We start from the raw sequence: 56,078 nt of genomic DNA, 5'->3' as shown, positions 1-56,078 counted from the left end.
AATGTGCGTTCGCCGTTTTTAAACTGAACGCAAACATCATGCTTTTTATCCGCCCAGTCCAGACCAACATGAGCAGCAAACTGATCTATCGCAGTCATAACCAACTCCTTTTCACCGGGGATTGGTATGCATTCCACGCTCTTCGAAAGAAATATAGTCAGCAGTTTGTCTGCATGCCCTGAGTATTCGTTAGCGAACGTGGAGCACTTACTGGCTCGAAAGCAAAGCGGCAATCATCAAACCACATGATTCTGGCACAATATTCGTAACCAGTAAGCGCATACCCTGAATCACTTAAAAGTGTAACTCTCAGGGTTCGAATGACTATATCTGGCACATTGCAGACTGTTAATAACATTCACCATTACGCCCAGCGGGTAGTGGTTGATACAATAAACATGCTTAACGAAAGAAAATTTCCGTTTTCCAAACGGACCTACTAGTGAGCAGCAAAACAATATCACCCGTGATACGCCACACCGCCCTTCGACAGGAATAAGCCACGACGGTATCTGTGCTTTTAATCTCGCCTGGATGCAGCCAAAATTCTTCGGGGGTGTGATCAGCCACTGTGGCAGCTTTACGGATCATCGCGGAGGGCACAAGGTACGTAGCCGACACAAAGTGGATTCCTGCGTTTCTACAGGCTAGGAAAAATGACATCAATGGTATTTTTGATGACATCAGGATGGCGAATCATGCAATAGCAGCGGTTTTAAAATATCGGGATTATGATGGGATTCGCTTGGAAAATGGCTCCTAAAAGAACGACTTAATTCCGGAGTGAGCGTAAGTGACATTGCCCGTGAATTTAATACAACTCGGCAAACCATACTCAGGGTAAAAGCATAACCGCAATAATCCTGAATATAAAACATTGCTCAAACACTACGGAACATCAATGTCTTCTGTGTGCCAGAATCTGACAGTATAAATATCAAAATCATTTATCAATACGAGGATTTAACACCAATGTATGATTGAGAAGATTTTATAAGTAGAAGGCTAAGAAATCATATTATGCTTAAAAAGCATACTGCAGGAGTATGCTTTAGGTAAGATCAGGAATTATAGGGTTCTGAAAGTTCTTGTCCTTCAACCCCAGCATAGACAATGATCACTTCGACCGGCTCATCTGTGGTAAAACCGCGATGTACGTCGTCTACAGATTCATTAAAAGCTTCACCTGCTTTAAACTTATGACTTGTACCTGTTTCTTTATCTTCAATGGTCAAGGAACCAGAAATAATATAGGCAACATTAGGCATCGGGTGAGTGTGCCAGGGCAAAGTGGTATTTGCCTCAAAGTGCATTTTCATGACGGTTAAATGCGGATTACCTTCCGGGTATTTTCGTAAGCTTTACCATTCCATGCGCTGCCAATACTTACAAGCTCTTCCGATTTTACACCTTCTGATTCAAATTCAGACGTTTGGTCAGTTTGCTTTTTAGAATAAGTAGACATAAATCGCTCCATATTTGTGTTGAACGTGATGACATATTAAAAAACTATTATCTAGCACGTAGTCTGAATGCTTAAAAATAACGTTTACGTCGCATAACAGCCCTGTCAGGCGTTTACCTGGACTTTATCCCGACGAAATACCAGTGCGTTTACGCCTATGCACATCAGTAAACAAAATGCAGATAACCACATTCCATACGCCATACCAGTTGAAAATGAATGCAGCTCACTGTGGGCAATCATGGCGCCAAACAGACCCACACCAATAACGCCACCAATTTGTCTTGCAGATGCCATCAGACCAGAAGCCATTCCTGCATCTTCCTGAGATACCGAGGAGAGCATAGAATTAGTAATTGAAGGTACAGACATTGCGCTGCCAATACCGACCATCATGAGAGTGCCGTTCAGGAACCATAAAGAGCTAGACTCAGTTAACTGTGACAACAAAATAAATCCGATTATCTGAACACTAAAGCCGGTAGTGATGATCCGGATATCGCTGACTTTTTTTGCTACTCGAGTGGAAACCATTGTAGATATTGTCAGCACAGCCGTTAATGGAATAAAAGATAGTCCGGTTTTGATTGCATCGTAATGAAGAATGCTCTGGAAATAGATGCTCAGATCAAAGACAGTGCCATAAAAGGTCAGATTGATTACCGCACCGCAGAGCGCTGTGGTGGCTAAAACCTTATTTTTGGCCAGGCGCGGGGGCAGCATTGGGGACGCAACGCGCCTTTGAACCAGGATGAATAGCGCTAAAAATATAGCCGCAACGGTCATCATGGCTAAAGGTCCCCGGGTCCATCCCTCAGAGCTTGACTGAGTTAATCCATAGGTTAATGCCGCAATACTTATCGCAATCGTTCCCTGGCCTAACCCATCGACTTTTTTATCTACCCGTGGCGAGGGTGGAGCTGAACGCAAAATCAGGAAAATTGCGAGTAAGCCCAGTGGCACATTAATGAGGAAAACGCTGCGCCATCCGAAATACTCAATTAAAACGCCTCCTAAAACTGGCCCCGCAGCTAAGGCTATTCCCCCACAGGCCCCCCAGGTTGCTACCGCGGTTCTTCTCATGGCCGGATCGGTAAATGACAGTCTGATCAGTGTCAGTGAAGCAGGCACAAGCAGGGCTGCTCCCATACCCTGTACTCCTCTCAGAGCAATGAGCACAGACATGCTATCTGCAAGGCCACATCCGATGGAGCCAATCGTGAATAAGGAAAACCCCCAGGTAAAAATGTTTCTCGCCCCAAACTTGTCCCCAAAAGCTCCACCAATAATCAGCAACGCTGCAAATACTAATGCGTAGCTGTTAATCACCCACTGAAGACCAGTCAGGTTGGTATTGAAGGCATTTTTAAGAGAGCCTAAGCCAACATTGACAACGCTCACATCGAGTTGAACTACGAGGAAACCCATACAGGTGGCGAGCTGTATGGCTATCAACGAAGGGGTATACTTTGACATTATGTCTATCCGGCAATTGAAAAACTAATGTCATAATAAGGTTTGCCTGAACATGTATAAATACTAAAATATGCACACTATCCATGCAAAAGTGCATACGTAATGAATTGGGAAAATCTTCGTTTTTTTGTTGCCATAGCCAGAGCAGGAACGCTATCAGGGGCCGCTAAGGCCCTGGATGTTGACCAGGCGACGGTGAGCCGCCGTCTGATGTCACTTGAGGCTGAACTTGGGTTGAAACTTATCGAGCGGCTTCCTCGTGAGGCAAGGTTGACCGAACCGGGGCGAATTATTCTAGCAGAAGCCATTGAGATAGAGGCATACACTTTTAAAATTGAGCGACTGTCTATAACGAATAAAGAACAAAGAGAGAAGTTGACTATTTCCGCCCCACCTATCCTGGCCAGGCATTTCTTTGCTACAAATATGTGGGCATTATCTCAGGAATTACCTCTTGTCCTCATATCGATATTGAGCGATGTCCACTTCGTCTCTCTATCTCGTCTCGAAGCAGATCTTGCCGTTAGATTATCCCCCGGAATTAAAGACACTGATATCATAAAAAAAGTCGGTAAAATGGATTTCGCTTTGTATGCAGCCAGTAATTATGAGCATCTTGAATCGCCAGAATTATGGGAATTCATAGCCTATCCTGAACGCGTTAACAATTTTGAACATAAACAATGGTTGGATGGAATTATCGGTGAAAAGCGGGTTTCATGTGAAATGGCTGATCTAAGCCATCAGTATGAAAGTGCTCGTTCAGGAGCTGGCGTTGCAGGTTTACCATGCTTTCTTGCAGATAAAGATAAGCGTTTGGTTAAGCTCGAAGTAGATGAATCTATGCTCAACCTTGATATTTGGATAGCAAAGCACCCTGATCGTCGTAATGATCCCCTAGTGGTGCACGCCTCAAACGTCATATCTATTATACTGAATAAGGTTGGGTTAGGATTGAAATAATAAAAAACACTTTTCAAATCAGTTGGTCATCAGCCAGGCTGTTTCTCTGCCGGAGAAAAATACTTTCAAACTGGTCTGACTCATCAATACGAAAAGTCAGACCAATAAATCCCCTCGCGTAAGCCGGGGCTTCAGCAACAATCAGCAGTATTTTCGCCTCAGGAAGCAGACAAATATCCAGTAATACTGCCTTGACCTTATTTGCTTCCCAGAAAAGGCGCAATACTCGCCCAGACGGCATCAAAATTTACGGCAAAAGCAGGATGTGGGGCATCAGGAATGATTGCGAGGTGCGCATTCGGCAGCATTTTATAGGCGGCGAGCACGGTATCAATTGGTGCATTCATATCCTTTTCACCTGCCATAACAAGCACCGGCGCATGGATTGTCTGGAACAGAGACTTACCGACGATAGTCTGATCGTATTGTCGATTAGCTTGTTTATACCATTCTGTCACTTTATCGTGCTGTGGACGAATTTCTGCCTGCTCAGCCCAGTACCGTGGATCAAGGTCGATAACAGACTGTAGGGGGATATCACGATCTTTACGTCCGCCCTGAACGAAGCCTTTTACCCATTCACCTGCGCCAATCGCGACGAGTTTGTTGGTCTGCTTTGGATAATCAGCGGCGAACTGGTACCCCGTATAGGCGCCATCACTAAAACCAATTATGTCAGCTTTAGAAATGTTTAAAGCCGAAAGCACCTCAAGCAGGTCTTTCGCTTTTTGTTTATAGTCTGGTGTGACTGATCCAATGTCCGATTTTCCGTGTCCACGGGTGTTCACCAAAATGACCAGGTGATTGTTTTTAAGTTTGTCAGCAAATTCGCCCATTTCTGCCATTGAGCCGACAATGCCGCCGTGCAGCAAGACCACAGGTTCACCAGAACCGTAGACCTCATAATAAATTTTAGCATCACCAGACTGCACATAGTGTCCGGCTTTAGTGTTGTTACCGTAAGGGGTGGTACTTTGGTAGCTATTTGACTGCTGTCCGAACCAGTGCAAAGGTTGATTTGGGCGTATTTCAGCAGCGTGTGCTGTGATTGCAGACATACACAGTCCTATAAGCGCTGTGAACATTCTGTTCATTCAGATGATCCTTCCCACTCTGATTGGGAGCATAAATACCTATACTGAAAGAGTGACAGACATGGCTCAAATAGCGATGTCGTCATTGAGATTCACCCGCGATCCCAGGGCCATCTCTCTCCGCCATGCATCAATCTGTGGCGGCCAGTGAATCCCTTTAACGATAGATAATGAGCGCAGCAGCGGAAAAAGACGGATATCCGTGAGCGAGAAATGCCCAGAATCTCTCTCTTGCTGTGCGAACAGCAATTCAAGAATCTCAAGTTGAGCATTTATTTCATTAACCATGATTCCGGTTTGTTCCAGCAAACGTGGGAAAGGACCGAAAATGGCTTCTTTTTTGTTGACGAAATATTGTCTCGCTGCATCCTGTCGGAATTCTTCAAAGTCCGAGTTTGCCCAGCGCGGGATTGCCAGCGGATATATCAGTTTTGTTGCTTCTTCCATCCAGGTTTCGATTTCTGGATTGTCAGACATTTTCAGGACAGACGAACCGTAAGTCTCATCAATGTATTTGACGATGTCCAGGCTCTCACCCATCGCTTCATTGCTTTCAGTGACCAGGACGGGAAGCATTTTTTTGCCAATGAGGCGCACTGGCGTTTCTTCATCATCGTTTGGCAGAGTAATGATTTCACACGCAACATCTTTCAAGCCAAAAATCATGCGTGAACGTACGCAGAAGGGGCAATGATCGTAAACATAAAGTTTCATAGCAGAATCTTTCATCACTTTAAATCTAAAAAATTAACGGGTAAATCCATCAAAGGGTGTCATGTACACGGCACCAAATGGATCTAACCGTTTGCGGATTTCATCATCGGGTTCGCCATAAACTGTCAGGCCGGTAATGGTGACTAAAGAGAGAAATGTTTCAGCGAAAGGGGCGAACGTGTGATCAACATGGCTCACCACATCTTCCTGGCGATAACGCTCAACGATGTGTGCCGTTTGCTGATCTTCACTGACGCTGTAAACATAACTCAGCGTGCCGGGCTCTTTACGGGTGGCGTCCACCACGCGTGAGACTAATTCTTTGAATGCAGGGAATTGTCCGTCATTGACGTCCAGGTTAAATACACAGGTGATTTCATTTTTCATCGTAATCTCCAGAACTATGGGAGCAGGCGAACGAGCAAAGAAGAGAGAAAGACATTCACCGCAAGAGGAACAGGCCGTTACGCGCGGGAGCATAACGGCGACTGTGACCAAAGAGCGCTTAGCGTCAGCTCGATTTTTTCAGTGTTTCAGAAAAAAGCTCACCTGAGATTGCCCAGTTATCGGTGGTTACGTCGTTGAAAATGACATAGACATACTGTGGATCGACGTTGGCATGGGTGGCGATAGCATCGGTCACGGCTTTAGCGATAGCAGGTTTAGCCTCATCACGACCTTCAAACATCTGGATATTGACTACAGGCATGGCAGAACTCCTTCAGGTATTGATAAAAGGTCAGTCAGGCTGACGTTGAAGAAATTCTACGCTGATAGCTTAAGTGGATAAACAGGCTAAAAGAGGACAGAGTGTAGAACTGAAATCTACAATCACTCAAATGCTTTCTGCAAGGCTAACTCAATTAACTCATCAATAATAAAGCGAACGCCGGGCAGCAAATGCCGGGCGCGAGGCCATATCACATTGAGTTCGGTGGGCGAAGGATTGCAGGTGCTAAGCAGCGGCACTAGCTTACCGTTCTGTATGTGTGGCCGGAGTAATGCTTCGGGAAACTGAATCAAACCGGCTCCGGCAATACAGGCATCAATCATCGCATCGCCATCACTGATTTGATGAAAAGGCACGGGTTTAAGCCTGATCTCCTTCCCTCCCTCATCACGGATTCGCCAGCTAAGCGGCGCCCCACCCCGCCAGGCCAGAATGCAGCGGTGATGCGCCAGATCAGCCAGCGTTTCAGGTGTGCCGTAAGCAGTAATATAGTCGGGAGACGCGCAGATAATCAGATGCTGATCGTTGAGTTTGCGAGCGATGAGATCGGTGGTGTCTTTCACTGGACCAAAACGAATCGCGAGGTCGAAACCAATATCCAGCGGGTCTATGATACGGTCGTTAAACGTGATGGTCAGCTTCAGATGCGGATAGCGTTTTGTCATGTCCATCAGCACCGGCATCATCACCGAGCGGCCAAAAGCCGCAGGCAAATCGATCCTCACGGTGCCTGTGGGTTCAGTGAGCTTAGAACGCAGCGCCATTTCTGCCGTTTGCAGCGTTTCAAGCGCACTCTGGCAGCTTGCCAGATACGCTTCGCCTTCGGTGGTCAGGCTTATTTTCCGCGTGGTGCGATGAAACAATAAAATGCCGAGATTATTTTCAAGTCTTTGAATACTCTTGCCAATTGCAGATTTAGACACACCAAGTTGTTCAGCAGCTTCGGTAAAGCTACTCGAATTTGCGGCCGTCACAAAGTGGACGATGTTGCTAAAAGATTCGGCTGAAATCACGGTTGACATCGGTTACGCCAGGACAAATAACAAAAAGATACGTTAGCGTAAAGCCGAAACGTAAAAAAACGCAAGCGAAGGGGGAGCTCGTTCCCTGATTTTACTCCAATAATCTAATACTTTTCCCAATGGCTGAGTTAGAGATACCTAACTTATCCGCAGGTTCGGTAAAACCTTGGTCATGAGTCGCCATCACGAAATGCACAATGCGTCGGAAGGAATCAAAAGATGAAGGTACAGGGATCATATGTTTCAGGATCGCCAGAACGTCATGATTTTTATTCTACCTTCTGGGGATGTGCATCTGGTAATTCACTGCTGATTTTCAGGTCCTTGAAATATGCAATCGTGCCAGATTCGATCCATACCCCAACACCTCCACGTGCTTCACTGCCTAATTTTAGGTCATTGACGATTAAAGCAGGTTTAGAACTGTGATCCAGATACAACCTGGCCTGCTGGCCAGAAACGGTAATTTTCATATGGATCCACCGTTCGGTGGCAATATCAGCATAGGTTTCGTACTTTTCCGGTGTCTCTTTCCTCAGTCGTTCAAAGGTGTAATCCGGATAAGCGAAGTATTGCACCGAATGGTTTCGCCGGACCTGATCGTCAGCCTGACTGTTTGTTGGCCGCAGATAGATATTCTCAAACCGTTCTTCTTTATCAATTCGAAATGATAAGCCGATGAAGCCTCGGGCATAAGCCGGGGCATCGTGAGCTAGCGTGCTGGCAATATCCGCCTCGATTGTCCCGTTATGAAAATCAACCGGCAACCAGGCCATGAATGTTCTGTCTGTTAGCACTTCTTTTGCTGGATCCTGAAACTTTTCGGAAGGCATTTGCATTTTTATCGCTTTTTTACCCAGATAATCCTCATGCTTCAGAGAAACCCCCGCGCGCTTAAAATCAGATAACGGGAATGACTTTTGTAGCGCAAGAGGTTCGGCTGATTGTGCTGCCACGAATGAAGAAAATCCTGTCATAAGAACAAGTAACAAATTGTTTTTCATAATACGCCTTACTTTATGGTTAGGTATGCCGAAGCTGATTTTCATGCCCTACAGGAAAGGGATAGATTGATATTTTAACGCTAGGGTATTGCGGAGATAAAGACTGATAAAGGTTAGGCATTTGAAATGAACTGTTTCTAATCAACATCAGGCCGGTATTCCCCTATACAATACTATCCCAGTCGCAGAACGCGTCCCGGAGTAGCCAAGAGGAAATAACACTCAGCGGGGAATACATTGAGAATTCACCATCAACGGCTAATGCCTGATCTGTCACATGAGCAGCAGTCGCAAATTTCTGAGATATCCTCAATGGTCTGGGAAAAATTTGCTTACTACATGGTCTTCCTAGTCGAATATCTTCCTATTGGGGTTTACCCCCAAACTGCCTAATTTGTTCTGGTAGCAAACCCCGTCTAGAAAGGTGGCACTCATTGGTGCAGATTAGGATGATCTCCCTTATTGTCTCCCTGCTTGGCAGAGAGTGCAGTCATCTTTTCGCCACCTGACCAGCCTGGGGGTTTTACTGTTTTTTTAATTTCCTTTGCATTCATCTTCTTCACCAAAAGACTGAGCGCCCAGGCTATACTCCAGACAATGTATTTTACAATGATAAGCGTAGCCATTATTCAGCCCCCTCAATTAATAGCATGTTACCCGCAGTCGTGAGGCCAGTTATAATGTATTGACCATCATGTTTACTCTGGACGCTAGACACTAGTCTATTTTCGATGAGGTAATGAAAATGCCACTCAGCAATTTCAGGTGGCAATTCAGGGAAGTATTGTAACTAAGCCTGTCCATTGATTTTAAAGAACTTTAACATTTCCGTTATCTCTATTCATTGTTATAGCCTATTTTGTGTAAAAGACGATTATATCACGCTCCCTTATAAAAAATTTGTCGATACAGAAGGTTAACATTGGCTAAAATAATCTACCGCTGAGTTTATGAGATTTGTTTTAATAATTATTTAATGTTTTAATCGAATGCCATTAATTATTTTTCTCTTTTATAACTATAAAACTGCATTGCGTCATATCGTGACGTGAAAATATTCTATGTCACAGGATGGTCATGACTGCTGGACAGGCATCCACACGCTGACCTGTCACACTTTCGTGCTGATTGGGGTTTACCCCTATAGTGCCTAACCTTCCCCGCCTCTGTAAGTATCCCGCTTAACCGAACCATTCACTTTTAGAGATCTTCCGACATACTGATTATGTCCCTGAGGAGATCACCATGCGTAAAGCCCGATTTACCGAGCACCAGATCATCACCGTTCTGAAGTCTGTTGAAGCCGGACGTACCGTCAAAGATGTCTGCCGCGAAGCGGGAACATCTGAGGCTTCATACTATATCTATGGACTACCTCCGTTTTGCAAGTACCGAATCGGGTTTTGGGTTGTTGCTTACATCTATCCGGCATCAGGAAAACTAACCTGTGCCCAAATGGGTAATCCGCATACAATCGCCTCAACAACTGGACGGCCTCTGAGGCCAATATAATAGTCAGGTTCCGATTGTGCAGGTGCAACCTGTCACCATTTTTCAGTACACTGCAACTCGTCTGGCTGGGTCCTAACTTCCAACTGACTGATATTCGGTATCTTTTCTCAGCATCGACCAGATTATTCTCGCGTTCTTGTTAGCGACCGCCACGGTCGTTTTATTAAACCCGCGCCGTTCCTTTAACTGGTTAACCCACTGATGCAGGCTGCCATCATTGTTATTCGTGGCAACTCTGACGACAGCGCGGGCACCATGAATAAAAAGTGTCCGCAAATGCTTGTCGCCTTTTTTCGTCATATTCATCAGTACCTGCTTGTCGCCACTCGAGTGCTGTCGTGGAACCAGACCAAGCCATGCGGCAAAGTGACGACCATTTTTAAATTCAGTTCCTTTGCCAATCGCGGCAACAACAGCCGTGGCTGTTTTAGGACCAATGCCTTTAACTTTGGCAATGCGCTGGCAGGCTTCTGATTGCCTGAACACAGCATCAATTTCTTTATCAAAAAAGTTTATACGACGACCCAGATCGTTAAAAAGATCATAGAGTTCTGCAATCGTTCTGCGCATTCTAACGCTAAGACCATTTTCAGCATCTTCAAGGATAAGCGGAACGGCACGACGAACTCTTGAGACTGCCGCGCCGATTGTTATTCCCCGATCAAGCAGCAGCCCTCGGATTTGACAGACTGTAGCAGTACGATGATTAACAATACGCTGTCTTGCACGGTGTAGAGCCTGAATATCCTGCTGTTCAAGGCTTTTCGGTGGAACAAACTGCATCGTAGGTTGCATCAGAGCCACAGCTATCGCCTGCGCATCGTTACCGTCATTTTTTTGCCCACGGACAAAAGGTTTTACATATTGGGGGCTGATGACTTTTACGTTATGACCCAATTTCTCAAACTCACGCTGCCAGTAAAATGCGCCTGTGGATGCTTCTATACCGATCAGACAGGCCGGAATATTAGCTACTGTCTGGAGTAATTCTTTTCGGCCAGTGCGTTTCGTATAAACCGGTTTGCCGGCCTGATTTAATCCGCAGAGCTGAAAAACATTTTTAGCCAGATCAATACCCAGAAATACGATATTCATGGTGATTCTCCTGCTGAACATATTTCGTACAGTTAACCGCAGAGGGAAGAGGTAGTCCATCCCATTAACTGGAAAGCGAAGTATGGTGGCATGGAAGCCTCTGATATCAAAAAGATGAAGGATCTTGAGGATGAAAACCGCCGTCTCAAACAGATGTTTGCCGACCTGAGTCTGGAAAATCGCGCGTTAAAAGACGTCATTGAAAAAAATGTATGGTTCGCCCCCGTTTTGCAAGCACACGATGATAAAAGCTGTTTGCGTTAATGTATCCGGCCTCTTGCAAGTCAGCTGCTTTTGGCAGCAAGGCCATGATGGAATAAGCGCGTCAGGTTCCCAATAAGCTTCTTAGGCTGTTAAAGCCGTTTTTTTGTCCCGGGTTTACAAGACGCCATTGCACAGTTTTGTCATCACATACCCTGCAAACTGGTAAGATTTTAAGCGAGTTCAGATTTCTCGTTGCTGTAAATAAAAAGCGCCCGGTCGTGTCATGACAGCCCAGATAATTCGGGCAATTTTGTTCGCCAGTGCGACAACAACCTTATTGCGGTGTACACCGCGCTCTTCCATAAGTTGTACCCACTGTCCCAGAAAATTTGTTGTCCTGTTCAAATGCAGAACACAGGTTCGGGCTCCATGGATAAGCAGTTTTCTCAGGTAAGCATTGCCACGTTTACTCATACCTAATAAACGTTGCTTGCCTCCTGTTGAGTATTCTCGTGGTACAAGCCCCAGCCAGGCAGCTAAATTGCGCCCTGATTTAAATTGTTGGCCATTACCTACAAACGCCGTCATTGCCGTCGCTGTCAATTTCCCTACACCGGGAATAGACGTCAGCCTTTTAGCTATTCCATCTGCATCAGCGATAGACTCAATCTGGCGACGTAAGTGCAACAGTTTTTCCTCAAGAGACCGATATTCCTGCCAGAGATCAATGAGTATATCCCTCATTGATGGACTCAGTTCGTTTGGCTCGTCAGATAACAGAGAAGGCATATCATGTGTAAATTTGGCAATCCCACTGTGGATAGTTAATCCGTATTCCAGGAGAAATGCCCTGGCCTGATTCACCACCGCTGTTTTATGAGACACCACGCGTTCTCTGATCCGATGTAATGCCTGTAGATCGAGCTGTGCCGTTGTTTTTGGTATCACTGTCCGCATAGTAGGACGAGAAATGGCTTCGGCTATTGCTTCAGCATCAATCAGGTCATTCTTGTTTGATTTAACGAAAGGTTTTACAAATTGTGCCGGGACGATGCAGGGCGTATGTCCAAATGATTTAGCCTTTCTGGCCAGCCAATGGCAACCCGGACAGGCTTCCATTCCAATCGTTGTTTGGGGTAAGCGGGCTAGATATTCAATCAATTTAACGCGGGTAAAACATCGCCTAATCAGGATATTTCCTTTATCGTCCATCCCTACTACATGGAACGTATTTTTACCGATATCAATACCCATTCGGCTAAGGGACTGTGCTTTTGTTCGTGACATAACACACCTCCAATATAAGGGCTGACAGCAAGTGCAATTTTAGCAAGTTGAGTGGGGGCGAACCATTCCATTAGCTTTAAAACCAGCGATAAAGCGTGAGTTCGTCAGCTATGTGAAAGAGATGTTTTCGATGAGCGTACGCCAGGCTTGCAGGACATTATCGCTGAGCAGGACGGTCTATTTTTACCAGCCCGATACCCGTCGCGATGAGCCGGTGATCCAGGCGCTGACTGAACTGGCGGAGCGCTATCCGCGATACGGCTTTAAGAAGCTGTTCCAGTTGCTGCGCAGGCAGGGCAACAGGTGGAACCATAAACGCGTTCACCGGATTTACTGCCTGCTGAAACTGAATTTTCGCCGTAAGGGAAAGCAACGTCTGCCGATGCGCAATCCGGCTCCGCTGGCGACGCCGGAAGCACTTAACCAGAGCTGGTCGATAGATTTTATGCATGATGCGCTGGTGTGTGGCAGACGCTTGCGGACCTTCAATGTGGTGGATGATTTTAACCGTGAAGCGCTGGCGATAGAAATTGACCTGAATATCCCGGCGCAACGCGTCGTGAGAGTGCTAGACAGGATAGTGGCAAACCGCGGCTATCCGCGGAAGATGCGTATGGATAACGGGCCAGAACTGGTCTCACTGGCACTGGCGCAATGGGACGAAGAACATGGTGTGTTGCTGGAATTTATCAAGCCGGGAAAGCCGACGCAGAATGCGTTTATCGAGCGTTTTAACCGGACATACCGGACAGAGATACTGGATTTTTATCTGTTCAGAACCCTGAATGAAGCGCGGGAAATTACTGAGCGCTGGCTGGCTGAATATAACAACGAGCGGCCTCATGAATCCCTGAACAACCTGACGCCAGAAGAGTACCGGCTGATGGCCGAAAACCCGGAAGTCTCAAAAAGTGCGTGGAACTAAAGCTGGGATACTTACAGTGGGGTAGTCTACGCGTAAACCCTAAATGTGGAAAAAAAAGATACCGTCGAGCCAGGAGGTGGTACTTTCACCTTTTTTGGCACCTTCCCGGCCCATGGGATCAGCCCCTGGCAGAGCTTTTTTTTGAAATGACGGGGCATATGTTCTGCTTCTGGGATTCGTTGGCCGTGGTCTTACATACAGGTAGCTAACACCAAAATTATGTACTACGGAAATGGAAATTTCGGCGTTTCCGGCGTAAGCCCACGATATGGCTGTGCTCTCCCTGCGAACCTAGTGGTAATTCGGCATTTTCACTGCGGTGACTTATAGGAAATTTCGAAGTGGTCATGAGCTCAATAAAAGCAGATGAACAATATGATTAAATGTGCAGGATCGTCGGAGATGTTGTCTTTACGTTGCATGATTCCGGAATTGAATCATTTCGCCGTTGACGAGATGACGACGCGAATCTTGGCGATAGTTTCCATGATTAACATTCCAGGTTACTTCACAAAAAGGAGGAGTGTGACACACACCCGGGGTGGTCAAAATCGGGCGCTGATCACCCCGGAAACCTGCTCACTTTTGCACGCTGTTTTACACGCTATCGCCTGTAATGGGTTAATACCCGAGTTTAAGCCCGCGCTTGGCCCATCACCCGCGCGGACTGACATCAAAGCTAAAGTATTGCTTATTAAGTCGGCTGAAAGTTCCGTCGGTTTTAATTGCCGCTATCGCCTGGTCAATGCTTTCCCTAAGTTTATCATCTCCTTTGCGCAACCCCAGCCCGGTACCTTTGCCAAACAGATCATTGTCGATAACTTCCTTGCCGTTTAACTCAAACTGCGCGCCTTGAGGTTTACCCAGAAAGGCCACGGAAGCCGAGCTGGCGTCATCGAGGGTGGCATCAAGCCTGCCCAAGGCTAAATCGGCATAAACCTGATCGGGGGACGCGTAGGGAACCACGGTGACGCCGCTATCACGCCAGTACTTATTGGCGTAAGTTTCAAATACCGAGCCTTGCTGCACGCCTACCCGCTTGCCTTTTAACGTTTCGACGCTGGCGGCGGATAATCCCGACTGCTTATGGGTAATCAAATACGCCGGCGTGGTGAATAACGCGGTGGAGTAATCGATTGATTTCTTTCGTTCTTCATTAATAGATAGTGATGAAAGAATGGCGTCGAACTTTTTGGCTTTCAGCGCGGGGATTAAGCCATCAAACGAGTTTTCGACAAATACGCATTTTCTGTTCATTTTCTCGCAGATTGACTTGCCCAGGTCAACGTCAAAGCCAACCAGATTGCCCTTGGCATCTTTGGATTCAAAAGGGGGGAAGGTGGGATCAATACCTAGCCGCAGCGCCGTTTGTGTGGCGGAAAAAGCGCTGTGACTGACGGCCAGCATGACCAATACCAATGCTAATTGCTTCATTATTTCACCTTTATTTTTACCACAGGGCTATTGTAAGTTAAAACGGTCAGGGCGGAACGGCGACAGCATAGGATGTGCCTTGCCCGTGGTAATTTCCCAGCTAAGCAGTTCACCAATAATCAACGCAAGCGTCGCGCCTGAATGGGTAAACGCGACATAACAGCCCGGCGCTTGCTTAATCTCGCCCAATACCGGGAAGCCATCGGCAGGAACGGGTTTCCACCCCGCTTTATAACCTGCCAAGGCCAGCGGCGTTGCCGGGTTAAGGATTTGGTTGGCCTCGGCTAACAGTTGCGTGATGATGCTGTCGGAGACCGTGCAATGACCCAACTCATCTTCTCTAATATCATCAGCATACCAGCTGTGATCCACCGCCAGCCTAGCGCCGGGATGAGGTCGCATCGCCACTCTGGGGGTGTTCAGCACCACGGCCGGGCGCGCATCCACGGGCTGGGTAATGGCGAGCATCGATAATACCGAGCCGTCCGGCAGATCTATTCCCATTCCCGCCAACACCTTGGTAGTGGATGGGCCGCAGGCCAGCAAGACTTTATCGCAGAGATATTCACCCTTTGCGGCTGACACCACCCCGTTAACTGTACCCTGAGCATCAAGCAGCGGCACGGTGTTGCCCGCATTCTCGATAATCGTGCCGCCAAGCTGTATAAATTCCGCCGCCATATGGGCGATAAATTCGGGCAGACTGACCCAGCCTTCGCCGGCATTATAAATTGCGACAGCCGTTAACGCGGCGGGATTGATATTGGCATCGATATTATTGACGTCGGCGGCCGGATAAAGGGCAGAATCATAACCACGCTGATGTTCTTGCATATGCCATTGCAACACTTCATCCTTTTCCGACCAGAACAACCCACCGTCGAATTTTAACCAGTCCACGCCGGGATTTTTACAATAGAGCGTGCGGTACCGATCAATACTCGCCATCCTCAGTTTATAATACTCGTCGGGCCAGGGGCCGGAGGCGTTTAACCAGGATAATGAGCGGCCCGAAGCGCCGGAGGCTAACGTCGTTTGGGTAAACAGGCTGGTTCGCATACCGTAGCGCGCCAGGTGCAGCGCGCAGGACATACCAATCACCCCGCCGCCAATAACCGCGATTTTCATTCTTACCTCCCTAAAAGTTAACATTTATTCCACTAACGTTTAACAGTAACGTTAAACCTAGCCCTCGGGTAATAACGAAAACTTATTCTGGCACAGTTTATGTAAACAAGTATGACGGGCTGCCGCCGGCCGCGTATAGCAGTGTATTGCCGAATTCCAGGCCGCCTAGCTGCGCATCGGGTGAAATAGGCGATATTCGCAGATGCACGACGTAACCGGATGGCGAACTCACCTTGCTCTTCGATATTGACCTGACGATACTGACTCCCGTGCCCCACAATACTGATCTCTTCCCAATCTGCGGCCCAAGCCGCTAAATGCATCTTTCGTCGTCGCGCACCGGCGCAATCTGTCGCAACGAGTGAGGGCTTTTATGAATTGGACTGAGGAAGTGTTGAAGCCTTATTTTGACTAATGTCTGGGTGAACTAGGAGAACGGGGGTGGTTAAAGCGCACTTATTTATTTAGTGTCTGTTAATTAATACATCGTGGCATTTACCATGTCCGCTTGACGCCCTGATACATTCGACAAGCTTTTTACGGCATCAGTAAGGGCGATTTTCTCTCTCCCAGTGCCAGAAAATATTTCGCTTCGTCATAACGGGTTCTGGTCTTCCAGCAGTGGTAAATGATCCTTATCCATTTGAATGCCAGAGCCCGGTTTGTGATGGATGGCGACAGCCTGAGTCTTCCGCCAAGAGGCTACGACAAAAACCACCCGTTGTTAGCGGAATTAAAACGCAAAGATTTTATCTCGGTTAAAAGCATTGCGTTTGAGGATCTGTGCAAGCCAGATGTTATGGATTTTTGCGCACAGCAGTTCAGGCATTGCGCGCCGCTGATGTCCTACCTGTGTTTTGCACTTGAGCTGGATTTCTAAAACCCCGTTGAGAAAAACCGTACCGGCCATATTTTGCCGGGCTGAATTTCAGGCATAAAAAAGACATCAGCTTTACTACAGTCTGAAAACCTGGGTGGATAAGTTCCTAAATCGGAGCGGATAATGTCAGTGTAGCGACAAGTTGCTAAGAAATGTGTGGCGAAACATTCAATGCCGACAAACCCTCCTGACAGACACCCAAAATTACTTCATTTAATTCAATGCATTAATGTAAACATCCCGTATGGCATGTCCCATGCTTGTTCCTTTCCAAACCTTGAGTTGAGCAACACCAAGCTGGAGAGTGAGTCATGCAGAGAAAAATGAAAACCATGGACGGGAATACGGCGGCAGCCTATGTGTCTTATGCCTTCACGGATGTTACCGCGATTTATCCTATTACACCGTCAACTCCGATGGCAGAAAGTGTCGATGAATGGGCCGCACAGGGTAAAAAAAACCTGTTTGGTCAAACCGTAAAAATCATGGAGATGCAGTCCGAGTCTGGCGCTGCCGGGGCAATACACGGTGCCTTGCAAGCCGGCGCATTGGCCACCACTTATACCGCTTCGCAGGGGTTGTTGTTAATGACGCCTAACATGTACAAGATTGCCGGTGAACTGCTGCCTGCCGTTTTTCATGTCAGTGCGCGTGCTCTGGCAACCAACTCGTTAAATATCTTTGGGGATCACCAGGATGTCATGGCTGTTCGCCAGACCGGTTGCGCCATGCTGGCGGAAAGCAGCGTCCAGCAGGTGATGGACCTGGCGGCGGTGGCACATCTGACCGCCATCAAAGGACGTATCCCGTTTATCAACTTCTTTGATGGTTTCCGTACCTCTCACGAAATTCAGAAAATCGAAGTTCTCGATTATAAAGAACTGGCCGCGTTGCTGGACTGGGATGCTGTTACGCGTTTTCGCCAGAATGCGTTACATCCGGACCATCCCGTCGTACGCGGTACGGCGCAAAACCCGGATATTTATTTCCAGGAGCGTGAAGCGTCGAATAAATTCTATATGGCTCTGCCGGAAATGGTGGAGTCATACATGGCCAAAATCAGCAAGCTCACCGGCCGCGAGTACCACCTGTTCAACTATTACGGTGCGCCGGATGCTGGCCGGATGATTATCGCGATGGGGTCGGTGTGTGAAACCATTCAGGAAACGGTGGATTACCTTAATGCCAGCGGAGAGAAAGTCGGCGTGCTGACCGTGCACCTTTACCGACCTTTTTCCCTGAAGCATTTCTTTAAATACATTCCGAAAAGTGTCAGTAATATTGCCGTTCTCGACCGGACTAAAGAGCCGGGTTCACTGGCGGAACCGCTGTATCTCGACGTGAAAAGTGCGTTTTATAACAGCGACTGGCGCCCGGTGATTGTCGGCGGCCGCTACGCACTGGGCGGTAAAGATATTCTGCCTTCTCATATTATTTCTATCTTCGATAACCTGCTTTCTGAACGTCCGCGCGATGGCTTTACGGTGGGGATCAACGACGATGTCACCTTTACCTCATTGCCGCTCTCAGGTCGTGATCTTGATACCTCAGCCAGCGAAACGACCGCCTGTAAATTCTGGGGACTGGGTTCAGACGGGACCGTCGGGGCCAATAAAAGTGCCATCAAAATTATCGGCGACAAAACCGATATGTATGCGCAGGCCTATTTTGCTTATGACTCTAAAAAGTCCGGCGGCGTCACGATGTCGCATCTGCGCTTTGGTCATAGCCCGATCAAATCCCCGTATTTAATCGATAAAGCTGATTTTATTTCATGCTCACAACAATCCTACGTTAACAAATATCACCTGCTGGCAGGGCTGAAACCGGGTGGAACCTTCCTGCTCAACTGTAGCTGGGATGTTGCGGAGCTGGACGAAAAACTGCCCGTTGCCATGAAGCGCTATATCGCGGCATACGATATTCAGTTTTATATCGTCAATGCGGTCGGAATAGCCCAAAAACTGGGGCTGGGCGGGCGCTTTAATATGATCATGCAATCGGCTTTCTTCAAACTGGCAGACATCATTCCCCCGGCCCGCGCAGTGGAATACCTGAAACAAAGTATTGAGCATGCGTACGGTAATAAAGGTCAGAAAGTTGTCGATATGAACAATCTTGCGGTGGACAGCGGCATTGAATCGGTGGTGAAAATCAGCGTGCCGCAGGCGTGGAAGCACCTTGAGGACAACGTGGTGCCACACAAGATGCTGCCTGCATTTATTAAAGATATTCTGATCCCGATGAACCGTCAGGAAGGGGATTCGTTGCCGGTCAGCATTTTTGATGGCATCGAGGACGGCACCTTCCCGTCCGGCACGTCGGCATATGAAAAACGCGGGGTGGCGATTAACGTGCCTGTGTGGCAGACGGACAAATGTACTCAATGTAACCAATGTGCCTTTATCTGCCCGCATGCGGCTATCCGCCCTGTCCTGATTTCTGAAGAAGAGAGGCAAAATGCACCGGCAGGGTTCAGCGCCAAACTGGCCAGCGGAACAGAAGATGCCTGGTACCGCCTCGCCGTTTCTCCGCTCGATTGCTCCGGTTGCGGTAACTGTGCGGATGTCTGCCCGGTCAAAGGCAAGGCGCTGTCGATGCAACCGCTGGAATCGCAGGAACACGAAATTGATCTGTGGGAATATGCGCTCAGCCTGACACCCAAAGCCAATCCGCAAAATAAATTCACCGTGAAAGGCAGCCAGTTTGAACAGCCTCTGCTGGAGTTCTCCGGCGCCTGCGGGGGTTGCGGTGAAACGCCTTACGCCAAACTGGTGACTCAGTTATTTGGCGACAGAATGATGATTGCCAATGCGACCGGATGTTCATCGATCTGGGGCGCGAGCGCACCTTCTATTCCTTATACCACTAACCACAAAGGGCAAGGGCCGACCTGGGCCAACTCACTTTTTGAAGATAACGCCGAGTTTGGCCTTGGCATGCTGCTGGGTGTGGATGCGATTCGCGATACCCTCGCCACACAGGTTAAAGCGGCGCTCGACAATGCGCCGGATGCGCCACTGGATGCAGAACTGTCAGCCTGTCTGAGTGACTGGCTGGCAAATAAAGATCAGGGCGAAGGCACCCGTGAGCGGGCTGAAAAAGTAGTGGCACTTCTGGCTTCGCAGACGCCAGGGAAAAATCCGCACACCGACAGTATCTATGCCCACCGCGATTATCTGGCGAAGCGTTCTCACTGGATATTTGGCGGTGACGGCTGGGCCTACGATATCGGCTTCGGAGGGTTGGATCATGTGCTGGCATCGGGTAAGGACGTCAATGTTCTGGTATTTGATACCGAGGTCTATTCCAACACGGGCGGTCAGTCGTCTAAATCGACGCCAGCGGCAGCCATTGCGCAATTCGCTGCCAGCGGCAAGAAAACCCGAAAGAAAGATCTGGGCATGATGGCGATGAGTTACGGCTACGTGTATGTCGCACAAATCGCAATGGGAGCCGACAAAAATCAGACATTGCGGGCAATTGCCGAAGCCGAGGCGTATCCGGGACCTTCCCTCATTATCGCTTACGCGGCCTGCATCAACCACGGTATCGGTATGGGATGCAGTCAGCGTGAAGCCAAGCGTGCTGTCGAGGCAGGATATTGGGCTAATTACCGTTATCACCCGCAACTGAAAGAGGCCGGTAAAAACCCGTTCATTCTCGATTCTGAGGAACCTGAAGAGGATTTCCAGGCGTTTCTGGCAGGCGAAGTGCGCTACTCGTCATTGAAAAAGCTGTATCCGGAATTTGCCGAGTCTCTGTTTAAAAAGACCGAAGACGATGCACGCGAAAGACTTGAAGGCTATAAAAAACTCGCGTCATCCTGAGAGAAAACGGCGAGTCGTCATGGCACTAATCTTTTAATAAACATGTGATATATCAGGAGATGATTATGGCTACCATCGGTATTTTTTTTGGGTCTGATACCGGACAAACAAGAAAAGTTGCGAAGCTTATCCACCAGAAACTGGACGGGATTGCCGACGCGCCCCTGGATGTCCGGCGCGCAACCCGCGAACAGTTTTTATCCTACCCGGTCTTGCTGTTAGGTACGCCAACACTGGGCGATGGGGAGCTACCTGGTGTGGATGCAGGCAGTCAGTACGACTCCTGGCAGGAGTTCACCAACACGCTGTCTGAAGCTGATCTGAGCGGTAAGACGGTGGCATTGTTTGGGCTGGGCGATCAGCTTAACTATTCCAAAAATTTTGTTAGCGCAATGCGGATCCTCTATGACCTCGTCATTGCGCGTGGCGCCTGTGTTGTCGGTAACTGGCCGCGTGAAGGCTATAAATTCTCGTTTTCCGCTGCACTGCTGGAAAACAATGAGTTTGTCGGCCTGCCACTGGATCAGGAAAATCAATACGACCTGACAGAAGAGCGTATTGACACCTGGCTGGATAAGCTTAAACAAGCAGTGCTTTGACCCTCCGGTGATGGCACCTCTGCAAAAAATATAAAACCAGCCCTCTGGCTAATGCCGATCGTTTAAGGATCAGTTGACCGATCCGGTGGCTCGTGTAAAAAGGGTCCATGCTCATCATGGACCCTTTTTAAATGGAACTTTCACAAGCTCTCGGTATTATCAATCTTACTGCCCCCGATGAAGTTCAAAGCCTCGCTGACCTCCTGTCTCCTGACCTCATTCAGCAAGCTTTTTCTCTCACTGACACCGTCACCCTACGCAAGCGTAAACTCCCCCTCGAGTCCATGGTCTGGCTGGTTATCGGCATGGCCATATTCAACAATAAGCCTATGAGTCATATCGTTAATCTGATGGATATTGTTGACCGAACCGGACGCTCATTCACCGCACCCAGCTCCGTTATTGCCCGCAGAAAAACGTTAGGTGAAGATGCCATCCGGGTTCTGTTTGATATCACTCAGCAACACTGGCATGCAGAGGCAAAGCATCCTCTCTGGCACGGACTGACACTCAATGCCGTCGATGGCGTAGTCTGGCATACGCAGGACACACCTGAAAATGCAGAGGCCTTCGGTAAGGCTTCGAACCAGCACGGCGAACGCGGATATCCTCAGGTCCGCATGGTCTGCCTGATGGAACTGAGCAGTCACCTGTTGCGGGCCAGTGTGATGGACAGTTACGACGTGAACGAGATGCGCCTGGCGGCAAAGCTGGCAGCCAGCGCGCCGGATAACAGTATTACGCTGTTCGATAAGGGTTTTTACTCTTTAGGCCTGCTACATGACTGGCATAATGCGGGCGAAAATCGCCACTGGCTGACGCCGCTGAAAAAGAACACGCAGTACGAGGTGGTGTGTAAGCTCGGCAAACAGGACGAGCTGATACGGCTGAAAACGTCACCGCAGGCCAGAAAACAGTGGGAAGGACTGCCGGAAGAAATGACCGTGCGGCTTATCCGCCGGAAGGTCAATGGCGTTGAACGGCAGGTACTGACGTCAATGACGGATGCGATGCGTTATCCGGCCGCCAGCGTGGCGGAGCTTTATAAGCATCGCTGGGAAATCGAGTTAGGATACCGGGAGACGAAGCAGTTTTTACTGGGGAACCGGTGGGCGCTGAGAAGCAAACTGCCGGAAATGGTGAGGTAGGAACTGTGGGGTATCCTGCTGAGTTATAACCTTATTCGTTACCAGATGATCAAGATGGCGTTCAGCCTGAAGGGAGATTATCTGCCTTATCAGCTGAGTTTTAGCGGTGCAGTGTCGGAGATATTACGGTTGTTAATCGGGCTGCCGTGGGCATCAGCGGGAGCCATCCCGGGTCATCTGAAGCATTTTTACAGCAACGCAGCAATGCTAAAACTTCCCTCGAGACGTGAGCGTGAATATGTCAGGGAAGTGAGAGAAAAAAGGTCGAAATATCCCTTAAAAAACAATGCCGGTCACCTTAAGTGACCGGCATTAGCCCTCTGGCTGGTTTTGTTCTGTCGGCGGGTATCCGGTTTTCGCATACTATCTCTGGTCATTGCGGGTGAAATACGCAGAACCTGAGGCGCTGCGCCTAATCTTCCGGCGCAAAACAGGTGTTCCATTCGCAACATTCATTACAGCTTGGTGAACGGCAGACGATTTCTCCCAGCGACTGCAGGCATTGCTGGCGGTAGAAGAACTTTTTCCAGCGCATATTCTGGTGATTCATCCTGACCAGTTCGGGAAAGCAATCGGTCATCAGGTCGCGCAGTTCAGCGCGGGAATCCAGCCCCAGATCCTGCCACAGATGGTCAAACCCCATCGACGCTGTGGCGATCAGTTCATGCATCGGCGCGGCCTCCGGCACCAGTGACTGTGCGAGCCACTGCGCCAGTTGTTCCCGCTCACAGGTGCGTACCTGCTGCAACAACCCGAGCAGTTTTTGCTGCTCGAGTTGTAACGTTGAAAGCACCGGCGCAGCGCGTCCGGTATGTTGCAGTAAAGCCTGCCAGGCGACGTCTCCCAGCCCCATCTGTGGCGGAAAACGTGAGCGCCCGGTCAGGTGCAGTGACAGCAACCGGCTTAACCACCCCTGCGCGCCGTTCATTACGCCACCCCGCGAATGCTGATTTCACCCCCGGCCAGCTTTCGTTGCTGCCACCATTGCGCCAGCACGGTTTCTACCGGCTGCCAGGCGCCGTCCACCTGCGGCGCAATGCCCGCCGCTTCCAGACGTTTCCACGGCGTCAGGCCAATGCGGGCACAGAATACCGCTTTGACATCTGCCAGCAGTTCCAGCAATGCATCCATGTTCTGCGCCGCATCTTCCGGCTCGCAGTCATCCGGCGAGCGGCAATAGCGTGGCGTAAAACGCTGCCCGACCTGCATCACACCTGCCGCCGACAGGCTGTACAGCGTAAAACGATCGGCGTGACCGAAATGCTGATCAACAGCCTGCCCCTGTGACGTTGCGACCGCCACCAGACAGGCGTCCGCTTCTTCGGATTCGCCCTGCGATACAATACTTGCGTGAAGCTGTGCGCGCTGATGCAGCACCGGTAAGTAAGGCGGTGGGTTAACCGGCACGGATGCCAGCGGGAAAGCCGCATTGCGGTCTTCACCCAGCATGCCGATGGCGTCTGCGCGGCACTGATGGCAGTGCGTCATCTGCGGCATCGAAATACCGCAGGATTTTCGCACCGAGGCCACCATATCGGCATCCGGTTCCGCCTGCCCGTTCAGCCCGAAAACGGTGCCATGTTCCGGACGTGAAATCAGCGGCATGATGTTATGCAAAAACGCGCCCCATTCGCCCGCCTGCTGGCTGACCACCTGCATATGCTGGTCGTTAATCCCCGGGATCAGCACCGAATTGATTTTAACCAGTACACCTTTTTCAATCAGCTTTCTGATGCCTTCAGCCTGCCGTTCGATCAGTAAGTCTGCCGCCATCCGACCCGTATAACGCTCGCCTTCATACCACAGCCAGGCATAGATTTTTTCGGCGACTGCCACATCAAGCGCATTCATCGTCACCGTCACGTGATCCACACCGATATCCACCAGCCGGTCCACCACATCCGGCAACATCAGGCCATTGGTGGAAAGACACAGTTTGAGATCCGGCAATTGCTGGCGCAGCAGTTCGAGGGTTTGGAACGTACGACCGATATTGGCCAGCGGATCGCCAGGTCCGGCAATACCGACCACGGAAAGTTGCGGGATCGCCGCCGCCACCTGACGGGCTTTGGCGACAGCCTGCTCGGGAAGCAACAATTCCGACACGACACCCGGACGTGATTCGTTACTACAATCATATTTGCGGTTGCAGTAATGGCATTGCAGATTACAGGCAGGGGCGACGGCCAGGTGCATACGGGCAAAGCGGTGATGCCCGCTGACGGAATAACACGGATGTTGCGCCGCTTTACGGGCCAGTTGTTCATTTACACGGGACGGGCTTTGGCCGGAGCAACCCGCAGAGGAAGGACAGGATGTCATAGCGGTAAACCTTAATCAGCAGAAGGTTCTGAATATCTGCAAAGATTATACCGTCGGAAAAAATGATAAAAATTGTTATTTATTAGAATATTACAACTAATGCATGCGCGTTTTTTTTGTCAGGTTCAGGGCGTTGTGCCGACATTGTTTCAAAAGCAACAAGGCCGGCACGCCACCGTGTGAGGATGTCGGCTCAGATACGGTGCATGTTGATGTCCATAATCTGGATACGGTAGGCAATCTGGCGCGGTGTCATGCCCAGCAGTCGGGCCGCTTTGGCCTGCACCCAGCCGGTTTTCTCCAGTGCGGCAATCACCCGCTGGCGTTCGTCGAGTTCCTGATCCAGCCAGCTTTCATCTGTCGCCAGCGGCAGGCCGGATTTGACGGACAGCGCCGGGGATTCGTGGTGATTGAACAGGATCACGTCGCGGTCGATCAGCCCTTCATCGGTCATTACCGACGCCCGTTCGAGACAGTTTTCCAGTTCACGCACGTTGCCTGGCCAGCTGTAGGTCATCAGCAGACGCACCGCGCCGTCGCTGATGCGCAGTTCCCGCCCCTGACGCAGCGCAATCTTTTTGACCAGAAACGGCGCCAGATCGGCGATATCATCCAGCCTTTCACGCAGTGCAGGCAGCGAAACCGGCATCACGTTCAGGCGATAATACAGATCTTCGCGAAAATTCCCGGCACGCACTTCCTCCTCAAGATTACGGTTGGTGGCAGCAATAATGCGCACATCGACTTTCAGCGTGGTATCGCCGCCGACCCGTTCCATTTCACCTTCCTGCAAAATGCGCAGCAGTTTGGCCTGAAACGACGCACTCGATTCGCCGATTTCATCGAGGAATAACGTGCCCCCGTCCGCCAGTTCAAAGCGGCCTTTACGGGTACGGATAGCGCCGGTAAAGGCCCCTTTTTCATGGCCGAACAGTTCGCTTTCCAGCAGGTTATCCGGCAGCGCGGCGCAGTTGAATTTCACAAATGGCGCGGCCGCACGGGGTGAATTGTAATGAATGGCATTGGCGATAAGTTCCTTGCCGGTGCCGCTTTCACCACGTACCAGAACCGTGGTATCCCATTTGGAAACCTGCCGTAAAATGTCCATCGTCTGGCGCATCGCCTGACTTTTCCCGACCATCTGCTCGAAACCAAACTGGCGCGGGACACTGCACCGGACCGGCGTTTGAGCAGGCAATGATTCCGGGGGCGTGGCGGAACGCAGTGGCTGGCTGATAAGATTGGCAACCATTTCTAAAAACCGCGTACTGGCAGTCAGCCGGTCTTCGTGCAACGCCATCGGCTGTGCCACCAGCACACCCGCAGGCTGATTATCCGCACCGGGAATCGGCACGCCAATCAGCGGCAGGCTGTAATCGTAAATATTCAGGCGGTCGAGAAAACGCTGATCGTCTGAAATGCGCGGTAACACCAGCGCCTGACGCTGGCTCATCACCGCGCCGATCACGCCTTCCCCCATGCGGTAACGGACATGGCGGGTCTCTTTTTTCCTTTCGCCGTCGATGCCGTGCAGGGATTCCACAAAGAGTGCATTGCGTTCTTTATCAAACAGACACACCATGCCGTATTGCATAAATGCATGATCGTGCAGCACTTCGAGGATCGCCGCCAGCGCGCGCTCGGTGTTGCTTTCCTGACTCAGCGCCACGCTGATGCGATAAAGCGCCGTAAACTGGGCAGACATATCAAAGCGCCGGACAACCGGGCCCGCGGTAGGTAACTGGGTCATTTTAAGCCTCCGGTGAGAACCTGCTGTACCGGCAGGCGTAACGTCAGCAAGGTGCCGCCATCAGGGCGGACCGAGAGATCTAAAGAACCGCGATGATGGGCGATCAGCGTCTGGATAAGGCGCAGCTCCATACCATTCCCCGGACGGGAAAACGCCGCTTCCGGGCGGGCATAACGCACCCGTTCACGCGGCACATTATCGGTAATGTCAAAGCACAACCAGCTCGCATCCTGCTTCGCAACAATGTTCACCGAGAGCTTCAGAGACGGCATGGCCTGCGCCTGTGACAGCGTGTGATCAATCCATAAGCTCAGCGCGGTAAGGATTTGCGTTCGTTGCCCGACAGCGTGCAGATCAGATGGCATGACCACGTAACGCAACTCACCGTCACTGAGAAAATGGCTGTCGTACAGCGCGCTCAGATCATCGAAGAATTCACTGACCGGCCATTCTGCCTGCGGCTCAAAATCCAGCGACGGACGGCAGGCCTGTAAGCGACTCACCGCCTGCTCACCTTCGCGCCAGGCGAATTCCAGCGCCATGTTGTTGCCTTCTTCGCCGTTAAGACGACGCGCAGCCGCCAGCATATTGATTGGCCCGTTAAGCTGGATAAGCGCGGCATCGAGCGATTCGCGGATGGCTGCCAGCAATTTGCCGTTGGTAAGTTTTTGCTTGAGCCGGTCAAGATACCCCTGCTGCTGGCGGTGATGCTGATCGGTGCAGTCGGTGAGAACAATCAGTTTTCCCGGTGCTGTAATGCCGGTAAAAAAGCGGCTGGCCTCTTCATTGACGCCCTGCAATGACCACTGGCCGAAAGAAAACCAGCGTACGTTACGGCGCATGGAAACCGGCACCGGTTCGCCGCTGCTCAGCACATCTTTGAGTTGCGGATAGCCCATTTCAGCCAGCAACTCTTTTCCGCCGCAGTCAGCGCACAGGGTTTTGTAGGCCAGATTGTCCATCACCACATTGTCTTGCTCATCCACCACCACCACAGCGGCAGGAATGTTGTTCAGCACTTCCGTGAACAAGGTGATGTGGTTGCGCAATCGCTGCTCCAGTGCGTATTTCTCGCTGATATCTTTGTGCATGCCGAGGTAATGCTCCACCTGCCCGTCCGCGCCTAAAACAGGCGTGATAGTGACATCCGCCAGATAAAGCGAACGGTTATTGCGCCGGTTGATCAGCTGCCCGCTCCAGGGTTTACCCTGCAACAAAGTGCGCCACATTTCGTCATAGATATGTTTCGGCGTCTGCTGGCTGGCCAGCAGACGGTGGTTCTCGCCCAAAAGTGTCTCAAGTGAAAAACCCGTCTGGCGGCAGAATGCAGGATTGGCATAACAAATGCGCGCCTGCGGATCGGTCAGCGAAATCGCCACCGAAGATTGTTCAACCACGGTATAAAACAGTGAAGGATGTTGCAGCGACAAGCGGCTGGCGATATTCCCCTCAGGAAATGATGCTGATAACGCCGTGATGCTCATGTCTTTCTCCCCTTTATTGCGCAATGCCGGAACCCAAATCACACATATACTCACCCGGAATAACCGTGCAATTTGCAGGCCTTTCGCGGGCTTATCTGCCCAAAGGTTGATCTGAAAGGGGTGTTTTAAGCATCAGGATGCAAAGCAGGCCAGTTTTTACCACAAACCAGGCAAAGCGCGTTGCGGCACAAGGCCGGAGGCGGGATTTCCCTGCGCTGTTATAAGGCAATGCAGGCAGTTTTTGTGCATTTTTCGTGCAAAACGGGCACTAACCCGTCTGCACCAACAAGAAGGTGAACAGGCTCAGGCGTTGATCAGTTGTTGCAGCCACTGGCGCTGATAATGTTTCTGTTGCCGGGCAATCAGTTGCTGACGCACCCGCGTTAAGGCTTCGGCTTTCGGCAAGGGTTGCGGCAGGCGAATTTGTTCGCACAACAACAGATGCCAGCCCAGTTCGGTTTCAACGGCGCCGCTCAATTGCCCGGCCTCGAGACGAAATAATGTGTCTTCCAGTTGCGGATAAAGAATGCCGCGCCCGACCCAGCCCAGTACGCCGCCGCCCATCGCACTCGGGCAGTGGGAATAGCGCAGTGCCTGGCGGGCAAACAGCGCATGCCCGTCACGCAAACGGCGCGCAATGGCATCAATCTGTTCACGAACCGCCGAAGAATTGCCCTCCACGGTCAGCAGCAGATGGCGGGTGTAACGCTGTTCGGGGCGAACAAAATGCTGCGCATGTCCGCGATACCACGCCTCAACCTGCGCATCATCCGGCAGCGGTGCCTGTTGCTGCACCCAGTTTAACTGTTCGCGCAACAGCGTCTGATGTAATAGCAGTTCTTCGGTCTCGGTCGCCGTCAGTTCCAGCTCTGGCAGCTCGGCGGCCAGCGCCTGCCGCGTGACTTCCACCGACTGCGGTTCAATATTCAACGCGTGTTTCAGGGCCGCCTGCGCCACAGCTTCTTCTATCACCTGCTGACGCTGCCAGGCTTCGATAAACTGCTGATACTGTGCCGGCGTCGGGTTGAGTTCTTCACTCAGTTTCATCTGTTTTGCCAGCTTCCAGCGGCTGTAACGGTGCCACACAGGCATACTCATGCCAGTTCCTCCTCGAGCTTCAGCGCATGTTCGGGCACCTGAAATATCCGCTGCGCAAACAAAACCTGATAATGAAAAATGCTGTCCAGCGGTTCACCGCCCATCACGCGGCCCATGCCGCCCTGCGGCACCACCACTTCATCACGGATAACCAGACTGCGACGCGAACTGACCCGGTCACCGTATTGAAAAGCGCCCGCCAGCCAGGGGGCATCACCGGCGATCAGCTCCTGTTCGCGGCAGCCAATAATCAGGTCGTCGTCGAGAAAATGCACCTGATACACGATGGTGTCCTGCAAAAATACCCCCCATTCACGTACGTATCCCAGACTGCCGCGGCGGATCAGTAAGTCGCCGCGCGTTTTACCCGCGAACGTACCGTCATCGCGTACGATGCGTGTCACTCTCACCTGCTGGTCGACCTCAAATACCGGTTTCATGGCCTTACCTCCAGCAAATCGTTCCAGTCGATAAAGCTGCCGTTATTGCGCTGATACACCGCCAGCCCGGACTGCGTATTCAGCGGCCCGGCCACGGTGTGCTGGTAACTTTCGGCCAGCAGACGCCGGGCCAGCCGCCAGTCAGCGCGGTCTGATTCTTCCTCATCGACAAAGTGCACCGGCACGGCTGTCGTCAGCCGCTGGTTAAACTGCGCCATGATGTGCAGATGGCGGCTGCGTAACAGGACCGGGTCCACCTCCAGTTCGAAAAAATCGAAAAACGACTGCGCCGATTCCAGCTCATCAACACCTTCAATACGGGTAAACCAGTCCATGTCAGCCTCCCTGAGCCTGAAGTTGTCCTTCGAACGGGATCTGATCATCCATCCGCATCTGGCACATGGCGATCACTTCATCCTCACCCGGATTACGTTTGAAATGTTCGGCAAAGCGTCTCACCTCCTGCAACATCGACAGGGTTTGTGTCTCGCTGAGGATATACCCCAGACGCGCGCAGATGCCGCTCACCGCCTGCCTGCCGGAGTGTTTGCCAAGCACCAGATTAAATTCCCGTCCGACCAGCGAGGGATCGATGCCCTGATAACTGCGCGGGTCGCGCAGCAGTGCCGCCACATGCAGACCGGATTCGTGGGTGAAAACCTGCCCGCCAACCAGCGGATGCTGCAGGTCAATGGTTCTCCCCGCCGCCGCCGCCACAAGGCGGCACAACGCCGGCAGTTCGGTGAAATCAATACCACAGTCGAGATGCAGGCAACGATCAAGTGACAATGTCACACTTTCCAGCGCCGCATTCCCCGCCCGTTCGCCGAGTCCGAGCACCGTGGTGTTCACATGCGTCGCACCCGCCCTGACCGCCGCCAGCGTGTTGGCAGTTGCCATACCCAGATCGTTATGCGCATGTATTTCCAACCCGCCGTGCCAGTGCTGGCGTAATGCCGAAATACGGGTAAAGGTACTGAAGGGATCGAGAATGCCCAGCGTATCGGCAAACCGCATCCGTTCTATGCCCAGATCCGCCGCCACTTCCGCCAGCATGTGCAGGGTTTCATCGGCGGAGCGCGAGGCATCCTCACAGCCCATACACACCCGCATACCGAGACGGTGCGCAAGCTGCACCAGCGGTTTAAGCGAGGCAATCACCGCAGGCCACGGCCGATGTAATTTCTGCTCGCGCAGCAAATCTGACGCCGGTACCGAGATATCTACCCAGTCCATGCCCACCCGCGCAGAATCGTGAATTTCTGATGAATTCATCCGACACCACGACATCATCACCGTGTCCGGCAGTTGTCTGCGCAAAATCGCCAGCCGCACGCACTCTTCTTCGCCGAGCGCCGGTGTTCCCGCTTCCAGTTCACGGACACCGGCATTCACCAGCGCCTGAGCTATTTCCAGTTTTTCACTGGCGCGAAATGCCACGCCGGGGCTTTGTTCGCCATCACGCAAAGTGGTGTCGTTGATTGTGACCGCCACGGACCTGTTACCGCCGCCAGTCCGTTCCGCTTCTGAAGCCGCCATCACCCGTCTCCTGTCTCAGCCGTAGGTCGGCGCAAACAGGCCGCCGGGTGCAATTTGCACTTTATCCTGCTGCCAGTAAGGTGACAGCGTGCGCAGGCGTGCCACGATGTCCGGCATCTGTTCAATCGCCCATTCGATTTCCCGCTCACGGGTAAACCGTGACAGGGAGAAACGGATACTGCCGTGCGCAGCGGTATAAGGAATATTCATGGCGCGCATCACGTGCGAAGGCTCGAGCGAACCCGATGTGCAGGCACTGCCGCTGGATGCCGCTATACCGCAATGATTAAGCAACAGCAAAATGGCCTCACCTTCGATATATTCAAACGCAATGTTGACAGTATTCGGCGTGCGCGGCTGGTTAGCGCCCATCAGCAAGGTGTGCGGAATGGTGGTCAGCAGGCCGGTTTCCAGCCGGTCCCGCATTTCCTGCACCGACGCCATCATGGGCATATGCACGTCCGCCAGTTCACAGGCCGCACCCATGCCGACAATCCCGGCGATATTCTCAGTTCCGGCACGGCGTCCGCGCTCCTGATGGCCGCCGCGCACCAGCGGGCGGAAGCGGGTATTGCGCCGCAGATACAGGCAGCCACAACCTTTCGGCCCGTGAATTTTATGCGCCGAGCAAGACAGCATGTCGATATCGGTGGCACGCAGCGAAATCGGAATTTTGCCCACCGCCTGCACGGCGTCACAGTGGAACAGAATGCCGCGTTCATGGGCGGCAGTGGCCATCTCGCTGACAGGGAATAGCACGCCGGTTTCGTTGTTCGCCCACATCATGGTGACCAGCGCGACGTTTTCACTCAGCGCATCGTAATAATGGGCGGTATCCAGCGCGCCTTCTTCGGAGACGCCGATACGGTGGATCATGTAACCCTGACGCTCAAGGTGTTCGCACACTGCCAGGGTGGCCGGATGTTCCACGGCGGTGGTGATAATTTCACGGCGTTCCGGTGCCAGCGCAATGGCCGAGTAAATGGCCGTCGACGTGGCTTCGGTGGCGCAGGAGGTGAAAATAATTTCGCTGGTATACGCCGCGCCCAGCAGGCTCGCCACCTGCTCGCGGGCGCACTCCAGCCCCACCCGGCACGGTCCACCGAAATCATGAATCGAGGACGGATTACCGTAATAATCGCGCAGATACGGCATCATCGCTTCCAGCACCATCGGATCAATGCGGGTGGTGGCGTTGTTATCCAGATACACATTTTTCATTGTCTGTTCCTCATTACCGGGCGGATGTGTTTGTTCTTTTCCCCAGTCAGGCGGCGGCGACCACGCGCATATAACGGCCCATACGCTCAACCAGTTTCTGTTGCAGCCAGGCCAGCGTCATGTCCGTCATCATGCAGCCGCTGCAACTGCCGGAAAGCGCCACCGTCACGTCCTGCCCGTCGACGCGCACCAGCGACATGTCGCCGCCGTCAGCCCTGATGTGCGGGCGCAAAGACTCCACGACTTCTTCCACCGCCAGCCAGTTTTCATCCCTGACTTTTGCCGCCACCGGGTTTTTCACCGGATGTTCTTTTAGGATTTCTTCCAGACACAGCTCAATTTTTTCGTGGCAGGAGGTGCAGCCGCCCCCGGCTTTGGTGTAGTTGATCACATCTTCGAGCGTGGTCAGGCCGTTGGCGAGCACCGCGCGGCGGATCTGCGCTTCATCGACCGCAAAACATTTGCAGATAAGCGCGCCTTCTTCATGATCTTCATCCGGCGCTTCGCCACGGTAATACCTGATGGCAGCCCGCAACGCTTCCTGCCCCATCACCGAACAGTGCATTTTTTCCGGCGGCAGGCCGTCGAGATAATCGGCGATTTGCTGGTTGCTCACCTGCTGCGCCTGCGTCAGGCTGCGGCCGATAATCAGTTCGGTCAGCGCCGACGAGGACGCAATGGCGCTGCCACAGCCGAAGGTCTGGAATCCGGCATCAAGAATAATTTCCGTCTCAGGATCCACCTTCAGCATCAGGCGCAGCGCGTCGCCGCAACTCAGTGAACCGACGTCACCGATGGCATTCGCTTCATCCACGACTTTGGCGTTACGCGGATTAAAAAAATGTTCTTTCACTTTCTCAGAATAATTCCACATGTCTTTAAGCCCTTTGGTTAGTCCGGTTCGGGTGATGTCGTACAACTGCCGCTTTCGCAGTGACAAGCGGATGCCGCTGGCAAAACCACCCGTATTCCGGCGCGGCTGTTCTGTTCACCGGCAGACAGCGTGGCATTTTGTAATAGCGTCCAGTGCAGCGGATCCGCCAGCAGGCGTAACCCGTTAATCATTTCTACGTGGTCACGCGGCCAAAAGGCCGCGCTCCAGTGCAGCCCCACTTTCCAGCCGCCGCACGGGTCGCCGCCTAATGTCATCCGCAGGCCGCCCCCCTGCGGCGACAGTTGCCGCTGTAACGCCAGCAAGCGGTCAAAAACCGCAGGTTCAATTACCATCATCGGATCACCTCCTGTACGGGTTTATGACTACTGAGCAATTGTGATGCCAGTCACATTATCAGCGTTATTTCAACCACATAGCCCCTGATGCCCGCATCAAATCCCACACAGATGTCGCGCTATTTGTCAGGTTTGTCATACAGATGACACAAGGTTACGGGCGGTCTTCCTCCTGCCATTCGTCCCCCGCCAGCAGTTTGTCGAAACGGCCAGGGTCGCGGCTGCGGCGCGTCACCTGACGCTCTGCAGCCGACCAGTGTTGCTGCGTCTGTTTGAGCAAATGCGCGATGTCGGTGTCTTGCGGCACTTTGATCGCCCGTACGCCAATTTCCAGCAACTGGCGAAAAACTGAATCGCCAATCGCCAGGCAATAGAGCGTCACGCAGTCTTCCAGCGCCGCCATCCGGCAGGCGATTTTTTCCTGCTGATGGCCAGATTCGGCGCTGAATTCCGCCACCCGCAGCAGTTGCACCTGATCCTGTTTTACGCCGTACACCACCAGCCGGGTGCTGGCACCGAAATGCTGGTCGACGTGGTGATAATCGGAACTTGCGAATGCCACCTGCATCGGCCACTGCGTGACGCTGACGGTATCGAGATAACGGTTAGAGCGCCTCATGGCTGGCCTCCGGTATCGGGCTCAGGCTGAACACCTGCTTGAGCGGTGAGTGATACGCCGCCAGCATGTGATGACGCGCCTGCATCAGGTTAGCGAGTTCGAACAAAGTGTCGCGAATACCCGCATAGCCCTGCCGCACGCGGCGAAATTCTCCGAGACGGTCGTAAAGCGGGAAACCGGCACGCACCAGCGCGATACCGTTTTTTTCCGCCAGTGGTGCAGCGTGGGAGTTCGCCACCAGCAATGAAACCGGGTAGCTGTCGAGCCGGGTTTGTAAATCTTCCAGATCGCCGATCACCACCTGTTCGACCGGCAGCTCGGCCAGTGACTGCTGATTAACCGGCGCAATCACCGGCCCGACGCGCATTCCCTGGCTCTGAGCGAAATCGCACCACGCCACCAGCAAATCAGCTTCTGCCGCCAGCGCAATACGCTGTGACTGCAGCCAGGTATGACAGTCGATCATGGCGTCCAGCAGTTGCCCGCGCTGGCGCTCAATCCATGCCGGTACCTCGCGGCCTGACACCTGATGCAGATGGCGGATCAGACTGTCCATGTTTTCCAGCGTCATCAGGTGCGGCAGGTTCAGCGCCATGCCGCGGCTGCGCATCGCCATCAGGCTGGCGGCGCAGTTGAGCGAACTGCCAATGGTGATGGTGGTCAGGCTCTGCCCCATTTGTTCAATCTGGCGTTGCGACGTGCCGCCCTGCGTGACCGGATTGAAATCGCCATTCGCCAGGTGTCCGTCCAGCGACTGTGATAAATCCGGCAGGATCACCGGTTGCAGGCCAAAGGCTTCGACATAGCTGCGCAGTAATTCCAGATCCCCCGGCGTCAGCAGATGGCTGACCAGCAGGTTCACGCGCTTGTTACGCATGCCGGTCGGCGGCTTTTCCGGCACCCACTGAGTGATCACGCTTTCCATCAGCGCGCTGTAGCCGTTTTCCAGCGAGCCGTAAAAATCCGGCGTGTTAACGGTCAGAATGGCGATGGCATTAAAGCGCGGTTCTTTGTAGCGAAACTCACGCAGCGCCATCGACAAATCACTGCCCTGGGCTTCTGACAGTCCGGTGCTCAAAATCACAATGGCTTTTGGATTACTGCGCTGACACAACGTGGTCAGCGCCGTACTGACGTTGCCATCCGAGCCCATGATAGTCGTGGTCGATTCCATCGCCGTGGACTGCAACGGGATCGGATCGTGAAAATGCTGGATGAAGAAAACTTTGGCGAACGCGCTGCAACCTTGCGCGCCGTGAACCAACGGGATGCAATTTTCCAGCCCCTGACTGGCCAGGATCGCCCCGAGCGGTTGCCCGCTTTTAACAGGCGTGGTGGCAAGCGGCTTGGCATTACGCAGAATTTGAGCCATACACAGTCTCCAAAACAATGAGTCGAAACATCGCTCACAATGTGTCTGTTTAGCGCCACGGCGCCAGACGGTTGACCTGCGCCCAGACCGGGCTTTCCAGGGTGATACACAACTGTTCGGCCAGATTCACCAGCCCGTGATAACCGGCAAACGCATGCTCGCGCTCCTGATTGATATCCAGGAACGGCAGGCGGGCTTTGTACGCGGTATACATGTTGCGGCCCCCGGCGATCATGATGTCGCCGCCGAAACGATAGAGGGTGTCGAGCAAGGTTCTGGCATTGCCTTCGTCGAACATCAGCACGTCTTCGCCCATCAGTTCGCGAATACGCTGCTTGTCTTCTTCGGTTGATTTTCGGGTGCCGGTCGCGACCACCGTGATGCCTAAATCCTGTAACGCCGAGACCACCGACCAGGATTTCACGCCACCGGTATACAGCAGCGCCTTGCGCCCGCTGAGCCGCGTACGGTAAGGCGCGAGCGCAAGATGTGTCGCCGCCTCCTCGCGCTCAATCAGACGTTCTGTGCGCGCTTGTAAATCCGGGTCTTTGAGCAGCACGGCGATCGTGCGCAGGGAATCAGCGATGGAACGCAGGCCATAAAAACTGCCTTCAAACCATGGGATTTGGTAACGCTCTTCCATTTTGCGGGCGACGTTGATCAGCGCCCGCGAGCACACCAGCATGTTGGCTTCGCCACGGTGCATAGTCTGGATTTCAGCAAAACGGGAATCCCCGGAAAGGCTACACAGCACGCGGATCCCGAGTTCATCGAGCAGCGGCAGAACGTGCCAAAATTCGCCGGCAATATTGAATTCGCCAATCAGGCTGATGCTGTGGCGGTGTCCGGCGGGGATCGGTGAGTTTTCCGGCCACGACGCGGGTTCGCGCTGGCCGATCACCTTTTTGACCATCACGTCCCCGGCAATGCGGTTACCGAGATTTTTACTGCCGTAGAAACCGGCGGCATCGACTGAAATAACCGGCACACCGGCAGCGGCCGATGCGGCGCGACACACGGCTTCAACATCATCCCCTTCCATCGCCGGTACGCAGGTGTTGTAAATAAAGACCGCCACCGGATGATAATGGCTGACGATGTGCTGCACGGCGTGAAATAAGCGTCGCTCGCCGCGCCCCATGATCACATCCTGCTCGCTCATGTCGGTGGTGAAGCCCATGCGGTTGATGGAAGGCCCGGAACTGCGGCTGCCACGGTTGTCCCATGAACTGCCGGTACAGCCAATCGGGCCGTGTACCAGATGCGCGACGTCCGCGACCGGCAGCAGCGCAATCTGCGCGCCATCAAACGCACAACCGCCTGCCGTCGCGCCCGGTTTCGGCAGGCTGCAACCCGACTTCTGCTTGTGGTTATACTCACAGGCTGGCTCATCAATCAGCGCCAAAATCTCTTTTGCCTTCATCGCAACCTCGTCATGACAGATAAATATCAGGGTGAAGGTTGCAAGGAGCAGGCCAGCGGATTACCTACTGATTTTAAACAGGATCTCATTGTCGTGTTTATGACAAACGACACAAAGAAAACAAAGGAGACGACGGATGTCGGGGCGCAGACCGCGCCCCGCAGAGGGACGTTAACTGAACAGACGGTTTTCCAGCGGATTACTTTTGCCTAACCGGCGCGCCAGCCACGGCGGCATGTTTTCGGTCAGCATGCGTTGCAGCGCAGCAAGCTGTGACGCAATGCTCACGCCGGGCAGCACTTTGATCGGATGAATATTATGGCGGATGACCCGCGCCGCTGCCGGTCCGCCAATGGCCTCACAGAACAGCAAATGGCAATCGCTGATCAGCCGCGCACGGGTTTCATTGGACTCTTCGCCTTCGGGCGATACCGGCGTACGGCGCAGCGCCATCAGATACGGCCCGTCGCTGTCGAACGCATAAATGAAAAACAGATGCGACTGCCCAAAATGACCGTTCACCGTGATGCCGTCCAAAGATGAAAATGCCACCCTTAACTGCTGTGGCTGGCGGCGATTTTCAGCCAGAGTCAGATGCGGTGGCAGTTGCCCCTGTAGGCAGCTCATCAGCGACTGCCAGCGGCTGATCGTCACCTTTCCGGCATCTCCCGGAAATGTCACCTCCAGTTCTTCCAGACTCATGGCCTGTAAATGCGCCAGCCCGATATTGCCGTCACTTTCGCGACTGCCCTGTGTCAGCCAGGCCAGCACCTCCGGCGGCGGGATTTCCGGGAATAATTGCACCACGGCGAATAAACGCCAGAACAGCAGCTCGTCTTTTGACATCGGATTCACTCCTCTCACAGTTCTGATCGTGTTGCCCGCAGGCTGACGGGAAACGACGGAATGCCCGGCTGAGGTTCCACGTAATAGGCTTTTCCTCCTTCCAGACAAACACGTCCGCCCCACTGTTGCGGATGGTTATGCTCCAGTTGCACCACTTTGGCTTCCATATCCTGTTTCGCGATATAGCAATAAAGACTGTTATTACGCAGTCGGAAAATAACCATCGGCATAAGCCCCTCCCGGCGACACGCGCCCCGGCGGTAAAGAGAAAAGCCCCGGCACAGTTCAGTGACGGGGCGAGGGTATTAGCGGATCAGGTCGAAGTTGTAGTCGGTTTTGCCGAGCTTCATGGTTTCGCGATCCCGCTGTTCGAGCACCGCATTCACCAGTTGCGTCAGAATGCTCATCGCACCTTCGTATCCCCAGGTGGTCTGACGGTGCAAATGGTGCCGGTCAAAAATCGGGAATCCGATACGGATCAGCGGTACTTCGAACTGTTCGCCTTTGGCCAGCGTGTCACGCTGAATGAATTTTCCGTAAGAGTTGCCGATCATAAAGTCCGGTTTACGGGTAAACATCAGCGAGCGGAAATGCCACAGGTCGCAGTTCACATACACATCGCTGTCCTGTCCGTAAGGCGAATCAGCCAGCATTTTCTTCATAGCTTTCTGCCAGCGCTTGTTGCCGTTATGGCTGAGAATGGTGGTCGGTTCACATCCCAGTTCCAGCAGGAATGCGGTCATGCCCATCACAAAATCCGGGTCACCGTACAAACCGAAACGATTGCCGTGCAGCCAGGTGTGGGAATCGAGCATCATGTCCACCAGACGGCCACGTTCAGTCGCCAGCGCGTCAGCTATCGGTTTGCCGGTCAGTTCGCTTACCGTCATCAGCAAGGCATCGGTCGCCGCCAGGCCAATCGGCACACTGACTTCGGTGCCCGGCTGATTCCAGTCGCCCTGCACCACTTTTTTGGTTTTCTGCAATTGCCACGGTTGCAGCAGCAAGGTGTCGATGGCATCCGGTGCATCTCGCATTTCGGTTTGCGTGGTGCCGCCGGCATACATGCGGTAATGCCCGTCAGCCGGGGTGTCGAGCACTTCCGACGGATCGGACAAGACGCTGCATTCGACCCCCATCTGGCTCATCATGCGGTGGATAACCCGGTAGTTGCCGAGATAGGTTTCAAAACCGGTCACCACGTTCAGTTTGGCGAGTTTGCCCGGCTGATATTCCCGCGTGGCGTCGGTGGTAAAGGTACGGGCGAAGCCTTCAAACATGTTGTCCCAGCCGGTGACATGACTGCCCAGAAAACTCGGTGTATGGGCATACGGGATTGGCATACCGGCATCCACAAATCCGTCTTTTTTGGCGTTAGCGATAAAAGCCTGCAGGTCATCACCGATCACTTCCGCCATACAGGTGGTGGAGACAGCAATAATTTCCGGCTTGTACAGCGCGCTGGCGTTTTCCAGACCGACATTCATGTTGTTATTTCCGCCAAAAACGGCGGCATCTTCGGTCATTGAGTCGGAAACACAGGCCACCGGCTCTTTGAAATGACGGTTAAAATAGGTACGGAAATACGCCACACAGCCTTGTGAACCGTGGACATACGGCAACGTGTTGGCAAAACCCAGCGCGCAAAGCACCGCGCCTAACGGCTGGCAGGCTTTCGCCGGGTCGACGGTCAGCGCTTCACGCGAGAAGTTCAGATCCTGATATTCCTGCGTGGTGGTCCATTCAAACACTTCCCGCACTTTCGCCTCGCCGTGTGCTTCTTCCAGCGCGCGTTTGTTGGTAAACATACTCTGGTATTCATCCTGCTCGAACAGCGGGAAACAGGATTTTGGGGTGCCAAGATCTTGACTCATGTTTCTCTCCTTCCGCGCCACAAATCTGTGAACTGACGGAATGTTTGTCGTCTCTGTCAGGCCGATTTCAACCAGGGGGCGGTCAGCTGACTCCAGCCCGGATTGTTCAGCGTCATGTCCATGTCACGGGCAAAAATGCCGAAACCGTCGTAGCCGTGATAAGGGCCGGAATAATCCCAGGAGTGCATCTGGCGGAACGGCATGCCCATTTTCTGGAAAATGTATTTTTCTTTGATGCCTGACCCGACAAGATCCGGTTTCAGCGCTTTAACGAACGCTTCCAGCTCATAACTGCTCAGGTCGTCGAACAGCAACGTGCCTTCTTTGAGCATCGGTAAGGTGCGGTCGTAGTCATCGTTATGACCGAATTCATAGCCGGTACCGATGATTTCCATTCCCAGATCTTCATACGCCCCGATGATGTGGCGCGGACGTAAACCGCCGAGATACAACAGCACCTTTTTGCCTTCCAGACGCGGACGGTATTTGTCGATCACCGCCTGCGTTTGCGCCTGATATTTTTCAATCACCGCTTCGGCATTTTTCCGGATGGTATCGTCAAAACGCGCCGTGATTTCGCGCAGAGATTCCGCAATTTTGGTCGGGCCAAAGAAGTTGTATTCCATCCACGGAATGCCGTGTTTTTCTTCCATATGACGGGAGATATAGTTCATCGAGCGGTAGCAGTGCACCAGATTAAGCGCGACTTTCGGGGTGTTTTCCATCTCCACCAGCGTGCCGTCGCCGGACCACTGCGCCACCACGCGCAGCCCCATTTCTTCGAGCAGAATACGTGAGGCCCAGGCGTCACCGCCGATGTTGTAGTCGCCGATAATAGCCACGTCGTAAGGCGTGGTTTCAAATTCATTGCCTTCGCGGTTATCCAGCACCCAGTCGCGGATGACATCGTTAGCAATGTGATGGCCGAGCGACTGCGACACACCGCGGAAACCCTCGCAGCGTACCGGCACGACCGGCTTACCGATTTTGGCGCTGCTGGTTTTGGCGACGGCAGAAATGTCATCACCGATCAGACCGACCGGACATTCCGACTGCACCGAAATGCCTTTGGTCAGCGGGAACAACATCTCCAGTTCGTCAATCAATTTGTCGAGCTTTTTATCGCCGCCAAATACGATGTCCCGTTCCTGAAAATCGCTGGTGAAGTTGATGGTGCCGAAGCTGTTTACGCCGCTCCAGCCGGTGTAATAGTTACGGCGTCCGGCACGGGAATACTGGCCGCAACCAACCGGGCCGTGGGAGATGTGTGCCATGTCTTTGATCGGGCCAAAGACCACGCCTTTGGAACCGGCGTAAGCGCAGCCTCGCACGGTCATCACGCCCGGCTGCGATTTGCGGTTTGAGACAATACACTTGCCGACAGATTCCATCGCCGGGTCGGTGGTCATCATGTGTTTCTTACGATCTTTAAGCGCCTTCTCGGGGAAGATCTCCAGCACTTCCTGGATCAACGCCTCGTTACGTTCGCGTGTTTCACTGGTCATAAAGACTCCGCTGATTGCCTGAAAAGGTGCACATTCCCGCAGGTCTGTGCATCTCTGGATAAAGGGGACGAAATCACGCCTCTTCGGCGGCGGTACGACCGACGATGGTCAGGTCTTCTTCTTCCATAATGCCGAATTCCATTAACAGGGCTTCCAGCTCATCCATGGTGACCGGCGTCGGCACCACCATTTTGGTGTTGTTGACGATTTTGTTCGCCAGTGCACGATACTGATCTGCCTGCGCACAAGTCGGGTCGTATTCGATGACCGTCATGCGGCGGATTTCAGCGCGTTGCACAATGTTGTCACGCGGCACGAAGTGGATCATTTGTGTGCCAAGTTTTTCAGCCAGCGCGATGATCAGTTCATCTTCGCGGTCCGTCTGGCGGGAGTTACAGATCAGCCCGGCCAGACGAACTTTGCCCGATTTCGCGTATTTCACGATGCCCTTGGAAATGTTGTTGGCGGCATACATAGCCATCATTTCACCGGAGCACACGATGTAGATCTCCTGCGCTTTATTTTCGCGGATCGGCATCGCGAAACCGCCGCATACCACGTCGCCCAATACGTCGTAAAACACAAAATCCAGATCCGGTACATATGCGCCTTCTTCTTCGAGGAAGTTGATGGCGGTGATCACCCCGCGTCCGGCACAACCCACACCAGGCTCAGGGCCACCTGATTCCGCACAGCGCACGCCGCCATAGCCGATTTGCATCACATCTTCCAGCTCCAGATCTTCCACGGAACCCACTTCAGCGGCCATTTCCATGATGGTGTTCTGTGCTTTCGCATGCAGAATAAGGCGGGTGGAATCAGCCTTAGGGTCGCAGCCGACAATCATGACTTTCTTGTTCATTTCGGCCAGAGCCGCTACAAGGTTTTGGGTGGTGGTGGATTTCCCAATACCCCCTTTCCCGTAGATTGCACATTGACGCATTGCCATCGTTTTCTCTCCTGTAGTGTCCAGTTGACGTACAGGTCATTGCAGTGTTCGTACCACGATGCCAAAACATAGATATCATTGAAAAATAAAGAATTTTAATTTGATGAGGTGGAAGTATTAGAAGCAGATAGAACAATCTGCGTACAGTTTGTTGTAAAACAAACAAACAGATGGCGGGTTCCGGGGACATTTGTGTGTAAAGGTCTGACCTGCCCCCAGGATTAGATACAACGCTCAGTTAGTAATGTCGGATCCTTCACTATCAGAATTACCCTTTCTCCAACCCGCGGCAAATTCAGACGGCGTCTGATAATTCAGCGTGGAGTGCGGGCGGCACTCGTTATAATCCTGACGCCATTCACTGATAGTTTTCCTGGCATGACTGACGTCGCTGAACCAGTGTTCATTCAGGCATTCATCGCGAAAGCGTCCGTTAAAACTCTCAATAAATCCGTTCTGTGTCGGCTTGCCGGGCTGGATAAGCCGCAGCTCCACGCCATGCTCATAAGCCCACTGGGCAAGTGCTCTGCAGGTAAACTCCGGCCCCTGGTCAGTTCTTATCGTAGCCGGATAGCCGCGAAACAGCGCAATGCTGTCCAGAATATGCGTGACCTGCACACCTGAAATCCCAAAGGCAACAGTGACCGTCAGGCATTCCTTCGTGAAGTCATCCACGCAAGTAAGGCACTTGATCCTGCGACCGGTAGCCAATGCGTCCATGACGAAATCCATCGACCAGGTCAGATTCGGCGCCGCCGGGCGGAGCAGCGGCAGACGTTCTGCTGCCAGCCCTTTACGACGTCGTCTGCGTTTTACGCCCAGCCCGCTCAGATGATAAAGGCGGTACACGCGCTTGTGATTAACATGAAGCCTTTCACGGCGCAGCAGCTGCCAGATGCGGCGGTAGCCAAAACACCTGCGCTCCAGTGCCAGCTCAGTGATGCGCCCTGATAAATGCGCATCAGCAAGTGAACGATGAGCGTCATAGCGGCAGGTCGACAGGGACAAACCTGTGAGTCTGCAGGCTCGACGTTGCGACAGACCGGTTGCATCACACATCAACACCACGGCTTCCCGCTTCTGGTCTGTCGTCAGTACTTTCGCCCAAGAACCACCTGCAGCGCCTCCTTATCCAGCATGGCTTCGGCAAGCAGCTTCTTGAGTCTGGCGTTCTCTTCCTCAAGCGACTTCAGGCGCTTAACCTCAGGCACCTCCATACCGCCATACTTCTTACGCCAGGTGTAAAACGTGGCGTCGGAAATGGCATGCTTGCGGCAGAGTTCACGGGCAGAAACCCCGGCTTCAGCCTCGCGGAGAATACTGATGATCTGTTGGCCGGAAAAACGCTTCTTCATGGGGTGTCCTCATGTGGCTTATGAAGACATTACTAACATCGGGGAGCAGGTTAACGAGGTGGGCTACATAAAATAAGAATAAAACTTAATGTTTATTTCAGAGGACTGTTAACGTCTATTTTATTAACGTCCCAAACCGGCGAGGTTTGAGATATGACCTGATAACTCGTAAAGTCCCAAACATCCTCTGGATTTTTAAAATTCGCAAGTGTGAGGAATAGATGCACAGTACCTTTTTGATCGACATAATTATGGGTGGTAAAAGGGAAGTAACCCACTTTATTTGTTTTTGAAATGTACGCCCCATTATCTGTCATGCTCCAGTCTGTCGCCGTATCACTGATAGTTTTGGCTTTGATATCAACAATGCTCAACGTTTTCATGGCGAGTTCAGCAGGAAAATGTTCGACAATATCCTTGATACTTACAGGCTGTGTCGTCGCGCTAACGTCTTGCCACCCCTTCGCTGTGGCGTAAGCTTTCATGAAGCATTCGTCTAAGTTTCGGGTTGCCTCGCCTAACTCCTGAGGATTGCGGCCTGGATATCCAACAATTTTTTTCCCTGCCTTACGCAAGGTGACATATTCATCACACGTTTTTACTTGCACCTTACTGCCATCATTAAGTTTTAATAAAACGATTTCATTATTAAGTTCTAACACATCATCAGTTTTGTTTTCCTTGCTGATGGCATTGCTAGATATAATTATCGCCACTAATGTGAGTAATGTTTTAATCTTCATCTTTTCTCTTTAAACATCAAGTTTAAAATTGAATACCGATATTTGTCATGTGAGCGCAGCAATTAATGACACATTAGGCATGTGTACAATAATTCTTCATGTCAGTGTAGACGCAATTTTTCTTACTTTTCAAGACTTGCTTTGAGTACTTATCGGTTAACTCTTTGTTAGTGCTGTCCTTAGGGAACGTTCGTTCATGACTGAAAAAATCCGGAATTTTTTCCAAGCTGTCTAAAGGCGTTTCCCCCGATGACGATTAAGCCCAAAGTGCGCAATTCCTTTAAGGGAGGCGGCATTAGAGTCAGGGTCTAATCACTCGTTTTTCACACCTTCCAGATTCAACATTACCCCGTATAAATGATTGATAAAGGGTTTATCCAGCTCCTGTGGCCAACGGGGTGGGTCTGTCTGCAGTAATCCCAGGTCCGCACCCCTTTATGCTGTTCGGCTTTCCGCTCGCAGTATTCGTCATCGGTATATCCCATTGACCCTACCCCAAAATCCTGTCCCGTTCAGAAAAAGAATTCCGACACGATTGACCCCATTCCTAATGCAGTCAGTAAAAGTATGGTAAGACTTACAAAGAGTGAGGGACGTCCATCACATCACTACATACCAGCCTTGAACGTAATTTTTAAGTGATTTATCCACTTTTCCACCGCCCAGATCCAATAATAAGATCCTTTATAGATCATCTAATAGATCAAAAGAGATCCCAGCTCAGCTACAGGCCTTGCCCTGTACGGGTTTAAACCGTATTGCCAACCACTGTAATAAGTAAAACATCCACTATATTAAGCATGTTAACCACTATAGACAGCTAGGTAACTTCGCTGGAGAGTGACTGTACACCACTGTAGTGAGTAAATCATCAATATAGCTGTACATAACTTTTAGTTAATTGAGATTGGTTAACCATTTGAAATTTATAGTAAAGGTGATGAGTTGATTTATAATCCAAAATTATGTACACATTTTATGCACTGCCCCAGTACCGGCTCTTCAGTGCTACGTTGATCTCTACTCGAAAACTTAATGTCATGTTTTTTAACTTATCCTCTGGTTCGATCCAATAATAAGATCCTTATAGAACCTATAAGACCCAAAGAGATCCCCGTAGCCTTCCAGGCCTTGTCATATCTGGAGTAAACGATGATCGTTAACCGCTGTAGTCAGTAAAACATCCACTATAAAAAGCAAACTAACCACTGTGTTTTGTAGTAAAACCGCTATAGTGAGTGATAGTATCCACTGTATTGTGTACCTAGAGCCTCTTATCCACATTCAATGTGAGAGCTGATAATGTCTGAAAATAAGCCTAAAAACATAGAGATAGTTAAAGCATTCTCTGAAACCGATAAGCGAACAGGTGAACTTGTTACTCTGGTTCCTAACAGCAATAACACCGTTCAGCCTGTAGCATTGATGCGGTTGGGCTTATTTGTACCTACGCTGAAGTCCACAGCACGTGGACGTAAAGGTCAGATGAACTCAATGGATGTCACCTCTGAGCTGAAGCAGCTTTCGATCGTGAAGTCTGAGGGATATGAGAACATCAAGATCACCGGCGCCCGGCTTGATATGGATAACGATTTTAAGACCTGGGTTGGGATCATTCATGCCTTTGCTAAGCATAAGGTCCTGGGAGACTCTGTATACCTGCCATTTGTAGAATTCGCTAAGTTGTGTGGGATTCCATCCGCACGCTCTTCTGCGAAGCTCAGGGCGCGTCTGGAGGCCTCACTTGAACGTATAGCCACTAACACCCTTTCGTTTTCGAATAAAGAGGGGGATTACTACGTAACTCACCTTGTTCAGTCAGCAAAATATAGTCCGAAAAAGGACGCTGTCGAGTTGCAGGCGGATCCGAAGATCTTCGAGTTGTATCAGTTTGATAAGAAAGTTCTTCTCCAGCTCAGGGCAATCAACGAACTCTCCCGCAAGGAGTCTGCTCAGGCTTTGTATACGTTCATTGAAAGCCTTCCGACAGATCCTGCTCCCATATCTATGTCTCGCCTGCGTGCCCGCCTAAATTTGACCTCTCGAGCCATCACTCAGAATGCGACAGTACGCAAGGCTATGGAGCAGTTAAAGGCGATTGGGTATCTTGATTACACTGAAGTTAAGCGCGGTAAGGTAGTGTATTTTTGTATCCACTATAGGCGGCCAAAGTTACGCCCTGCGCAAATACCTACGGGCATAGGTGATGATGTTTACGATATAATGGATGACGAACACATCATTGATGTGCCGGCAGAGAGGGATGCGGAATTAGCTATGCCTCGTGAGATGGTAATGCTGACTAAAGAAGAACTTGAGTTACTGGAACAGCTTCGCCAGTCAAAGAAATAGTTTTGATCTCTTGCTGTTAATTGCCCTAAAGCCTGCTGCAGTGATGGCAGGCTTTTTCATATTTACGGTTGAAACCCGACTAACCACTGTAATCAGTAAAAGCTTCCATCACGAAATATCCTATCCACTGTGAACTGCATTCTTTACTCACTATAGTGGTTATTCAGATGATCTCCGCTAACCCCCCCTAGTACTTACTAACCTGAAACCCCATATAGCATATACGTCAGTGGTTACTAACTAAAAGATGGATGCTTTTAATTACTCATTATAGTGGTTGGCACTCTTCACAGCGGTTGTTTCAATTCTAGGTGTTTTCTACTCACCATAGTGGATATTACTCACTGTAGTGGTTTTTCCTCTCTACAGTGGTTTCCGATGTCTTTACTCACTACAGTGGTTCTTTCTCTCTATCGTGCATAGGCTAACTTGTCGCATAATGTCTGGGTTATAGCTTTAAACTGTTTTGAGACAGTGTCACTTTTGTGATGAGATAATGAACATCGTCCTCTCATCCCCATGGGATTGCTGAGGAAAATGCAATACCTTCCATTGGCGGCAGGTAACAAAGGAAGCTGTAAGCAACTGACACTAACAACTCGGGTTGATCAAGCCTTATCAGTAAACCACTTCTCTAGAATTTAACGCGCATGAGGTCACTGAAGCGTTTGATCTATGTAGGGGATAGCATTTGGCGTTTCATCTCCGGATACCCTGTTCCTCGAACCATACGTGCCCTTTTCCGCTGTGATTAATTCCATCGAGAACTGCCATGAGCTGTTCGCTGTTTTCCCAAAGTAGACTTCGTTTATTAAAAATGGGCTTGTTTTGATGAATGCTGATATATGTCAGAAATACTGATGTTCGCCCTGGGGTTTCTCGGCGGCACGTATTGCATGGCTGCAGATTGCCTCACGTATCAAATCGTATTCTGATACGCGATCATCGAATGACCTGTAGCAAACGATTCGTGTCTGTGCAAATTCTTTCAGCTCCAGACAAGGTTCGCCGCACAGCTCCCGGGCGGTACGTTCCAGCACAATATTGAAATGTTTGCGTATCAGTTGTGTGGTAGCATCAAGTAACTCTAGGTCATCGTTTTTATTCGTAAAAAAGCGTAAAAGGACAGACCAACGTTGCTTCCCTTAGCTGCTGTTTTTTCATCACAGATCTTAAGAATTTAGGCTTAGTTTCATCTCATCTCCTAGCTTGTGCGAAACACAATTATGCCGTCGTATGCATAGCCATTGTGGTACTCGCTTCTTGCTGATAATTGTTATGCTTAACGGTTAATCGGCACATCCAACTTAATGATAAATGACGATTAGATGAATGCTTTTGCTGATTGACAACAAAGCCTATATGGGAAAACTTCTGGGGAAGGAAAACCATCCTGAACCTTATCCTTAAAGAATAGGATCAAACGCATTAAAGGGTCAGGGGTTGGGTAAAAGATATCCATAATGAACACTTACTTAATACTGTTCATTAATGGGTCATCCCCGATTGTGGTGGCTAAAGGCATTATGATGGCAGTCTTGATTTACTGAGGAGTCTGCCATGGACGAAAAGTCCCTCTAAGCCCATATCCTTCATCAGTCCGCACCGTGGCAGGTATAATCCCTTTCCCTTGATGAAAAATCTGGTTCATTGTCAGCATTGCTGAAAACACACAACTGCCCTTCCAACCTGCGGTAAATCCTGCTCCATACATGATCACTAGCGTCGCAAATGGCGTCACCTCAATACCTGTCAGTTCACCACACTAGTTGAGGCTGATGTCCCCCACGTTGACTGCCACGAGCACGGTTGCCAGACACTGCCTGTGTTCTGTGCGAGGTCAGGCAGCCGCTACACTTTGCTGTTCGAAGCCTTTGTTCTCTCATAGCTGAAAGTCAGCACCGTGGATGCGGTAAGAAAACAGCTTAAACTCAGCTTGAATGCCGTGGACGGTATCATGATGCGCGCAGTCAAACGAGGCTTAGTCCGGATAAAATAACCTTTATCGGCCCGTCATCTCTGCGTTGATGAAATCGGCTTCAAAAGAGAACGCCAGTACGTCGCCGTTATCTCTGACAGGCAGGGACGTGCTTTGCAACTGGCTGATAATCGTGGTGTAGAGAGTTTTGCCAGTTATCTGCGCAGCCTGTGAGGCCATCAGCTTGATGAGATAAAAACGCTGTCTATGGATATGAACATGGCCTATATCAGTGCAGCCCTCATCTATCTCCCCAATGCCGTCGATAAAATCGTCTTCGATCACTTCCATGTGGCAAAAATGTTGTGCGCCGTCGTTGATAAAACCCGTCAGGCTGAGATGAAACAGATCCCGTCGTCAGACAGGAAAGACGCCCACTGCTCACGCTACCTGTGGTTTTACAGCAAACAAAACCGCTCGCGCGCCGGGTCGAGAGGTAAGAAGTTGCTCGGCGGGTGTTACTCCAAACGAGCCAGTGCTGGGTAATGAAAGAGCTTGCCCGTAACCTATGGCACCGTCGCTATGATGTCCATAGCCGTAGGCTGTGGTAGGAATGGATGATAATGGCGAAGAACATAGGAATACCATTAATGGCCAGCGCTGGCCAGATGGTGGCAAAGCGTCTTTACGGCATCCTGAATGCGATGAGAAACCGGGTATCAAACGGCAATGCGGAATCTCTAAACAGCAAAATCCGCCTACTCCGGATCAAGTCTCGTGTCTTCAGAAATAAAGAACGGTTCAAGCTGGGTGTGCTGTTTCACTACGGGAAGCTGGGCATGGGCTGGTGATTAGCAATTAAAAACAATAATGAGAGGTTTTAAATGGAAGAAATCAGAATAGATGTCTCAGAAAGTATTACACCAGAATATTTGATGCCAATCGAAGAGGGTTTGAATGACTTTAACGACCACATGACCGGTATCAGCGATCGTAAACCTTTATCTGTGGTTATCCGGGGTATAAGCAGTGGGAAGATCCTCGGAGGAATGTTGGGCCGTTCATCCTTGGGCTTATTGTTCATAGATCTTCTTTATCTATCTGCCCCCCTGAACTAAGGTCAAAGGGACTCGGGAATGAGCGTTTAAAACGATTTGAAGAAGAAGGACGGCAAAGAGGCTGTGTTGCGGCATTCCTTTATACAATCAGCTTTCAAGTAACAGATTTCTATAGGAAAAATGGTTGGAAAGAATTAGGGAATATTGGCTGTTTGCCTGATGGAACCAGCCGCATATTCATGAAAAAACACTCTGAGTCGTACAGCAACTTACTGTTTAGTGAGTTGCTATTCTCAAATGTAAGGACAGCTCTGGAGTACCCACCACAACAGGGGAAAACCCTCATTAATACCGTGTAACCATGGGTTCTTCAGCTTGTTAAGGGTTGCACCCAAGAAAAGCCTTAGGCAACTGATCAGCAGGGAAACAAGTAATTTTGATTTTGTCTCTTCCCTGTTCAATCACGTTCGCGGTTTCAATTGAGCGATGCTCACTATGCTTTAGTTAAATAATAAGTATGAATTCACACATAATAATTAGTCGATATCACTTCACATTTATCTTTTGTGAGTTATTATCTAAGAAATACTACTTTTGATATCACGGGTGACAAATGATCACGATTGTTGGATGCAATAAAGGTGGGGCCGCGAAAACAACAACTGCAGTCAATATAGCTGTGGGTTTGGCCTTATGGGGCAAGGATGTGTGTCTGGTCGATGCTGACGTTCAACGCTCTTCGTCAAGGTGGTATGCCGAACGGGAAGCTGCAGGCCTTACCCCCTCCATTACTCTGATTGAGAAAAGAGACAACATATCTCAAACACTCAGAAGCCTTGATGAGAGGTTTGATCACGTTATAGTGGATGTTGCCGGCCGAAACAGCCGTGAGCTGATTACAGGCGGAACCGTAGCTCATCAGATCATTGCTCCGCACCAATGCTCTCAGTTGGATCTGGATACGATGGTTGAGCTTCAGCAGCAGTTAGAAAGCATGCGGGATTTAAATCCAGAGCTTAAGGCATATTGCTATCAAAGTATGGCCACTACAAATCCGCTCCTTCAGGGAAACGAACGGCATGAATTCTTGGAGTATGTCCGCGAATTCGAAGGACTGATCCCTTTGAGCGCGACGGCATGTTACCGAAAGGTTTACCGAGATGTGATGTCTGAAGGTAAATCTGTCCTGGAAACATCTAACGAAAAAGCCAAGTCTGAAGTACTTGCTCTGTTGAATGAGGTATTTTAATGGCTTTAAAAAAACCCCCTTTCACCAATCGCCGAATAGTTACTGAAGCAGAAGCGGATGCTCTGGCGAACAGATTAGCTGACCGTCCCTATGGCGATGAGAAAGTAGTTGTAGAACCTGTACCAGAAATATTGACCAGGACGACTATTTCTCTGCCTCAGAATACCTTGCGTGAAATTGAAGACCTGGCCTTGTATAACAAACGCGTCGGTATTGCGCCGAAAAGTGTGAGCGCTATCATTCGCGATGCTCTGGACGCGTATCTCAAAAAAATATGATTTCATACTTAAGCACCGCTGGGCTTCTTTTTGAAATCCAGCGCCCTCCCCTGCTGTATTCAATTAGCACCTGATAATCCGCACTTCATACTTCACAATTATGTTTCCTTCCATCTTTCCGATCCGGATAATTTCTGAAAAAAATCAATCATGTTGCTATGTTTTTGATGACAATTATGTGTGGAGCGTAACCTTATAATTCTTTAGCTATCAGTAGATTCAATTTGCTGTATTAAGTATTCCGTAATAATTCACACTGATAACTCTCGTTTAGAGTTGATTATTTGAATACTAAATTCAGAATGTCACCTCACACCTCACACCTCACACCTCACACCTCACACCTCACACCTCACACCTCACACCTCACACCTCACACCTCACACCTAAGTTTATCTTGTTCGGTTCTGGTAAGTCCGTGTTGCAATAAACGTCATTTATGCATTGTTTTCATTGATAGAATTAGACCGAATAATTCATCTTTGCTATTTATCACTTCCTAATTGTGAATTATGAAATCTATGGGTTATGTTGTTTGGTGATTTTACAGAGAACCTACAAGCAGCAATGAGAAGGGGCTAATCTAGCAAAGGCTACATCTGGACCCTGTATTACTGATGATTTAATATGTAGCACTTATGAAATATTACTTATGATGGCGCACGCCCACAGAATAGTATTCCCTTTGTGAGATCAAACATATGTTACACATGTGAATTATGAGGATAACCTCATAGGTAATACTTCATACTTATTTCGAATATGTGTGGAATGCACTCATGTATCTGAAGAGATAAAAGGTAGCAATTCCTAGCTTGAGGCAAGGCATCTGCTTTAACATGACTCATTGAATCCTCCGCAGTCTGTGCTGTGTCGGTTGCGCGAAGCCGCATAATTCATACTTGTGAATTCATTATTAGCACTTATGATGTCCAGGCTGAGATTCAATGTAGTAAATCTGATGCGAGTTAGTAAAGTTAGCGCGTTACCAGGGTGGATGGGAGCAGCAAATTGAAGTGAAATATAATTTCGCACTTATGAAGTGTGATTTAATATTTATTAAACATTTTGTTTGTCATTAGGCCCCGTGTGAGATTATATGGCACATCTCACATCTCACATCTCACATCTCACATCTCACATCTCACATCTCACATCTCACATCTCACATCTCACATCTCACATCTCACATCTCATATCTCATACTTATTATTTCATATTGTCTGTATCCGCAATTTCTCGGGTAAATAGCTGCTTCATCAATCATACCTTTGAAAATAAGAGAAATGTTTGTCAGAAACTGTGTGCATGGTTATGCGACAATAGAGACGCAATCTTGTCCTAAACAACAATTTCACGGCAGCAGGGCAGGGGTGACCATGACCCAAAATCCTGCTCCATTCAGAAACAGAATTCCGGCATGATAAACAGTCCCCTGAACGGAGGTGGTGCCGATGAAAAAGTCACGATTCACCGAAGAGCAGATTGTTTATGCCCTAAACCTGGTGTGGCTGGTCGGTGGTGATATGCCGCTGATTGAAGTCGCTTTGCGCCGTGCCTGGAAACTGACTCCTAAACGCATTGTTGTCGTCAATGACCTCCAGACGGCGTTGGTTCGCGAACTTGTTTTACTTAAATTCCAAGGAGCGCTATCCGTGACCGACAAACGTAAGAAACTGACCGTCTATTTGCACCCTGAAGACGACAGTCAGGATGCCAGGGCGATGGAGATTATCGAGTCCGTTCCCCTGCGCACCCGTGGTGATTTTTTCCGGGCGGCGATCGTGGGCGGAAGCGTGTTATACCAGCTGGATAAGCGTCTGCCTTATCTGTTGTCCATGCTGTTCGATGGCCAGCTGACCGCCGACAGCTGGTGGGTATTATTCAGCAAACGACGGGATGGCAGCCCACGACGGCCAGCATTCAGGACGTCATTGCCGCCTGCGCTGGCGAGGTGCCTGCCCCTTCAGTGCTCCCGGAACCCACCGGGAGTACGGAAGGGGAAGGGCAAGCCCGAACTAATTTCAAGCGCATGCTGAAAAAAGACTGAAGCCCTCCGGCGTGCCGGAAGATTTGTGGAGAAAACCATGTCATTCATGCTGTTATGCAAGGGGATCATCGGACTGGAGACGCTGACGGGCAGGGCGCGCAAAAGCGCGGCGGAGTGGTGTTTTCTCATCAGTTGCCTGTTTATCGTGCCGCTACTGATATTTGACGGATTCAGCGTGCCCGTGAAGATACTCCTGCAGTTGTGCTGGGCCATTGTGGTGGTGCGCGCGGCGTTTTTGGCTTCTGAAACCTGGAAGAAAAACCGTAAGTAAAACCGATCATCACTTTCCGCCGGCCTATGTGCCGGTTTTTTTATGGCGACATCAGGCCGGGAGTGTGCGGTTTTCACATTGGCTGCAGACGATATGACGCTTCCTCGTCGCGGCTGTTCGTTCCTCGCGGTGCTGTGGTACGCCTCAGCCGAGTCTGCGGCGAGCGTTGCGGGTCTTTACTGGAGGGCCTTTTTTACCGCTTTTCGACATTCTCAAGACGACGGCCCGGTCGCGCTGGACGGCATCAGAACCCGGACGCATGATTAAGGGGGGCATTTAACACCGCCGGAGACATGAAATGGTCATTAATTCCCCCTTTCCCAAAGAGTTGATTTTCTTCTCGGACGTCAAAGATGCCGTCGCTGACGCAGCGACCCGCATTTTTCTGACAGGTAACGAAATCTGTCACGATACCCTGGTGGAATGCCTGGCCGACCGGCTGACTTACGCGAAAATCATTGAGGACAACTATACGGCTGGTGTGATGCAGCAGGCGATTGATCTGCTTGAAGAACATCGTGGCCATCGCTGATCTGCTCGCGACGAACAGAATGTCATCCTCATTCATCGTCTGACCTCAGGGGCCGGCCTGGCCGGTGTCCTGCTGCCATTCATTTCGGGTACCGCGACGGCCCTCGCAGGCTACCGCCTCATTCTCAAACCGCAGCCGGTTATCCACAGATTCACTGAGTAACTTCGGTATTCGCGGGGGATAAGTCGGTGTACCTTTCTGCGCCGGTCCTTTCCCTGGCGGCTTTTCGCATAAGATACCCTCTTAACTTGCAAGCGCAGATCAGGGTTAAAAGGGCCATTTTCGAAGGACAGGGAAAGTGAAGGTCTGCTTTGAGCGAACAGCGGACATATAATTTTTAGAAACAGCGCGATTTGAAGTTACACATTAAAGTAAATATGATTAATTCCGATCTGACTGACTTTGTCACTAGAAATTCTTTCCGAAGGTGCTCATTCGTCCATGTGGAAAAGAACGATTTTTACGATGCGAAAGCTATCAATACTGCAGATACTGGAACAGGGGAACCAAGTATGTTTTATTCACAGAAGCGGGAGGATAAAGGCGGGATTACTGGACAGAATTACCTGAACGTTCAGATCGGCGCGGAGATTAAGGAGAATAGGTGGTTGGGATTTTGAGCATACGTCCAATTTCGGCTATGTGTTCCCATGTGCTTTCCTTGCTTTTCCCTTCATGTATTTTTGCTATCAAATTCAAATTTTGCGCCGATCCAAGAATTTCATACGTTGATGGAACAAGGCGCAAGCCGATATGGAATTTTTTGATATAGAAAGGCAAGGCTGAATACTTCGCCATTAACTGAGCTGCGGAATTTTTCAAATCATGGATGATTTCAGGGTTTATGTCAGAACAAGGAGTTGTTATTTTTGCCTGGTTAAGCAATAACAGATTTGATATTTTTCCCAATTGTTCCCTGAATGAAATGTAAGGTTCAATAGCCCCCTTAACGATGAGTTGACCAAGAACAAAAACGCTTACTCCAGTAACAACGGTGACAAAAGCAGATGAACTCATAAGTGTACCTAAAGATTGAATTATAAATCTATACTATCTTGGAGTGAACAGCCTGTCTATTGGACGGAATAACCTAAGCATCCAATACGGCGAGGGAAATACCTAACCGTGCAGGGGGAGCCAGATTAAAATGATAAGGATTGAATCGAAAAGCTATGCTAAAAGCAGTAACCACTCATCTGAAGGCTAGACAAAAAAAAGCACAACTTTTACGAGCTTGCATATAGATGTACTCATTTTTCATTGTCGATGATAAATGAAGCTGAATCTCAATCTCAATCATTGGCGCTACTGTCGAAAACGGGTTCTACCCCACTAATAAAAAACTTACAAGCGCTCAACCTGCAAAGGATGATTCATGTAGTAGGAATGTTTTCAGTTTTTGAAGCTCATCTGCAACGAAGACTAAATTGCAGTAACGGTTTTAAAGAGGCAGAGGCAATTCTCGAAAATGCAAGTGAATTCGCGTTAAAAGAGGATTTTCATAACTGCTATCTCGCAGTCAACGCGTTAAAGCATGGGGAAGGGAGTAGTTATAAAACCCTGGTCAGTAAAATTCATTCAGTTCATTTCGTAGTAGGAACTCCATCAAATCCAATTTTTGAAGAAGGAGATCTAACCGGAATTGAGGGGCTAATAAAAGTTGATGATTCCTTTCTCGAAAGCTGTTTGCAACTTATCGAGAATGTATCTGAAAAAATTGCATTAATCCGGTCTGACTTCACTCCTTGATTCGTGGACTGTCATGCATTGGACAGAATAACTTGAACGTCTGCTTCACGCCCTGAGACATTCGACAAGTTTTTTACGGCATCAGTAAGGGCGATTTTCGCTCTTCCAGTGCCAGCAAATATTTCGCTTCGTCATAGCGGGTTCTGGTCTTCCAGCAGCGGTAAATGATCCTTAGCCATTTGAATGCCAGAGCCCGGATCGCGGATTGATGAGATTTTCCCTTTTCTCGCTGCCCCTGATAATACAATTTGGCCCAGTATGATGAGTTAACCGTCTTGGCAGCCCATTCAACAAAGGTCTGCCTGACGAACTTCGCACATTGCCATCGCCAGTGAACCCAG

General features: G+C 50.5%; 48 protein-coding genes and 11 pseudogenes. 20 read left to right on the top strand and 39 right to left on the bottom strand.

What is annotated here, in order from left to right; genetic code table 11:
• Positions 1 to 768: 768 nt before the first annotated feature.
• Positions 769 to 852: pseudogene (locus EX31_RS25415) on the top strand (helix-turn-helix domain-containing protein); the annotation flags it as partial.
• 209 nt (positions 853 to 1,061) lie between these two features.
• Here EX31_RS25415 and EX31_RS26575 read toward each other — a convergent pair.
• From EX31_RS26575 to EX31_RS15505, 3 genes are all read right to left on the bottom strand, one after another.
• The gene (locus tag EX31_RS26575; protein ID WP_369794810.1) at positions 1,062 to 1,319 is read right to left on the bottom strand and encodes a cupin domain-containing protein; all 258 of its coding nucleotides are present in this window, start codon (positions 1,317 to 1,319) and stop codon (positions 1,062 to 1,064) included.
• 5 nt (positions 1,320 to 1,324) lie between these two features.
• Positions 1,325 to 1,465 (bottom strand): hypothetical protein, encoded by a 141-nt coding sequence (locus tag EX31_RS26570; RefSeq protein WP_369794809.1) that lies wholly within the window; start codon positions 1,463 to 1,465, stop codon positions 1,325 to 1,327.
• A 105-nt stretch (positions 1,466 to 1,570) separates the two neighbouring features.
• Positions 1,571 to 2,941, bottom strand: coding sequence for an MFS transporter (locus tag EX31_RS15505; protein ID WP_037035519.1), 1,371 nt, complete (start codon positions 2,939 to 2,941; stop codon positions 1,571 to 1,573).
• Between the two features lie 102 nt (positions 2,942 to 3,043).
• Between EX31_RS15505 and EX31_RS15500 the strand changes: the two genes are divergently transcribed.
• Positions 3,044 to 3,904 carry a LysR family transcriptional regulator gene (locus EX31_RS15500; RefSeq protein ID WP_037035518.1) on the top strand — a complete coding sequence of 287 codons (861 nt, stop codon included), beginning with the start codon at positions 3,044 to 3,046 and terminating at the stop codon, positions 3,902 to 3,904.
• Between the two features lie 197 nt (positions 3,905 to 4,101).
• Here the strand turns inward: EX31_RS15500 and EX31_RS15490 are convergent, their stop codons facing one another.
• From EX31_RS15490 to EX31_RS15460, 7 genes are all read right to left on the bottom strand, one after another.
• Complete coding sequence (locus EX31_RS15490) at positions 4,102 to 4,962, bottom strand: alpha/beta fold hydrolase (protein WP_197060734.1); 861 nt, start codon at positions 4,960 to 4,962, stop codon at positions 4,102 to 4,104.
• A 102-nt stretch (positions 4,963 to 5,064) separates the two neighbouring features.
• Positions 5,065 to 5,712, bottom strand: coding sequence for a glutaredoxin 2 (gene grxB / locus EX31_RS15485; protein WP_037035529.1), 648 nt, complete (start codon positions 5,710 to 5,712; stop codon positions 5,065 to 5,067).
• Positions 5,713 to 5,745: 33 nt separating this feature from the next.
• Positions 5,746 to 6,099: a putative quinol monooxygenase gene (locus EX31_RS15480; protein ID WP_037035514.1), complete on the bottom strand. Its 354-nt coding sequence runs from the start codon at positions 6,097 to 6,099 to the stop codon at positions 5,746 to 5,748.
• A 124-nt stretch (positions 6,100 to 6,223) separates the two neighbouring features.
• Positions 6,224 to 6,421 (bottom strand): tautomerase family protein, encoded by a 198-nt coding sequence (locus EX31_RS15475; protein WP_037035512.1) that lies wholly within the window; start codon positions 6,419 to 6,421, stop codon positions 6,224 to 6,226.
• A 122-nt stretch (positions 6,422 to 6,543) separates the two neighbouring features.
• Positions 6,544 to 7,464: a LysR family transcriptional regulator gene (locus EX31_RS15470; RefSeq protein ID WP_037035511.1), complete on the bottom strand. Its 921-nt coding sequence runs from the start codon at positions 7,462 to 7,464 to the stop codon at positions 6,544 to 6,546.
• A 269-nt stretch (positions 7,465 to 7,733) separates the two neighbouring features.
• A complete protein-coding gene (locus EX31_RS15465; RefSeq protein WP_051931058.1) occupies positions 7,734 to 8,468 on the bottom strand; it encodes a hypothetical protein in 735 nt (244 codons plus the stop codon).
• Between the two features lie 431 nt (positions 8,469 to 8,899).
• Positions 8,900 to 9,094 (bottom strand): hypothetical protein, encoded by a 195-nt coding sequence (locus EX31_RS15460; RefSeq protein WP_037035510.1) that lies wholly within the window; start codon positions 9,092 to 9,094, stop codon positions 8,900 to 8,902.
• A 619-nt stretch (positions 9,095 to 9,713) separates the two neighbouring features.
• Between EX31_RS15460 and EX31_RS25410 the strand changes: the two are divergent.
• Positions 9,714 to 9,830, top strand: a pseudogene (locus EX31_RS25410) (transposase); the annotation flags it as partial.
• Between the two features lie 222 nt (positions 9,831 to 10,052).
• On the opposite strand, the gene EX31_RS15455 reads toward EX31_RS25410, so the two are convergent.
• Positions 10,053 to 11,075, bottom strand: coding sequence for an IS110 family RNA-guided transposase (locus EX31_RS15455; protein WP_037035509.1), 1,023 nt, complete (start codon positions 11,073 to 11,075; stop codon positions 10,053 to 10,055).
• Between the two features lie 66 nt (positions 11,076 to 11,141).
• Here EX31_RS15455 and EX31_RS15450 point away from each other — a divergent pair.
• Positions 11,142 to 11,282, top strand: a pseudogene (locus EX31_RS15450) (transposase); the annotation flags it as partial.
• 237 nt (positions 11,283 to 11,519) lie between these two features.
• On the opposite strand, the gene EX31_RS15445 reads toward EX31_RS15450, so the two are convergent.
• Positions 11,520 to 12,566: an IS110 family RNA-guided transposase gene (locus EX31_RS15445; RefSeq protein ID WP_037035508.1), complete on the bottom strand. Its 1,047-nt coding sequence runs from the start codon at positions 12,564 to 12,566 to the stop codon at positions 11,520 to 11,522.
• Positions 12,567 to 12,639: 73 nt separating this feature from the next.
• Here EX31_RS15445 and EX31_RS15440 point away from each other — a divergent pair.
• Together EX31_RS15440 and EX31_RS26565 are read left to right on the top strand one after the other, a co-directional pair.
• A pseudogene (locus EX31_RS15440) lies at positions 12,640 to 13,491 on the top strand (IS3 family transposase); the annotation flags it as partial.
• A 383-nt stretch (positions 13,492 to 13,874) separates the two neighbouring features.
• On the top strand, positions 13,875 to 13,943 hold the full coding sequence (locus EX31_RS26565) for a DUF2767 family protein (protein ID WP_072012284.1): 69 nt from the start codon (positions 13,875 to 13,877) through the stop codon (positions 13,941 to 13,943).
• A 202-nt stretch (positions 13,944 to 14,145) separates the two neighbouring features.
• Here EX31_RS26565 and EX31_RS15435 read toward each other — a convergent pair whose 3' ends face one another.
• Both EX31_RS15435 and EX31_RS15430 read right to left on the bottom strand, forming a co-directional pair.
• Positions 14,146 to 14,925 carry a transporter substrate-binding domain-containing protein gene (locus EX31_RS15435; protein ID WP_037035506.1) on the bottom strand — a complete coding sequence of 260 codons (780 nt, stop codon included), beginning with the start codon at positions 14,923 to 14,925 and terminating at the stop codon, positions 14,146 to 14,148.
• Between the two features lie 27 nt (positions 14,926 to 14,952).
• Positions 14,953 to 16,053: an NAD(P)/FAD-dependent oxidoreductase gene (locus EX31_RS15430; protein ID WP_037035505.1), complete on the bottom strand. Its 1,101-nt coding sequence runs from the start codon at positions 16,051 to 16,053 to the stop codon at positions 14,953 to 14,955.
• A gap of 289 nt (positions 16,054 to 16,342) precedes the next feature.
• Between EX31_RS15430 and EX31_RS26370 the strand changes: the two are divergent.
• The 5 genes and pseudogenes from EX31_RS26370 to EX31_RS15410 all read left to right on the top strand — a co-directional run.
• Positions 16,343 to 16,468 (top strand): annotated as a pseudogene (locus EX31_RS26370) (LysR family transcriptional regulator); the annotation flags it as partial.
• A 213-nt stretch (positions 16,469 to 16,681) separates the two neighbouring features.
• Complete coding sequence (locus EX31_RS15425; RefSeq protein ID WP_037035504.1) at positions 16,682 to 16,933, top strand: DUF2461 family protein; 252 nt, start codon at positions 16,682 to 16,684, stop codon at positions 16,931 to 16,933.
• A gap of 311 nt (positions 16,934 to 17,244) precedes the next feature.
• A complete protein-coding gene (nifJ, locus tag EX31_RS15420) occupies positions 17,245 to 20,763 on the top strand; it encodes a pyruvate:ferredoxin (flavodoxin) oxidoreductase (protein WP_037035502.1) in 3,519 nt (1,172 codons plus the stop codon).
• Between the two features lie 65 nt (positions 20,764 to 20,828).
• Entirely contained in the window at positions 20,829 to 21,362 is a 534-nt protein-coding gene (locus EX31_RS15415; RefSeq protein ID WP_037035501.1) for a flavodoxin, read from the top strand.
• Between the two features lie 131 nt (positions 21,363 to 21,493).
• A pseudogene (locus tag EX31_RS15410) lies at positions 21,494 to 22,816 on the top strand (IS4-like element IS1271 family transposase).
• 106 nt (positions 22,817 to 22,922) lie between these two features.
• Here EX31_RS15410 and EX31_RS15405 read toward each other — a convergent pair.
• From EX31_RS15405 to EX31_RS26365, 22 genes and pseudogenes are all read right to left on the bottom strand, one after another.
• Positions 22,923 to 23,438 carry a nitrogen fixation protein NifQ gene (locus EX31_RS15405; RefSeq protein ID WP_037035500.1) on the bottom strand — a complete coding sequence of 172 codons (516 nt, stop codon included), beginning with the start codon at positions 23,436 to 23,438 and terminating at the stop codon, positions 22,923 to 22,925.
• On the bottom strand, positions 23,438 to 24,832 hold the full coding sequence (gene nifB, locus EX31_RS15400) for a nitrogenase cofactor biosynthesis protein NifB (protein WP_037035498.1): 1,395 nt from the start codon (positions 24,830 to 24,832) through the stop codon (positions 23,438 to 23,440). Before nifB ends, EX31_RS15405 begins: the two co-directional genes overlap by 1 nt.
• Positions 24,833 to 25,025: 193 nt before the next feature.
• On the bottom strand, positions 25,026 to 26,582 hold the full coding sequence (nifA, locus tag EX31_RS15395) for a nif-specific transcriptional activator NifA (RefSeq protein WP_037035497.1): 1,557 nt from the start codon (positions 26,580 to 26,582) through the stop codon (positions 25,026 to 25,028).
• Positions 26,579 to 28,066: a nitrogen fixation negative regulator NifL gene (nifL, locus tag EX31_RS15390; RefSeq protein ID WP_037035496.1), complete on the bottom strand. Its 1,488-nt coding sequence runs from the start codon at positions 28,064 to 28,066 to the stop codon at positions 26,579 to 26,581. The genes nifA and nifL overlap by 4 nt, the downstream gene beginning before the upstream one ends.
• Before the next feature lie 303 nt (positions 28,067 to 28,369).
• The gene (gene nifM / locus EX31_RS15385) at positions 28,370 to 29,164 is read right to left on the bottom strand and encodes a nitrogen fixation protein NifM (protein ID WP_051931054.1); all 795 of its coding nucleotides are present in this window, start codon (positions 29,162 to 29,164) and stop codon (positions 28,370 to 28,372) included.
• Entirely contained in the window at positions 29,161 to 29,604 is a 444-nt protein-coding gene (locus EX31_RS15380; RefSeq protein ID WP_037035495.1) for a nitrogen fixation protein NifZ, read from the bottom strand. The genes nifM and EX31_RS15380 overlap by 4 nt, the downstream gene beginning before the upstream one ends.
• Positions 29,601 to 29,939, bottom strand: coding sequence for a nitrogenase-stabilizing/protective protein NifW (nifW, locus tag EX31_RS15375; RefSeq protein WP_037035494.1), 339 nt, complete (start codon positions 29,937 to 29,939; stop codon positions 29,601 to 29,603). The genes EX31_RS15380 and nifW overlap by 4 nt, the downstream gene beginning before the upstream one ends.
• Position 29,940: 1 nt before the next feature.
• Entirely contained in the window at positions 29,941 to 31,143 is a 1,203-nt protein-coding gene (gene nifV / locus EX31_RS15370) for a homocitrate synthase (protein WP_051931052.1), read from the bottom strand.
• A gap of 15 nt (positions 31,144 to 31,158) precedes the next feature.
• Positions 31,159 to 32,364, bottom strand: a complete 1,206-nt coding sequence (gene nifS / locus EX31_RS15365; protein ID WP_037035493.1) for a cysteine desulfurase NifS — start codon at positions 32,362 to 32,364, stop codon at positions 31,159 to 31,161.
• A gap of 46 nt (positions 32,365 to 32,410) precedes the next feature.
• Positions 32,411 to 33,238 carry a Fe-S cluster assembly protein NifU gene (nifU, locus tag EX31_RS15360; RefSeq protein WP_037035492.1) on the bottom strand — a complete coding sequence of 276 codons (828 nt, stop codon included), beginning with the start codon at positions 33,236 to 33,238 and terminating at the stop codon, positions 32,411 to 32,413.
• Between the two features lie 17 nt (positions 33,239 to 33,255).
• Positions 33,256 to 33,594 carry a hypothetical protein gene (locus EX31_RS15355; protein WP_037035491.1) on the bottom strand — a complete coding sequence of 113 codons (339 nt, stop codon included), beginning with the start codon at positions 33,592 to 33,594 and terminating at the stop codon, positions 33,256 to 33,258.
• 154 nt (positions 33,595 to 33,748) lie between these two features.
• A complete protein-coding gene (locus EX31_RS15350; protein ID WP_037035490.1) occupies positions 33,749 to 34,213 on the bottom strand; it encodes a NifB/NifX family molybdenum-iron cluster-binding protein in 465 nt (154 codons plus the stop codon).
• Positions 34,200 to 35,585 (bottom strand): nitrogenase iron-molybdenum cofactor biosynthesis protein NifN, encoded by a 1,386-nt coding sequence (gene nifN, locus EX31_RS15345; protein ID WP_037035489.1) that lies wholly within the window; start codon positions 35,583 to 35,585, stop codon positions 34,200 to 34,202. Before nifN ends, EX31_RS15350 begins: the two co-directional genes overlap by 14 nt.
• 49 nt (positions 35,586 to 35,634) lie before the next feature.
• The gene (gene nifE / locus EX31_RS15340; protein WP_037035488.1) at positions 35,635 to 37,008 is read right to left on the bottom strand and encodes a nitrogenase iron-molybdenum cofactor biosynthesis protein NifE; all 1,374 of its coding nucleotides are present in this window, start codon (positions 37,006 to 37,008) and stop codon (positions 35,635 to 35,637) included.
• A gap of 171 nt (positions 37,009 to 37,179) precedes the next feature.
• Positions 37,180 to 37,854 (bottom strand): NifB/NifX family molybdenum-iron cluster-binding protein, encoded by a 675-nt coding sequence (locus EX31_RS15335; protein WP_037035487.1) that lies wholly within the window; start codon positions 37,852 to 37,854, stop codon positions 37,180 to 37,182.
• 14 nt (positions 37,855 to 37,868) lie between these two features.
• Positions 37,869 to 38,084 (bottom strand): putative nitrogen fixation protein NifT, encoded by a 216-nt coding sequence (nifT, locus tag EX31_RS15330; RefSeq protein ID WP_014333918.1) that lies wholly within the window; start codon positions 38,082 to 38,084, stop codon positions 37,869 to 37,871.
• 75 nt (positions 38,085 to 38,159) lie between these two features.
• Positions 38,160 to 39,728 (bottom strand): nitrogenase molybdenum-iron protein subunit beta, encoded by a 1,569-nt coding sequence (gene nifK, locus EX31_RS15325; RefSeq protein ID WP_037035486.1) that lies wholly within the window; start codon positions 39,726 to 39,728, stop codon positions 38,160 to 38,162.
• Between the two features lie 56 nt (positions 39,729 to 39,784).
• Positions 39,785 to 41,233 carry a nitrogenase molybdenum-iron protein alpha chain gene (gene nifD / locus EX31_RS15320; protein ID WP_037035485.1) on the bottom strand — a complete coding sequence of 483 codons (1,449 nt, stop codon included), beginning with the start codon at positions 41,231 to 41,233 and terminating at the stop codon, positions 39,785 to 39,787.
• 73 nt (positions 41,234 to 41,306) lie between these two features.
• A complete protein-coding gene (gene nifH / locus EX31_RS15315) occupies positions 41,307 to 42,182 on the bottom strand; it encodes a nitrogenase iron protein (RefSeq protein ID WP_014333921.1) in 876 nt (291 codons plus the stop codon).
• 234 nt (positions 42,183 to 42,416) lie between these two features.
• Positions 42,417 to 43,537 (bottom strand): IS3 family transposase gene (locus EX31_RS15310; RefSeq protein ID WP_156106976.1). Its coding sequence is split into 2 segments (ribosomal slippage): positions 42,417 to 43,279 and positions 43,279 to 43,537, totalling 1,122 coding nucleotides; the frame shifts between segments, so codons are not numbered across the junction.
• 92 nt (positions 43,538 to 43,629) lie between these two features.
• Complete coding sequence (locus tag EX31_RS15300) at positions 43,630 to 44,280, bottom strand: hypothetical protein (RefSeq protein ID WP_037035483.1); 651 nt, start codon at positions 44,278 to 44,280, stop codon at positions 43,630 to 43,632.
• Positions 44,281 to 44,592: 312 nt separating this feature from the next.
• Positions 44,593 to 44,774 (bottom strand): annotated as a pseudogene (locus tag EX31_RS26365) (hypothetical protein); the annotation flags it as partial.
• Positions 44,775 to 45,582: 808 nt separating this feature from the next.
• Here EX31_RS26365 and EX31_RS15295 point away from each other — a divergent pair.
• Positions 45,583 to 46,632, top strand: a complete 1,050-nt coding sequence (locus tag EX31_RS15295) for a RepB family plasmid replication initiator protein (RefSeq protein ID WP_037035482.1) — start codon at positions 45,583 to 45,585, stop codon at positions 46,630 to 46,632.
• Between the two features lie 779 nt (positions 46,633 to 47,411).
• Here the strand turns inward: EX31_RS15295 and EX31_RS26360 are convergent.
• Positions 47,412 to 47,723 (bottom strand): annotated as a pseudogene (locus EX31_RS26360) (DNA polymerase V subunit UmuC); the annotation flags it as partial.
• 496 nt (positions 47,724 to 48,219) lie between these two features.
• Between EX31_RS26360 and EX31_RS25800 the strand changes: the two are divergent.
• The 7 genes and pseudogenes from EX31_RS25800 to EX31_RS15260 all read left to right on the top strand — a co-directional run bounded on the left by EX31_RS25800 (position 48,220) and on the right by EX31_RS15260 (position 53,988).
• Positions 48,220 to 49,401 (top strand): annotated as a pseudogene (locus tag EX31_RS25800) (ISL3 family transposase).
• A 33-nt stretch (positions 49,402 to 49,434) separates the two neighbouring features.
• Positions 49,435 to 49,856: pseudogene (locus EX31_RS25795) on the top strand (GNAT family N-acetyltransferase); the annotation flags it as partial.
• A 365-nt stretch (positions 49,857 to 50,221) separates the two neighbouring features.
• Positions 50,222 to 50,857 carry an AAA family ATPase gene (locus tag EX31_RS15280; protein WP_037035481.1) on the top strand — a complete coding sequence of 212 codons (636 nt, stop codon included), beginning with the start codon at positions 50,222 to 50,224 and terminating at the stop codon, positions 50,855 to 50,857.
• Complete coding sequence (locus tag EX31_RS15275; protein WP_037035480.1) at positions 50,857 to 51,135, top strand: ribbon-helix-helix domain-containing protein; 279 nt, start codon at positions 50,857 to 50,859, stop codon at positions 51,133 to 51,135. The genes EX31_RS15280 and EX31_RS15275 overlap by 1 nt, the downstream gene beginning before the upstream one ends.
• A 1,454-nt stretch (positions 51,136 to 52,589) precedes the next feature.
• Positions 52,590 to 53,174, top strand: coding sequence for a plasmid partitioning/stability family protein (locus EX31_RS24975; protein WP_051931050.1), 585 nt, complete (start codon positions 52,590 to 52,592; stop codon positions 53,172 to 53,174).
• Between the two features lie 48 nt (positions 53,175 to 53,222).
• On the top strand, positions 53,223 to 53,456 hold the full coding sequence (locus EX31_RS15265; protein ID WP_037035523.1) for a hypothetical protein: 234 nt from the start codon (positions 53,223 to 53,225) through the stop codon (positions 53,454 to 53,456).
• Positions 53,457 to 53,754: 298 nt separating this feature from the next.
• Positions 53,755 to 53,988 carry a hypothetical protein gene (locus EX31_RS15260; RefSeq protein WP_037035479.1) on the top strand — a complete coding sequence of 78 codons (234 nt, stop codon included), beginning with the start codon at positions 53,755 to 53,757 and terminating at the stop codon, positions 53,986 to 53,988.
• A gap of 591 nt (positions 53,989 to 54,579) precedes the next feature.
• Here the strand turns inward: EX31_RS15260 and EX31_RS15255 are convergent.
• Positions 54,580 to 55,005 carry a hypothetical protein gene (locus EX31_RS15255; protein ID WP_037035478.1) on the bottom strand — a complete coding sequence of 142 codons (426 nt, stop codon included), beginning with the start codon at positions 55,003 to 55,005 and terminating at the stop codon, positions 54,580 to 54,582.
• A gap of 249 nt (positions 55,006 to 55,254) precedes the next feature.
• On the opposite strand from EX31_RS15255, the gene EX31_RS15250 reads away from it, so the two are divergent.
• Positions 55,255 to 55,737, top strand: a complete 483-nt coding sequence (locus EX31_RS15250; protein ID WP_051931048.1) for a hypothetical protein — start codon at positions 55,255 to 55,257, stop codon at positions 55,735 to 55,737.
• A 73-nt stretch (positions 55,738 to 55,810) separates the two neighbouring features.
• Here the strand turns inward: EX31_RS15250 and EX31_RS15245 are convergent.
• Positions 55,811 to 56,078 (bottom strand): annotated as a pseudogene (locus tag EX31_RS15245) (IS110 family transposase); the annotation flags it as partial.

Origin of the sequence: Rahnella sp. WP5, from assembly GCF_000745615.1 — a bacterium.
In the GTDB taxonomy this organism is placed as follows: domain Bacteria; phylum Pseudomonadota; class Gammaproteobacteria; order Enterobacterales; family Enterobacteriaceae; genus Rahnella; species Rahnella aceris.
The sequence above is the reverse complement of the archived record's forward strand: the minus strand, read 5'-3'. Positions and strand labels throughout refer to the sequence as shown.

Excerpts from the sequence above, each read along its gene's own strand:
- EX31_RS26575 (WP_369794810.1), bottom strand. The coding sequence starts at position 1,319 with ATGAAAATGCACTTTGAGGCAAATACCACTTTGCCCTGGCACACTCAC.
- EX31_RS26570 (WP_369794809.1), bottom strand. The coding sequence starts at position 1,465 with ATGTCTACTTATTCTAAAAAGCAAACTGACCAAACGTCTGAATTTGAA.
- EX31_RS15505 (WP_037035519.1), bottom strand. The coding sequence starts at position 2,941 with ATGTCAAAGTATACCCCTTCGTTGATAGCCATACAGCTCGCCACCTGT.
- EX31_RS15500 (WP_037035518.1), top strand. The coding sequence starts at position 3,044 with ATGAATTGGGAAAATCTTCGTTTTTTTGTTGCCATAGCCAGAGCAGGA.
- EX31_RS15490 (WP_197060734.1), bottom strand. The coding sequence starts at position 4,962 with ATGTCTGCAATCACAGCACACGCTGCTGAAATACGCCCAAATCAACCT.
- grxB (WP_037035529.1), bottom strand. The coding sequence starts at position 5,712 with ATGAAACTTTATGTTTACGATCATTGCCCCTTCTGCGTACGTTCACGC.
- EX31_RS15480 (WP_037035514.1), bottom strand. The coding sequence starts at position 6,099 with ATGAAAAATGAAATCACCTGTGTATTTAACCTGGACGTCAATGACGGA.
- EX31_RS15475 (WP_037035512.1), bottom strand. The coding sequence starts at position 6,421 with ATGCCTGTAGTCAATATCCAGATGTTTGAAGGTCGTGATGAGGCTAAA.
- EX31_RS15470 (WP_037035511.1), bottom strand. The coding sequence starts at position 7,464 with ATGTCAACCGTGATTTCAGCCGAATCTTTTAGCAACATCGTCCACTTT.
- EX31_RS15465 (WP_051931058.1), bottom strand. The coding sequence starts at position 8,468 with ATGAAAAACAATTTGTTACTTGTTCTTATGACAGGATTTTCTTCATTC.
- EX31_RS15460 (WP_037035510.1), bottom strand. The coding sequence starts at position 9,094 with ATGGCTACGCTTATCATTGTAAAATACATTGTCTGGAGTATAGCCTGG.
- EX31_RS15455 (WP_037035509.1), bottom strand. The coding sequence starts at position 11,075 with ATGAATATCGTATTTCTGGGTATTGATCTGGCTAAAAATGTTTTTCAG.
- EX31_RS15445 (WP_037035508.1), bottom strand. The coding sequence starts at position 12,566 with ATGTCACGAACAAAAGCACAGTCCCTTAGCCGAATGGGTATTGATATC.
- EX31_RS15435 (WP_037035506.1), bottom strand. The coding sequence starts at position 14,925 with ATGAAGCAATTAGCATTGGTATTGGTCATGCTGGCCGTCAGTCACAGC.
- EX31_RS15430 (WP_037035505.1), bottom strand. The coding sequence starts at position 16,053 with ATGAAAATCGCGGTTATTGGCGGCGGGGTGATTGGTATGTCCTGCGCG.
- EX31_RS15425 (WP_037035504.1), top strand. The coding sequence starts at position 16,682 with ATGATCCTTATCCATTTGAATGCCAGAGCCCGGTTTGTGATGGATGGC.
- nifJ (WP_037035502.1), top strand. The coding sequence starts at position 17,245 with ATGCAGAGAAAAATGAAAACCATGGACGGGAATACGGCGGCAGCCTAT.
- EX31_RS15415 (WP_037035501.1), top strand. The coding sequence starts at position 20,829 with ATGGCTACCATCGGTATTTTTTTTGGGTCTGATACCGGACAAACAAGA.
- EX31_RS15405 (WP_037035500.1), bottom strand. The coding sequence starts at position 23,438 with ATGAACGGCGCGCAGGGGTGGTTAAGCCGGTTGCTGTCACTGCACCTG.
- nifB (WP_037035498.1), bottom strand. The coding sequence starts at position 24,832 with ATGACATCCTGTCCTTCCTCTGCGGGTTGCTCCGGCCAAAGCCCGTCC.
- nifA (WP_037035497.1), bottom strand. The coding sequence starts at position 26,582 with ATGACCCAGTTACCTACCGCGGGCCCGGTTGTCCGGCGCTTTGATATG.
- nifL (WP_037035496.1), bottom strand. The coding sequence starts at position 28,066 with ATGAGCATCACGGCGTTATCAGCATCATTTCCTGAGGGGAATATCGCC.
- nifM (WP_051931054.1), bottom strand. The coding sequence starts at position 29,164 with ATGAGTATGCCTGTGTGGCACCGTTACAGCCGCTGGAAGCTGGCAAAA.
- EX31_RS15380 (WP_037035495.1), bottom strand. The coding sequence starts at position 29,604 with ATGAAACCGGTATTTGAGGTCGACCAGCAGGTGAGAGTGACACGCATC.
- nifW (WP_037035494.1), bottom strand. The coding sequence starts at position 29,939 with ATGGACTGGTTTACCCGTATTGAAGGTGTTGATGAGCTGGAATCGGCG.
- nifV (WP_051931052.1), bottom strand. The coding sequence starts at position 31,143 with ATGGCGGCTTCAGAAGCGGAACGGACTGGCGGCGGTAACAGGTCCGTG.
- nifS (WP_037035493.1), bottom strand. The coding sequence starts at position 32,364 with ATGAAAAATGTGTATCTGGATAACAACGCCACCACCCGCATTGATCCG.
- nifU (WP_037035492.1), bottom strand. The coding sequence starts at position 33,238 with ATGTGGAATTATTCTGAGAAAGTGAAAGAACATTTTTTTAATCCGCGT.
- EX31_RS15355 (WP_037035491.1), bottom strand. The coding sequence starts at position 33,594 with ATGATGGTAATTGAACCTGCGGTTTTTGACCGCTTGCTGGCGTTACAG.
- EX31_RS15350 (WP_037035490.1), bottom strand. The coding sequence starts at position 34,213 with ATGAGGCGCTCTAACCGTTATCTCGATACCGTCAGCGTCACGCAGTGG.
- nifN (WP_037035489.1), bottom strand. The coding sequence starts at position 35,585 with ATGGCTCAAATTCTGCGTAATGCCAAGCCGCTTGCCACCACGCCTGTT.
- nifE (WP_037035488.1), bottom strand. The coding sequence starts at position 37,008 with ATGAAGGCAAAAGAGATTTTGGCGCTGATTGATGAGCCAGCCTGTGAG.
- EX31_RS15335 (WP_037035487.1), bottom strand. The coding sequence starts at position 37,854 with ATGTCAAAAGACGAGCTGCTGTTCTGGCGTTTATTCGCCGTGGTGCAA.
- nifT (WP_014333918.1), bottom strand. The coding sequence starts at position 38,084 with ATGCCGATGGTTATTTTCCGACTGCGTAATAACAGTCTTTATTGCTAT.
- nifK (WP_037035486.1), bottom strand. The coding sequence starts at position 39,728 with ATGAGTCAAGATCTTGGCACCCCAAAATCCTGTTTCCCGCTGTTCGAG.
- nifD (WP_037035485.1), bottom strand. The coding sequence starts at position 41,233 with ATGACCAGTGAAACACGCGAACGTAACGAGGCGTTGATCCAGGAAGTG.
- nifH (WP_014333921.1), bottom strand. The coding sequence starts at position 42,182 with ATGGCAATGCGTCAATGTGCAATCTACGGGAAAGGGGGTATTGGGAAA.
- EX31_RS15300 (WP_037035483.1), bottom strand. The coding sequence starts at position 44,280 with ATGAAGATTAAAACATTACTCACATTAGTGGCGATAATTATATCTAGC.
- EX31_RS15295 (WP_037035482.1), top strand. The coding sequence starts at position 45,583 with ATGTCTGAAAATAAGCCTAAAAACATAGAGATAGTTAAAGCATTCTCT.
- EX31_RS15280 (WP_037035481.1), top strand. The coding sequence starts at position 50,222 with ATGATCACGATTGTTGGATGCAATAAAGGTGGGGCCGCGAAAACAACA.
- EX31_RS15275 (WP_037035480.1), top strand. The coding sequence starts at position 50,857 with ATGGCTTTAAAAAAACCCCCTTTCACCAATCGCCGAATAGTTACTGAA.
- EX31_RS24975 (WP_051931050.1), top strand. The coding sequence starts at position 52,590 with ATGAAAAAGTCACGATTCACCGAAGAGCAGATTGTTTATGCCCTAAAC.
- EX31_RS15265 (WP_037035523.1), top strand. The coding sequence starts at position 53,223 with ATGTCATTCATGCTGTTATGCAAGGGGATCATCGGACTGGAGACGCTG.
- EX31_RS15260 (WP_037035479.1), top strand. The coding sequence starts at position 53,755 with ATGGTCATTAATTCCCCCTTTCCCAAAGAGTTGATTTTCTTCTCGGAC.
- EX31_RS15255 (WP_037035478.1), bottom strand. The coding sequence starts at position 55,005 with ATGAGTTCATCTGCTTTTGTCACCGTTGTTACTGGAGTAAGCGTTTTT.
- EX31_RS15250 (WP_051931048.1), top strand. The coding sequence starts at position 55,255 with ATGATAAATGAAGCTGAATCTCAATCTCAATCATTGGCGCTACTGTCG.